We start from the raw sequence: 56,317 nt of genomic DNA, 5'->3' as shown, positions 1-56,317 counted from the left end.
CCGTGATGCCTTCCGGCTTGACGCCCTTGGCCTTGGCGAGGCGGCGGACGTTGTCGGCCGGCGAGGCATCGAGATCGACGACGCCCTTGTCGTAACCGGGGCCGATCGCGAGCTTCTGCATGTAGACGTCGGGCGCATGCAGCAGCGTGCCGCCGTCGGCCATCGCCATGGTGGCGATCGAGCCTGGCATGTTCTTGGCGCACAGCGTGGTGCCCTCGAGCGGGTCGACCGCGATATCGACTTCGGGACCTGCCTTGAGGCCGACCTGCTCGCCGATGTACAGCATCGGCGCCTCGTCGCGCTCGCCCTCGCCGATCACGATGGTGCCCTGGATCGGCAGCTTGTTGAGCTCGCGCCGCATGGCGTCGACCGCGGCCTGGTCGGCCGCTTTCTCGTTGCCGTGGCCGCGCAACCGCGCCGACGACACCGCCGCCCGCTCCGTCACCCGCACGATCTCCAGCGTCAGAATGCGCTCGAGCAAGGCGTGCGGGGGGACTTCAATATGGGTCGACATCGGCTCACTCCTTCGAAACGTTTGGGACGGAAATCTCCGTCCGCATCAACTCGCAACACCCATGGTTCGTTCGAACGAACGACCGCCTTATGGCTTGAGCATGACCTTTCCGGAAAACCGCTCAACTTTTCGCTGCGCGGCCCTCCGGGTCCGAGGTCATGCTCTAGTTCTTCTCGATCCGGATCACCTGCGGCCGTCCGCTGATCACCTTGTCCTTCTGCACGGCGGCGAGCGCACGGCGCACGGCGTCCTCGTGCGTCGCATAGGTGATCAGGATGACGGGCACGGGGACCGCCTTGCCGTCAGCGGGTGCTGCGCCGCCATTGGGATGACGCTGCACGATCGACTCGATCGAAATCTTCTGCTCGGCAAGCCGCGTCGCGATCGCGGCCGCAGTGCCGGGGAAATCGCGCGCGAGCAGGCGGATGTAATAGCCGCCCTCGTGGCGCTCCATCGGCGCCTTCTTGGTGTCGCGCAACTGCGCGATCGGCCGGCCGAACGGATTGGCGCGGATGCCGCGCGCGACGTCGGCGATGTCGGCAACGACGGCGGATGCGGTTGCGGCACCGCCGGCGCCGGGGCCGACCAGCGTGATCGGCGGAATGCCCTCGCCATCGATCGTGACCGCATTGGTGACACCCATCACCTGCGCGATCGAGGAGGATTTCGGCACCATGGTCGGATGCACGCGCTGCTCGATGCCCGTGGCGGTGCGAACGGCAACGCCGAGCAGCTTGACGCGGTAACCGAGATCAGCGGCGGCGCGAAGATCTTCCGGCGCGATGGATGAGATGCCTTCGACATACACGGCGCTTTGAGCAACTTTCGTGCCGAAAGCGAGGCTGGCGAGAATGGCGAGTTTCTGCGCGGTATCGTGGCCGTCGACGTCGAAGGACGGGTCGGCCTCGGCATAGCCGAGCCGCTGCGCGTCCTTGAGGCATTCGGCGAAGGACAGGCCCTCCTGCTCCATCCGGGTCAGGATGTAATTGCAGGTGCCGTTGAGGATGCCGTAGACGCGGTTGATGCCGGTTCCGGCAAGACCTTCGCGCAACGTCTTGATGACGGGGATCGCGGCCCCGACGGCTGCCTCGAAATTCAGCGCACCGCCGTGCTTTTCAGCCGCCTTGGCGAGCTTGAGGCCGTGCTTGGCGAGCAGCGCCTTGTTGGCTGTGACGACCGACTTGCCGGCGCCGAGCGCAGCGTCCACCGCCGACAGCGCCGGATCGCCGGCGCCGCCCATCAGCTCGACGAAGCAATCGACCTCCGGATGCGTGGCGAGCGCCATCGGATCCTTCGCCCAGTCGACGCCGCGCAGGTCGATGCCGCGCTTCTTCGCCTTCGAGCGCGCGGTGACGGCAACGACACGAATGCCGCGGCCGCTGCGGCCCGCCAGCACGCGCGCCTGCGTCTCGATCAAACGGACAACTTCGGCACCCACGGTGCCGAGCCCCGCTATGCCCACTTTCAGGGGTGCGACCATGATACTTCAGAAAACCTGCAGAAGAGAATTAACGCCGATTGGCGAGCGGAACGACGTTGTGCAACGTTTCGATCCCGCTTTCAAGGAAGCGGCGCACGCCGCGCGCGGCCTGCCTGATCCGTTGCTCGTTTTCCACCATGGCGATGCGGACATATCCTTCACCATGCTCGCCGAAGCCGACGCCGGGCGACACCGCGACGCCGGATTTCTCCACCATCAGGGTGGCGAACTGCATGCTGCCGATGCTGCGGAAGGCTTCCGGCAGCGGCACCCAGGCGAACATCGAGGCTTCCGGCGGCGGGATGTCCCAGCCGGCGCGGCCGAACGATTCCACCAGCGCGTCGCGACGCTTGCGGTAGGTGTCGCGCATCTCCTTGATGCAATCGTCCGGGCCGTTCAGCGCCGCGGTCGCCGCGACCTGCACCGGCGTGAACGCGCCGTAATCGAGGTAGGATTTGACGCGGGCGAGCGCAGCGATCACGCGTTCATTGCCGACCGCAAAGCCCATGCGCCAGCCGGCCATCGAATAGGTCTTCGACATCGAGGTGAACTCGACCGTGCAGTCCATCGCGCCCGGCACCTGCAGCACCGAGGGCGGCGGGTTGCTCTCGTCGAAATAGACCTCGGCATAAGCCAGATCGGACAGGATCAGGATCTCGTGCTTCTTGGCGAAGGCGACGAGGTCCTTGTAGAAGTCCAGGCTCGCGACATAGGCGGTCGGGTTCGAGGGATAGCAGACGACGAGCGCGAGCGGCTTGGGGATCGAATGCACGATCGCGCGCTCCGCCGCCTCGAAGAATTGCGGCGTCGGCTCCGACGGCACCGAGCGGATCACGCCGCCCGCCATCAAGAAGCCGAAGGCGTGAATCGGGTAGCTCGGGTTCGGACACAGAATGACGTCGCCGGGCGCGGTGATCGCCTGCGCCACGTTGGCAAAACCTTCCTTCGAACCCAGCGTCGCCACCACCTGGGTGTCGGGGTTCAGCTTCACGCCGAAGCGGCGGGCGTAATAGGCGGCCTGGGCCCGGCGCAGTCCGGGGATGCCGCGCGAGGCGGAGTAGCGGTCGGTGCGCGGCTTGCCCAGCGTCTCCTTCAGCTTCTCCAGCACGTGCGCCGGCGCCGGGAGGTCCGGATTGCCCATGCCGAGGTCGATGATGTCGGCGCCGGCATTCCGCGCAGCCGCCTTGGCCCGGTTGACCTGCTCGAACACGTACGGCGGAAGGCGGCGAATGCGGTAAAATTCTTCCATGGCTCTCTGGGCTCCGGGCAACCGGTCAGGACAGAATCGAGGGCCCGCGAGGGCCATTCCAAAAGCCCTCAGGTCTCATCGCGAAAATTACTCAAAATCAAATACTTAGAGCAATCATCGGCGACCAAGACTGAAGTCGTTCGCCCTGACTCTTGGCTGAACCGAGGTCTTTTAGCACGGCAACACGGACGCGCCAGCGATTACCTTGCCGGTCTCGCGGGCACAAACCTATTTGCCGTCCTTGGCGGCAGCGGCCTGGCGGTCGCGCGCGGCGGCGAGCTCGGCCTCGATCTTGGCGCGCTGCTCCAGCGGGATGGTCGCCTGATCGCGATCCGGCGGCAGATCGTGCACCGGCAGATAGGTCCCGGGCTCCCTGGGACGCGGCGGGGCATCCGCCGGCGCCAGATCCGCGAACTGGCTCGAACACCCGCCAAGGGCGAGCGCCGCGATCAGCACCGCGCCGCAGATCGGCAGCGTCTTTTGCAGGTCCCATACCGCCAACACTTGGGAAATCCCCTACTCGTCCCAAAGCACGGCCCCGGGCAAGCTTACCCAAGACCGCGCCCAAGCTCAAACCATTGCTGCCCAAAATGGTAGGAGCGAGAAAACAACCGATGCCCAACAAACCGAGCCCTGCGGCCCGATTGTGACGGAACCAAGAAGATTTGTCGCAGTGCAACACATCTTCGAGAGCGTTTAACGTCAAACATGCGAGCTTCGCGGTGACGAATACGGAATGAATCGTTACTGTTCTGCTCATGAGTATGGCCACGACCGATACGCCGAAACCCGAGACGAAGTTCGATGCCGAAGCCTTCGCGATGAACGTCGCGCGGGCGATGGAGAGCGGCGGCAAGGCGCTCGCCGCCTACCTCAAGCCGCGCGAGAGCGGCGAGGTGCAGGACCGCCCGCCGCCCGAGCTCACGGAGATGGTCAAGACCTTCACCGCGGTCGCCGAATACTGGCTGTCGGACTCCTCGCGCTCGTCCGATCTGCAGACCAAGCTCGCCAAGGACTATCTCGACCTCTGGGGCTCGGCAGCGCGCCGCATGGCCGGTCAGAACGCCGAGCCGGCGATCGCGCCCTCGCCGCGCGACAAGCGCTTCGCCGATCCGGAGTGGAAGTCGAACCAGTTCTTCGACTTCGTCATGCAGCTCTATCTGCTCACGACCAAATGGGCGCAGGAGCTGGTGCGCGACGCCGAAGGGCTCGATCCGAACACGCGCCGCAAGGCCGACTTCTACGTCCAGCAGGTCACCAACGCGCTGTCGCCATCGAACTTCGTGCTGACCAACCCCGAAGTGCTGCGCGAGACGGTGGCGTCCAGCGGCGAGAACCTCGCGCGCGGCCTGAAGATGCTGGCCGAGGACATCGCCGCCGGCAAGGGCATGCTGAAGATCCGCCAGTCCAACCCGGATAATCTTGTCGTCGGCGTCAACATGGCGACGACGCCGGGCAAGGTGATTTACCAGAACGAGATGATGCAGCTGATCCAGTATTCGCCGACGACGGAGAAGGTGCTGCGCACCCCGCTCCTGATCGTGCCGCCCTGGATCAACAAGTTCTACATCCTCGATCTCAAGCCGGAGAAATCCTACATCAAGTGGTGCGTCGACCAGGGCATCACCGTGTTCGTGGTCTCATGGGTCAATCCCGACAAGCGGCTCGGCACCAAGGGCTGGGAAGACTACATGAAGGAAGGCCCGCTCAGGGCGATGGACGTGATCGAGAAGGTCACCGGCGAGATGAAGGTCCACACCGCCGGCTATTGCGTCGGCGGCACGATGCTCGCGACCACGCTGGCCTGGCTTGCCGAGAAGCGCCGCCAGCGCGTGAGTTCGGCGACGTTCTTCGCGGCGCAAGTCGACTTCACCCATGCCGGCGATCTCCTCGTGTTCGTCGACGAGGAGCAGATCGCAGCGCTCGAGCACGACATGAAGACGGCCGGCGTGCTCGAAGGCTCGAAGATGGCGATGGCCTTCAACATGCTGCGCTCCAACGACCTGATCTGGTCCTATGTGGTCAGCAATTATCTGAAGGGCCAGCAGCCGAGCGCGTTCGACCTGTTGCACTGGAACTCCGATGCGACACGGATGACCCAGGCCAACCATTCCTATTACCTGCGCAATTGCTACCTCGAGAATCGGCTCTCCACCGGCACGATGGTGCTCGAGAACACCCTGCTCGATCTCTCCAAGGTCAAGGTGCCCGTCTACAACCTCGCCACCCGCGAGGACCACATCGCGCCCGCTGAATCGGTGCTGTACGGCTCGCAGTTCTTCGGCGGCCCCGTGAAATACGTGCTGTCCGGCTCGGGCCACATCGCGGGCGTGGTCAATCCGCCTGCCGCGAACAAGTACCAGTATTGGACCAACGACAACATCAAGAACGTCAACGTCGCGCAGTGGATGAAGGGCGCCGTGGAGCACAAGGGCTCGTGGTGGCCGGACTGGCGCCAATGGCTGGGCGAGCTCGATCCCGAGGAAGTCCCGGCGCGCGCGGTCGGCAGCGAAGCATTCCCGCCGATCGAGGACGCGCCCGGCAGCTATGTCAGAGTTCGCGCGTAGCGGAATCCGCCGCGCTTTCGTATAGACTCGCCTCAATCCAGCGACGACACAGGGGACCGGCACTATGACACGCGAATTGTTCTGGCTGACACTGACGGTGATCCTGACGGGGGTTTTGTGGATTCCCTACATCATCAACCGCTGCCAGGTTCGCGGGTTGAGCGGTGCCATGGCCAACCCCTCGCGGGGCGACAAGCCGCAGGCGGAATGGGCGAACCGGCTGATGTTCGCGCATGACAACGCGGTCGAGAACCTCATTGTCTTCGCCCCGCTGGTGCTGATCCTGAACGCGATCGACTATTCCACGAAATGGACGGTGCTCGCCTGCGCCGTCTATTTCTGGTCGCGCGTCGCACACACCATCGTTTACGCGCTCGGAATTCCGGTGTTCCGTACCCTCGCCTTCACCGTCGGCTTCCTCGCCCAGGCCGTGCTGGCGCTGGCGATCTTCGGATTGGTTTGAAGTCGCCCCGATGCGGGTTCATGCCTAGCAAATCCAGCCGGGACTTTCTCCGGTTTCAGGATCTCGATGCCGATACGATCCTGTCCATTGTTGCGCGCGCACAGGTGCTGCGGGCAGCGTGGACGGGCCGCGCCATGCCGCAGAGCCTCGCCGGCAAACGCGTCGCCCTCATCGTCGATGATGGCGGCTGGCGGAATACGACCGCGTTCGATCTCGGGGTGAAGGCCATGGGCGGCATCTCGGTGCAGCCTTCGGTCAGGTTCAACGTCCACGAGACGACGGCTGATCTCGCTAGGTATCTCGACAATTGGTTCGACATCCTGGTCGTGCGCACCCGGGACTTATCGACCCTGCACGAGCTGGCAGCGCACGCCACCGCCCCAGTGATCAACGCCAGAACGCGATCAAATCACCCCTGCGAAACGCTCGGCGATCTCGCCTATGTCAGTGACAAGCGCGGATCGCTGGCGGGCCTGAAGGTTGTCGGTGTCGCTCCAGACGCCAACATTCTGCGGTCTTGGGTCGAAGCTTCGATCTCGTTGCCGATCCAGGTGACGCAGATCTATCCGGAAGACTGGCACATCAAGGACGTCGCCTGTCCGAACTTCGCCACGAGCACCAGTCTGGACGGCTTGCTCGATGCGGATGTGATCATCACGGATTGCTGGCCCGATGGCGCACGGGCCGATCAGCTCCTTCAATACCAGATCTCGGCGCCGCTCCTCGAGCGATGCCGCGGCGACGTCATCTTCCTGCCCTGCCCGCCCGTGACCAGAGGCAGGGAGGTTAGTGCCAGTGCGATGACCCATCCGATATGTCAGAGCACGTCCGCAAAGGCTTTCCTGCTTCACGCGCAAAACGCGCTGCTGGAATGGGTCGCCGCATAGCTGGTGCTGGCGAGCACGCGTTCCGGGCTCTGGTGGTGCCGAGCTAGACAGGTTCCCCCGAGCCGCAACCAGCGGTTGGATGACCGATAGACTGTTGCCGAAGGATGACAGTCCGGAAGAATCGGCAACGGCCCGCTCTGCCAACGCGCTGGCTCGTTCTTCCACAGCTATATTTACCCATCGCAATGATTGATTCGGGGCAGACATGAATTGGAAGATTGCATCCGCGCTCGGCGCGCTCTCGCTCGCAGCCATCACGACGCAGGCCGGTGCCGCCGATCTCGCCGCCCGCCCCTACACCAAGGCGCCGCCGATGATCGCCGCGATCTATGACTGGAGCGGCTTCTACATCGGCGCCAATGGCGGATACGGTACGTCGCGCAAGTGCTGGGACCAGATCGCCGGCTTCGGCCCCGGCGTTGCCGAAGGGTGCCATGATGCGACCGGCGCCGTGGCCGGCGGCCAGGTGGGCTATCGCTGGCAGAGCAGTGCCTTCGTGTTTGGTCTCGAAGCGCAGGGCGACTGGGCCGATCTCTATGGCCGGAATGCCAGCGCCATTCTCGGCGTCGAGAACCGCACCCGGATCGAGGCTTTCGGCCTGTTCACCGGCCAGGTCGGCTACGCCTGGAACAGCGCGCTGCTCTATGTGAAGGGCGGCGCCGCCGTCACCAGCGATCGCTACCGGGGCGCCGGCACCGGCGGTCTGGCCGGAGCCGAGTTCGACCGTGCCAACGAGACTCGTTGGGGCGCCGCGGTCGGCGTCGGCTTCGAGTACGGCTTTGCCCCGAACTGGTCGGTCGGCCTCGAATACGACCATCTGTTCATGGGCCGGCACGACGTCACGCTGACGTCCAACGGCGTGCTGGCGCCTGCCGGCACGTTCTCGCGCACCGATCGGATCGGTCAGGACGTCGATCTGATCACCGCCCGCATCAACTACCGGTTCGGCGGGCCGCTCGTCGCGAAGTACTGAGCTTGTGCCCCGGACGCAGTGCAACGCCTCTTGGCGGTGCGCTGCAGAGCCGGGGCCCATGGTCTTGCTTTCGCTTGTCGTGTTCTGTTGGGTCCCGGCTCTGCGGAGCAGCGCTAAGCGCTGCACCGCGTCCGGGACACGAGACCGCCCTACTCCTCCGGCAGGCCGAGCATCAGTCGCATGTTCTGCACCGCTGCACCGGATGCGCCCTTGCCGAGATTGTCGAGCCGGGCGACCAGTAGCGCCTGGTGATATTTGTCGCTGGCGAAGACGTAGAGCTCGAGCATGTTGGTCTCGTTTAGCGCCTCCGGCTCGAGCCGGCCGCCCTTGCTCGCCTCGCTCTGCAGCGGCATCACCTTGACGTATTTCGAGCCGGCGTAACGCTTCGCCATCGCCGCCTGCAGGTCGGCGCCGCCGGGCCTGCCCGGCAGCGTGTCGAGCTGGAGCGGCACCGAGACCAGCATGCCCTGCCGGTAGTTGCCGACCGAGGGAATGAAGATCGGCCGCCGCGTCAGGTTCGAATAGAGCTGCATCTCCGGCAGATGCTTGTGCTCGAAGCCGAGGCCGTAGAGCTCGAAGGACGGCGCGCTGCCATCCTCGAAGCTTGCGATCATCGACTTGCCGCCGCCGGAATAGCCGCTCACCGCGTTGACGGTGACGGGATAATCCGATGGCAGCAGGCCAGCATCGACGATCGGCCGCAACAGCGCGATCGCGCCGGTCGGATAGCAGCCGGGATTGGAGACCTTCTTCGCGGCCTTGATCTTGCCGGCCTGGTCCGGCGTCAGCTCCGGAAAGCCGTAAGCCCAGTCCGGCGCGACCCGGTAGGCGGTCGAGGCATCCAGCACCTTCGGCCCTTGAGTGCCCATGCTGTCGACCAGGGCAACGGTTTCCTTGGCGGCGTCGTCGGGCAGGCAGAGGATGACGAGATCCACCTCCTCCATCAGCGCCTTCTTGGCGGCCGGATCCTTGCGCTTGTCGTCGGGAAGCGTCTTCACGATGACGTCGTTCTGGTGCTTCAGCCGCTCGTTGATGCCGAGGCCGGTGGTGCCGGAACCGCCATCGACGAAGACGGTGGCCGGCTTCTTGGCCGCGCCGGTGATCGGGGTTTTCGTGGTTTCCGTGAGGCTCATGGAACGCTCCTTTCGAGCTTGTTGGTCTCGGCCGCAAAGGCTTCCGGCCTCACGTCCTGCATCAGTTGCGCGATTTTCCTGGCGTCGGCCGCGGGCTGAGCGCCGAGCGCATTGGCGATCGCCGTATAGTCGGCGTCGGACTTGTGCTGGTTGAGCTTGAAGCTGCCCTCGACCTCTTCAACCGTCATGACCAGACCCGCGATTCCCTTCTTCATCGCTTCCAGCCGGCCCGCCGTCATCTTGTCCGAGGTCCATGGCTTCTTCGGCAGCAGCCAATTCTCGAACTTGTCGCTGAGCGTGTCGACCTGCACCGCGAGCTCCTCATCCGACAACGGCCGTACTGGCCCGCTCAGATGCACCGACTGGTAGAGCCAGGTCGGAACCTGATCCGGCGAGACGTACCAGTCCGGCGATACATAGGCATCGGGGCCGTTGACCGCGAGCAGCCACGACGCATCGCCGCCCGCCAGCTTTAGCAGCGGATTGTGACGGGCGAGATGAAACGCGACCTGCGGAGTGCCGTCTGCGGCATAGGTCAAATAGAACGGCAATGGCGAGGCGATCGGCTTCCTGCCGTCGAACGCGCACATGGTGCCGAAGCCGCGCTCCTCGGCGAATTTCAGGCTCGCGGCGCGGTCCTGCTTGAAAAAGGGTGGCGTGTACATCGTGGTCTCCTGCTGGGCCTCCTCGGGGGAGCCGCCGGATCAGATCGCGCTGACAGGAGAGAGGATGCCGCGGATCGGATCCAGCGGCAAAGACGATGATCTCAAACGCGATCGACCGCCCAAACCGCTAAGCTGCGGCGGCGGCGGCGAGCGAACAGGATGGTCGCGGCGTTGATCATGGCGCGCGGCTATAAGGCCTGCGGGTTCCAGGGTCAAGTCCAAATCGGCTCGCGGGACGCCGGGGGCCGACCGCCACAATGCCGCACTGGTGACGGCACGTTGCCCACGGATGTCATCGGCTTGCAGCGGAATTTCCCTTAAGCGAAGGTGTTCCCGAGAATGACCGGCGGGCCACAACCTCGCCGGGTCCTCCCTTTCGCAACCCAGCCTCAGGACATCGTCATGACCGAGATCACCCGTCGCGCTACGCTGGCCGGTGCCGCCGCCTCGGCGCTCCTGCCCTTCGTGAAGACCTCTCCCGCGAGCGCCGCCGCGCCCCCGGCCGAAACGCAGAATGCGAGCTTTTATCGCTACAATGTCGGCACCCATCAGGTCACGGTGGTCTGCGACGGCGTTGCCACCGTCAATCTGACCGACAATTACGCGGCCGGTGCCAGCAAGGACGACATCAACAAGGTCTTCGCCGAACATCACCTGCCGACCGACAAGGTCACCCACACATTCAATCCCGTGGTCGTCAACACCGGACCGAAGCTCGTCGTCATCGACACCGGCCTCGGACCCGACCAGTTCACGCAGACCAAGGGCAAGGTCGGCCAATTCCACAACAATCTCGCCGCCGCCGCCATCGACCGCGCGGCGGTCGACACCGTCATCATCTCCCACTTCCATGGCGACCACATCAACGGCCTGCTGGCAGCCGAGAACAAGCCCGCCTTCCCCAATGCCGAGATCATGGTGCCGGCGGTGGAATGGAAGTTCTGGATGGACGACGGCGAAATGAGCAAGGGAATGGGCAATCCGATCCTCGAAAACAATTTCAAGAACATCCGCCGCGTGTTCGATGCCCTGGGCCGCAAGGTCACGCAATATGAGCCCGGAAAGGAAGTCGCGCCCGGTATCACCTCGGTGGCGAGCCCCGGCCACACGCCGGGCCACAATTCCTTTGTCGTCGCCTCCGGCGCCGAGAAGGTGCTTGTACAGGTGGATATCACCGCGGGCGCAGCGTTCCTGTTCGTGAAGCATCCCGAATGGAACATCGCATCCGACGTCGACAAGCCGGTGGCCCAGCAGACGCGGCGCAAGCTCTACGACATGGCGATTGCCGAGAAGATGCCGATCCAGGCCTTCCACGCCGCCTTCCCCGGTCTCGTCCGGGTCGAGAAGGAAAAGGACGGCTCCGGCTATCGCTGGATCCCCGCGATCTGGAACGCATCGCTGTAGGCTTGGCCTGACGCCCTGACCGGGCGGCCCGGTTGCCCGGTCAGATCACCCGCCAGATCCATTCCATGATCTTGGCGAGCACGTCGCCGAACAGCAGCAGCACGGCCGACCAGATCAGGGCCGAGACGAAATTGGCGGCCTGAAAACTCCAATAGGGCATCTCGAAAATGCCGGCCGCGAGCGGCACGGAGGCGCGCAAGGGGCCGAAGAAGCGGCCGATGAAGATGCTGGGGATGCCCCAGCTGCGCACGAAGGCCTCACCTCGAGGCAGGAGTTCCGGATAGCGCGAGAGCGGCCACATCTGGGCAACCCTCTCCTTGTAGCGGTAGCCGAACCAGTAGGAGACCCAGTCGCCCAGCGCCGCGCCGAGGCCGCCGGCGATCCAGACCGGGTAGAAGCTGATGCCGCTCGCCCCGATCAGTGCGCCGATGGCCACCAGCGCACCCCAGGCCGGGACCAGAAGCGAGATGAACGCGAGCGACTCGCCGAACGCCAGCACGAACACGATTGGCGCCGCCCAGGCCTGGTGAACGCGCACGAAGTCAGCCAGGGCGTGCGCAAACTGCTCCATCCAAAAAAGCCTTCCCGCCCCGTCTCAAGGTGCTGCCGATGAAAAGGACTGGTAAGCCAAGGACTTGTGTGACATCAAGTCACAAAACCCGACATGACCAAGGCGGGAACGTCAAATTGCCGGGAAATGGCGGGCCTGCGGCGTAAAATCGCCGGGATTGGCTCCCAACCCACAGCGCGCGGCCCGCCCTCCGGTAACCTTTCCAGGTGAGAAGTGGCATAGTCGGCCTAACCGATTCGCCGCTTCCGCGGCCCTCAAAACGTATCAAGATACATGTCCAAGCAATTGAAGCCCAAAGCAAAAGATGACTTTTTCGGCGGTGACGAGCCGAAGCCCCGCGCCGCCAAGGCGGCGCCGCGCGGAAGCGGCGGGGAAGCCGATTACACGGCAGCCGACATCGAAGTGCTCGAAGGGCTGGAACCGGTGCGGCGCCGGCCCGGCATGTATATCGGCGGCACCGACGAGAAGGCGCTGCATCACCTGTTCGCCGAGGTGATCGACAACTCGATGGACGAGGCGCTGGCCGGACACGCAACCTTCATCGGAGTCGAGCTCAGCGCAGACGGGTTCCTGACCGTGACCGACAACGGCCGCGGCATCCCGGTCGACCCGCATCCGAAATTCCCAAAGAAGTCGGCGCTCGAAGTCATCATGTGCACGCTGCATTCGGGCGGCAAGTTCGACAGCAAGGTCTACGAGACCTCGGGCGGCCTGCACGGCGTCGGCATCTCGGTGGTGAACGCCCTCTCCTCCCGTCTCGAGGTCGAGGTCGCGCGCAGCCAGAAGCTCTACCGCATGACGTTCGAGCGCGGTCATCCCAAGGGCAAGCTCGAGGATCTCGGCAAGATCAACAACCGCCGCGGCACGCGCGTGCGCTTCAAGCCCGACACCGACATCTTCGGTGCCAAGGCCGCGTTCAAGCCGCAGCGGCTGTTCAAGATGACGCGCTCGAAGGCCTATCTGTTCGGCGGCGTCGAGATCCGCTGGAACTGCGCGCCGGAGCTGCTCAAGGGCGTCGAGGACGTGCCGGCGGAGGCGACCTTCCACTTCCCCGGCGGCCTCAAGGATTATCTGGCGGCCGCGATCCATGCCGACACGCTGGTGCATCCCGACATCTTCTCCGGCAAGTCGGGGCGCAACGGCGCGCACGGCGCCTGCGAATGGGCGGTGGCCTGGACCGCGGATGCCGACGGCTTCCTCTCGTCCTACACCAACACCGTGCCGACGCCCGACGGCGGCACGCACGAATCCGGCCTGCGCAGCGCGCTGCTGCGCGGCCTGAAGGATCACGCCGAGCGCGTCGGCCAGGGCAAGCGCGCGGCCTCCGTCACCTCGGAAGACGTGATGGTGGGCGCCGCCGTGATGCTCTCGGTGTTCGTGCGCGAGCCCGAATTCCAGGGCCAGACCAAGGATCGCCTCGCCACCGCCGAAGCACAGCGCATCGTCGAGCAGGCGATGAAGGATCCGTTCGACCATTGGCTGTCGGGCAATCCGAACATGGCCAACCGGTTGCTCGACTTCGTCATCGACCGCGCCGAGGAGCGCCTGCGGCGGCGGCAGGAGAAAGAGACCGCGCGGAAAACCGCCGGCAAGAAGCTGCGCCTGCCCGGCAAGCTCGCCGACTGCACCGATGCCGGCACCGACGGCTCCGAGCTCTTCATCGTCGAGGGCGACTCGGCAGGCGGCAGCGCCAAGCAGGCGCGCGACCGCAAGACGCAAGCGGTGCTGCCGCTGCGCGGCAAGATCCTCAACGTCGCTTCCGCCGGCAAGGACAAGCTGACGGCGAACGCGCAGCTCTCGGATCTCGTGCAGGCGATCGGCTGCGGTACGCTCGCGCAATATCGCGAAGAGGATCTGCGCTATCAGCGCATCATCATCATGACCGACGCCGACGTCGACGGCGCCCACATCGCCTCGCTCCTGATCACCTTCTTCTACCGCCAGATGCCGCGCCTGATCGACGAGGGCCACCTCTTCCTCGCAGTGCCGCCGCTGTACAAGCTGACCCACGGCTCCAAGTCGGTCTACGCGCGCGACGACGCTCACAAGGCGGCGCTGCTCAAGAGCGCGTTCAACGCCAACGCCAAGGTCGAGGTGAACCGCTTCAAAGGTCTCGGCGAGATGATGCCGGCGCAGCTCAAGGAGACCACCATGGACCCGGCCAAGCGGACGCTGCTCAAGGTGGTGCTGCTGGCCGACGACCGCGACACCACGGCGGATTCGGTCGAGCGGCTGATGGGCACCAAGGCAGAGGCCCGCTTTGCCTTCATCTCGGACAAGGCCGAGTTTGCTAGCGACGAGCTGCTGGACGTCTGAGGCGGCAACCCAACCGGCCACAAGCCAACCACAGCCCCGGCCCAAAGCCGGGGCTGTGTCGTTTGAGGAGCGGGCGCCGATCCGGCCGGCTTACCGGGTGTGCTGCCGGTACTTCGTTGATTCCCGGATCGTCTCGAGGCGACTCGGCCAGCGACTCAACGGATGACGCGGCCGAGGCAGGATTGCCTCCATTTCGAACAAGGCCGAATTTGCTAACGAGACGTTACCAAAATCAAATCATCGGAATTCAATCAACACGTTGAAATCAAAGGAATATTCAAAATTATCGCGGCAGCACCGCAAATACCCTCGCACCGGCGTTTTCCGGCGACTGTGCCTGCCCTGCAACAGCATTTCGGCGAGAACCGTCTATAGTTCGGGCATCAGATGACACGGACTTCAGTGCGCTCGCGCCGACAAGGTTTGGGGATTTTAACATGAAGAAGATTTTGCTCGCTCTGACCGCGGTCGCGGCGATGACTGGTTCGGCCTCGGCCGCCGACTTGGCCGCCCGTCCCTATGCGAAGGCCCCGATGCCGGCGCCGGTCGCCAACTGGACCGGCTTCTACGTCTTCGGCGGCGGCGGTGGCGGTCTCTCGAATGCTGACCAGAGCGTTGTCGATACCGGCACGGGTACCCCGCTGACGATCACTCAGCGCCAGGGCGGCTCGGGCTGGTTCGGCACGGTTGGCGCCGGCTACGACTGGCAGTTCAGCGGCACTTGGGTCGCTGGTGTGTTCGCCGACGGTCAGTTCGGCAGCATCCGCGCAACCATCCAGGATCCGACCCTCGGCATCACTGGCAACCAGAAGCTGGAAACCTCCTGGGCTGCGGGTGTTCGCCTCGGTTGGCTGGTCGCCCCGAACGTTTTGTCCTACGTCAACGGCGGTTACTCCGGCGCTCATTTCGGCCAGACCAACTTCACGACGCTGGGCGGCACTCCCGTGGGCGTCCATCTCAGCAGCTACGATCGGCATGGCTGGTTCGTGGGTGGCGGCGTCGAGAACAGCCTGAACATCTTCGGCATCACCTCGCCCGGCTGGTTCATGAAGACCGAGTATCGTTCGGCCTTCTACAATGCCAAGACTCAGGACGAACTGTTCGACGGCAGCAACCTTCCGGTCGGCAACAGCATCCGCGCCAACAGCTGGAACCAGACGATCTCGACCTCGCTGGTCTACCGCTTCAACTGGACCGGTCCGGTCGTCGCGAAGTACTGATCTGATCTCACGATCAAGCGTCAAAGCCCCGGCATCGCCGGGGCTTTTTCGTTTGAGGTTCTAGCGTCCGATACTGACCTTGAGCGCTTCATATGCGCCGGCGAGCCGGGGCCCCCAGGATGATCTTGCGCATCGACATGCGTCCTCCGCGCGGCCTTGCGGCCACGGCCCATTGTATCCGCACCAGAGCTACGGCTAGTCTGGCGCCAAGTTTTCGTGGCTGCGGCATTCATTGAATGCCGTGGACCGCGACAGAAGCGGACCGATGGGAGGAAGGCATGCGCAGATTTCTGCTGGTGGCAGGCCTGTTTGCCACCGCTCTCGGGCTGCTCTGGATCGGACAGGGCACCGGCACGGTTCCGTGGCCCCGATCGAGCTTCATGGTCGACCAGCTGCAATGGGCCGGCTATGGCGCAGCCATGGCCGGGTTCGGGCTGGTGCTGATCTGGCAGAGCAACCAATGAAGAAACCAGGGAATACAAGCATGACATCCAGCCGGTTCGATCTCCGCGGCAAGGTCGCGATCGTCACGGGAGGCAATGGCGGCATCGGGCTCGGCATGGCGCGGGGCCTCGCCGATGCCGGCGCCGATATCGCCGTGGTCGGACGCAACGAGACCAAGTCCGCGGCCGCCGTGGCCGATCTCAGGCAGCGCGGCGTGAAGGCGATCGCCGTTGCCACCGACGTCACCGACAAGGCGGCGGTCGCCTCCATGATCGAGCGTGTCGTCAAGGAGCTCGGCCGCATCGACGTCCTCGTCAACAATGCCGGCATGAGCATCCGCAAGCCGCCGCACGAGCTCGAGCTCGACGAGTGGAACAAGGTGATCGACACCAACCTCACCAGCGCCTTCGTGTGCTCGAAGCTGGCCTATCCCGCGCTGAAGGCGTCCGGCAACGGCAAGGTGATCAACATCGGCTCGATGATGTCGATCTTCGGCGCGAGCTTCGCGACCGCCTATGCGGCCAGCAAGGGCGGCATCGTGCAGTACACCCGCGCCTGCGCCAATGCCTGGGCGCCCGACAACATCCAGGTCAACGCCATCCTGCCGGGCTGGATCGACACCGATCTCACCCGCGGCGCACGGCAGCAGGTCTCGGGGCTGCATGAGCGCGTGCTGGCGCGCACGCCCGCGGGGCGTTGGGGCGACATCGACGACTTCGCCGGCATCGCCGTGTTCCTGGCATCGCCCGCGTCGAATTTCGTCACGGGCACGGCGATCCCGGTCGACGGCGGATTTTCGGTGATGGCCTGAGGCCCCGCCGCCCGCCGGGCGATAGCGCAAAAAAAGAAGCCCCGGACAAGGCCGGGGCTTTTAATTTAGGCAGTGCTTTTCTTGATCGTTGGTCGCGTTGCGTCGACGTGCTCAGTAGCGGGCGATGGTGGGGGCATCGAACTTGTAGCTCGCGCGCACCACGGCCCACTGAATGTCCCGCGGCTTGGTATCGAAGGTGTAGTTGCCTGCGGTGCCACCGAGCTGATAGGTCTGGCTCACGAAGGCCGCGTAATTGTATTCGAGGCCGACGATCCAGTTGCGGGTAACGCCGTATTCCCAGCCGGCGCCGACGGTCCAGCCGTTGTGCCAGTGCGTTTGTCCGCCCGTTCCTGCGACGACCGGATCGGTAACCGAGAGCCGGTTGTTGACGCCGGCGTAGCCGCCCTTGATGTAGAAAAGGTTGTTCTGAACCGCGAAGCCCGCACGGCCGACCACGGTCGCGAGAACGTTGGCGCGCCAGGAGAACACGTCGTTCGCCGGCGGGAACGCGGTGTTGACGAACGCGCCCTTGTTGTCGAGACCCGAAATCGTGCCTTCCACGCCGAACACGTAATTGTTGGCCTGCCAGTTGTAGCCGATCTGCGCGCCGCCCATGACGCCCGACTTGCGCTGGCGATAGCCCTCTCCCGGCAGCAGATCGCCGAACGCGCTCGTGTTGCCGCTGTTGATGAACTGTTCGTTGGTCCATGCGCCACCGATGTGGCCGCCGACATAGAAGCCGGTCCAGTTGAACAGCGGCTCGACGTAAGCGGGCGCCTTCGTGTAGCGCGCACCGAGATCGGCGGCGGAAGCAGCACCCGTCGAAACCAGAGCGGTCGTGCAGGCGAAGGCGGCAATCAATTTGTTACGCATGGTACACCCCGTGTCCTTGATGGGCGCACGGTCACAGACGGCCCTTACTAAAATTGAAATCAACACGGTTAACGTGGCGGTTGAACGCGCACCGTGGCGCCAATCCGGTAGCGCTGTTGCAGGCGCGCAACGCGCCGCGCGCGATTTCACGCAACGTTATCCCTACCGAAGTCCGACGCTAAAATTCCGGTGCGGCGCGCGAATGCACGTGCTCCGGCCGCACGCCGAGCGCGATCAGGCGCGCCGGAATGCCCTGCAGCCATGGCAGCGCGGTAATGAGACGCACGACCAGCGGCACCTTCAGTGGTCGATCGCCGCCCTGCAAGGCGCCGCTGATGATGTTGTTCTGCACGACCACCTGCATGCGCTGCGTCATCTTCACCGGGAACTCGCGACGGCGCCTGACGGCATCGAGCTCGTGCTCGGACGGGCAGCCATGCTGCAGCTTGTCCGCCAGGATGTTTGCGGTCGCAACCGCATCCTGCACGGCGAGATTGACGCCGACGCCGCCGACTGGCGACATCGCATGCGCGGCGTCGCCAATGCACAAAAGGCCAGGCTGCGTCCAACGCGCCAGACGGTTGATCGCGACGGTGAGCAGCTTGACGTCGTCGAAGCTCTTCACCTCGGCGATGCCGGAGCGGAGCATCGGCGCCATCCGCACGACGTCGTCGAGCAGCACCGATAGTCCCCTCTCCTTCACCGCCTCGTACTGCCCCTTGGCGATGACATAGGCGCATTGCCAGTAATCGCCGCGGTCGAAGGTGATCATCATCTTGCCGGGCTCGACCCGCGCGAACACGTTCTCGGTCTCGTCGGGTCTGCGGCCAGCCCGGAACCAGAGCACATCCATCGGCGCGCCGATCTCCTCGATCGCAAGCCCAGCGCGCTCACGCACCGTCGAATGCCGGCCGTCGCAGGCCACGGTGAGATCGGCTTCGATGTCGATGATGCCGTCAGGCGTCTTCGCCCGCACGCTGGCGATCGTCTCGCCACGGCGGATCAGATCGATCGCCTCCGTGCTCATCATTACCTCGAGGGAAGCAAAGCGCCGGCCGGCCTCGCGCAGAAAATTCAAAAAGTCCCATTGCGGCATGAAGGCGATGAAGGGGTATTTGGTATGGAGCCGGCTGAGATCGGCAATGCGCACCGGCGTGCCGCCGAACAGGCCGTCCATCTTCTGCAGGCGCTGGTGCGGCAGCTTCAGGAAGTCGTCGATCAGACCGAGCTCGTCCATCACCTGAAGCGTCGACGGATGCACGGTATCGCCGCGGAAGTCGCGGAAGAAATCCGCATGCTTCTCCAGCACCACGACGTCGATGCCGGCACGGCCCAGGAGATAGCCGAGCATCATGCCGGCAGGTCCGCCGCCGACGATGCAGCAGCGGACTTTCATGGTCCGCTTTGCTTGTTGATCGGATGTCATTGCCGCCGCGATCTAGCTATCGATCAAGAAATACCTGACGATACTAGCGCGATTCACTGCGAGACGGTCTCAATTTGCAGCGACAGCCCGCGCTGGCCGTTCGCAGCATACAAGGCCCGCAGGAGCGCGGGCCTTTGCCTGAAGCGGGGATGACTATTTCTGGTCTTCGTTGCTGGTCCCGGACCCCGGACTGCCGATCGGCATGCCATTGGGCGCATGACCGACGCCGGAGTTTCGCTCGGCCTGGGCGGCAGCAGGCGACCTACCGTTCGCGGTCGGTGGCTGAACATTCGGATTGTTCGGGCTGTTGTTGGTCTTGACGTTCGCTCCGGTGGTGGTTCCCTGGGTCCCCATTCCGGACGGAGCCGACGGTCCCGAATTGGCGCTGCTGGACGACGTTCCCGTTCCGGCACCTGAGCTTGCCGCAGATCCCGCGCTGGCACCACTGGCGCCGCCCGCACCACCACCGCCGCCGCCACCTCCGCCTTGAGCAAGGGCGGTCGTCGAGACTGCAGCACAAGCGATCATCACGAGAATGGATTTGCGGATCATGGATCGTCTCCCTGGTTTGGCAGACAATCCGAGTCAGCAGCAGTAGTTCCTTCAGGAGACTCGACGTTTGCTTGCCTCAGGGCTTTTGCGACTTCCGTTCCCATGGGCGCTTGCCGTCAGCGTCGCGATCCCAGGGTCGGGTGATCGGAGCGACCCTCTCTTCTTCAGCGGCTTTCGCACGATCCGCCTGGACGCGTTCGCGGTCGGTGAGTGGCGGCGCGCCGGGGGCCGGAGTCGTTTGGGCCAGAACCGGAAGCGTCGTAAGAAACGCTACGATGATGAATTTTGTCATCCCCGGCTCTAGCATTTTCGCTTTGGCCTGTCCGATCTAAGTTCGTCGGCACCGAAACCTGGTCCTGTCACAATCCGCCGGCCGAACAGCGCATCAATTGTTGCTCCGGTTCGCGCTCCTGAAGCTCTTGATCTCCGACACGCTGCCGTCGCGATAGGTCAGCTCGACCGAGACGGATTTCGTGCTTGGCGCGAGCTTCATGTAGAGCGGCATGCCGGCGCTGACCGCGCTGGGATCGCGCATGTCGCAGGGCGGCATCTTCAGCACCTGGTTGGGCACGGCGGTGTCGATGCCGATGCGCACCTCGCGGATGGCGCAGCGATAGGAGACGAGGTGGGTGTAATAGACGAGCAGCCCGTTGAACTCGCGGAACGACAGCCAGCTCGTCGAGGTCATGTCGAGGATCTTGCGCTGGTCGCGGATCAGCGCGGCCTCGGGATCGAACCTGATCGGGAATGGGCCCTGCATGTCGCCGGACTGGTCGACGTAGCGAACCTCGATGGTGCCGGCCTGCGCGTCCGGCGGCAGCTCGATCGACGGGTTCGGCATCCGCTTGCGCGTGCGCGGATCGAGCGTATCGATGAAGCCGGTCTCGCGGAAATCGCCCGCGCCGGCCATGCGCCAGGAAACGCCGAGCGTCGGATCGGCGAAGGAGAACGTCACGCTCCAGCCGCCATTGTGCCGCGAGAAGCTCGCGATCGGCGCGTTGAGGCTCTCCTCCTTGGGCATCTGCGGCACCGACACCGGCGGCAGCGCCGCAAGCTTCTGCGGCGGCGGATCGTCCGAACGCGCGACGGCGTCCTTGGCGAGGCCGCTGAGGAACACGTCGTCGACCATCTGGTCGAAATAGACCGGCACCTGCCTGTGCTTCACGGTATCGGCCATCTCGCTGACGGCACGGCGGGTCCGCTGCGCCACCTGCACGAGATTCTCGCCAGGCTTGAGCAACTCCTTGGCGAACGTGCGCGTGAACACCGAATTCGGATTGGCGTCGTCGTTGGAGAGCCGATCGAGCGCGGTCTGGCGGGGACCCGCGGAGAACACCGAGAACACGCCCTCGGGCAGCTGCGTCATCGGCGCGAGCCCGCCGCCGCCGGCGACCGCGCGGGTGCCCTTGCGCTCGAACGGATTGTTGCGGCAGGCATCGAACACCAGGATCGAGGTGCGCGCCTTCTTGTTCTGCAGCCGCTCGACGATGCGGTCGGCCAGGATCGAAGCGTCGCGCACCAGCTCTTCCTGCCCTTCGGTCGCCGCCGGCACGTCGGTCGGCAGCAGATAGTTCTGGCCGGCAATCTCGAAGCCGTGGCCGGCATAGAAGAAGAACGCGGTGTCGCCGGGCTCGATCGCCTTGTCGAAGGCGAGCAGCGTCTCGGAGAATTGCTGCCGGCTCTGGTTCTCGGCGACCATCACCGAGAAGCCGAGCTGCTTCAGCGTGTCGCCCATGGTGCGGGCGTCGTTGACGGCCTTGAGCAGCTTCGGCACGTTCTTGTAGTCGTTGTTGCCGACGACGAGCGCGACGCGCTTCTCGGCACAGGCGGGCGCGGCGAAGCCGCTCAGGCTTGCTGCGAGGCCAAGGGCCGCCAGAATTCTGAAAAGCCGACGCGTCATCGCAAAATTCCTGTTGCAGAACCGGCCCTGCCGCCGATCTTCGAACGGCAGTTCATGGGACCCCCCGCCGCTGTGTGATAGTCGGCCGAGACCAGACGACGGTTCAAGGGACCTGGAGCTCCGGTTGCGCGATCCGGCTATGGCCGATTCCGCTGGAATCTGTTTCCCTTTGGACAATTTCGCTGAAAGCGAGGGACTGCCGTGTTGCACTGGTGTACGGACGAGGTCGACCCGAAGGATCGGTTCGACTATTGGCGCGAGGTGCGCGCCAGGGGATTGTTCGGCGTCACCGCCGAGCTCGCGCGCGAACGGCGCGCGGACTTTTTCGGCGAATTCTCGCTGCGGCGGCTGGGCGGCGCCGGGCTCGTCGAGCTGAAGGCCTCGCCGTATGCGGTCGAGCGCAGCGCGTCGGACATCGCCTACGCCCCGGGTGAGGCGATCTGCGTCTACCAGCAGCTCGGCAGCGGCGGCTGGTTCGGCGGCATGCGCACAAGCGACTTTGCGATTGCCAATGGCAGCTTCGCCACCAGCCATACCGACCTGCCCTACCGCACCGCGCCGCTCGGCAACGGGGGCTTCCACCTGCGGATCCTCAAGATCCCCGTGAGCAGCATCCCGGTACAGGACAGGCGCATGCGCGAGCTTGCGCCCCGGACCTTGAACGATCCGGCTCTGGCGCGCCTGCTCGCGGCCTGCTTTGCCGATCTCGACGAGATCGGGGCGGACAATGCGGCCGCTGCCGTCCAGACCTCCTTGGTCCAGGCTTTGGCCCATCTGGCGCTGATCGAGCGTGGCGTCGTGCGGCCCGGCAGCCGGCGGGGACAGGAGGCACTGCGGACCGCCCGCCTCTCGCAAGCCCGGCGGCTGATCGCGCGCCACCTTGAGGACCCCAATCTTGCGCCGGCCATGGTGGCCGACCTGCTCGGCGTCTCCGTGCGTCACCTGCACATGCTGTTCGAGATGGCGGAAAAGAGCTTCTCCCAGACGGTGACCGACGAGCGCCTGAAACAGAGCCGGAAGCTGCTGCGCGAGGCGCCGGAGCGGCTGATCGCTGATATCGCAGCCTCGTGCGGCTTCGAGAGCCTCGCGACCTATTACCGGGTGTTCAACGCCGCCTATGGCATGGCCCCCGGCGACTTCCGGGCCAAGGGCACGGACGGGCGTTAGCTGCCGTCTTGGCCGTCACGGCCGGGCTGAGGGGGCTGCCGGGGAAAACCCCAGCCGCGCCCGTGATTTGGGCAAAAACCTCAGGTTTTTTAGGCTCTTCCCGCGCCCGCTCCATTGACTTTGGCCAATTCCCGCCTATGTTCCGGGGCGACGCGGCTCAGATCGAAGAGCGATTCCTGAGCCTTGCGCTTTGTTCGCGTGAGTCAGCACCCCCAGCTTCTTTGAGAGCGCGCCGTTTCGGGGTGGAACGCGACCAGCCTTATTACCCTCGATTCCGAACGGCGGTTTCGACCAGAGGCTCAATGTCCTTTTCAGATCTCGGACTGTCCGAAAAAGTCCTCGCCGCAGTGGCGGCCACCGGTTACACCACCCCCACCCCCATTCAGGAACAGGCGATCCCCCACGTCCTCGCACGCAAGGACGTGCTCGGCATCGCCCAGACCGGCACCGGCAAGACCGCGGCCTTCGTGCTGCCGATGCTCACCATCCTCGAAAAGGGCAGAGCCCGGGCGCGCATGCCGCGCACGCTGATCCTCGAGCCGACCCGCGAGCTGGCGGCCCAGGTGAAGGAAAACTTCGACCGCTACGGCGCCGGCCAGAAACTCAACGTCGCCCTCCTGATCGGCGGCGTCTCGTTCGGCGACCAGGATGCCAAGCTGACGCGCGGCGTCGACGTCCTGATCGCAACGCCAGGCCGCCTGCTCGACCATACCGAGCGCGGCGGCCTCCTGCTCACCGGCGTCGAGCTGCTCGTCATCGACGAAGCCGATCGCATGCTGGACATGGGCTTCATCCCCGACATCGAGCGCGTCTGCAAGCTCGTCCCGTTCACGCGGCAGACCCTGTTCTTCACCGCGACCATGCCGCCGGAAATCCGGCGCATCACCGAGGCCTTCCTGCACAACCCGCAGAAGGTCGAAGTCTCCAAGCCCGCCACCACCGCCGTCACCGTCACGCAGTCCCAGGTCCCGGCCGGGCGCGAGGCGCATGAAAAGCGCGAATTGCTTCGCCGCCTGCTGCGGGAGGCCAAGGATCTCAAGAACGCGATCATCTTCTGCAATCGCAAGCGCGAGGTCGCGATCGTTCACAAATCGCTGCAGAAGCATGGCTTCAGCGTCGGCGCCCTGCACGGCGACATGGACCAGCCGGCCCGCATGGCTGCGCTCGAACAGTTCCGCAAGGGTGAGTTGCCGCTACTGGTCGCCTCCGACGTCGCCGCCCGCGGCCTCGACATTCCCGAGGTCAGCCACGTCTTCAATTTCGACGTCCCGCATCATCCCGACGACTACGTCCATCGCGTCGGCCGTACCGGCCGCGCCGGTCGCACCGGCACCGCGATCTCGATCGTGACGCCGCTCGACCAGAAGTCGATGGCGGCGATCGAGAAGCTGATCGGCCAGAGCATTCCGCGCGCCGAGGGCGACTATGACGTCCACGCCGAAGCGGGCGAACAGGGCGAGCGTCCGCGCGAACAGCGCGGCCGCGAGCGTTCACGCGGCGGACGCGGCAAGCCGCAGCGCGGCGAGCGGCGTGGTCATGACCGCGAACGCGGTCACGAGCCGCGCGAGGCGCGTGGCGAGGCACGACCGGCTCCCGAGGCGAGGCCCGCACGCGAGGCACGGCCGCCGCGCGAAGCCAGGCAATCATCCGAGCCGCGCAACGGTGCGCGCCCGCAAGCGAATTCGTCGCATGTGCCCTCGATCGGCCGTCCCGAGCCGCGCCGCCAGCGCGAGGTCGACACCGAGCCGGGCGATCACTCGCATCTGCCGGCGTTTCTGCTGCGGCCGGTTCGCTCCCCTGCCGGCGCCTGAAGCGCGCCGGCACCACCTGATTTCGGTTGAATCTCCTCGCTTTGCAATTTTTTGGATGCGCCCGTGAACGTATATTTACGGGGTGTTCACAATCGTCCGTTAGCCTACGAACATAATTTAAGCATTGCTGCGGTCGATGGCGCGTCGGCCGCTGTGGGGATGTTCTGTGATCAAGGTACTCGACGAACACGAACGCACGATGGCGTTCGCCGAGGTGGCGCTCGGTCAGATCCGATCGCTTCGACAGACGGCCATTCCCCGCAATTACGAGATCTGGTACGTCTACGCGACCGGCTACAACGCACCGCTCAACAAGATCATCAATGAGACGCTGGCGCGCAGCGGCAAGCTGACCGAAGCCGATCTCGAGCAGATCTACGAGACCTATCTTTCCCACATCAAGACCACCGACCGCATCGACAAGGTCGGCGCGCGCGTCGTCGGCGAGATCGACGACGTGGTGAAGGTGCTGGGCGAGGCGCTCGGCATGACCGGGGCCTACGATTCCAGCCTCTCGGGTGCGACCGAGAAACTGTCGTCGGCCGAGAGCCGCGACCAGATCAAGGCGATCGTCGAGACCCTGCTGCGCTCGACCAGCGAGATGCGCGAGGCCAACAAGGCGCTGGAAGACCGTCTGACGCTGTCGAAGAACGAGATCAGCAATCTCCAGCAGAGCCTGGAGGCGATCCGCGCCGAGAGCCTGACCGATCCGCTCACGGGCCTGGGAAATCGCAAATATTTCGACCGCATGATCGGCATGGCCGTGCAGAGCGCGCTCGCCTCGGGCGAGCCGCTGTCGCTGCTGCTGTTCGACATCGATCACTTCAAGTCGTTCAACGATTCCTACGGCCATCTCACCGGCGACCAGGTGCTGCGGCTCGTCGGCCTTTCGCTCAAGCAGACCATCAAGGGCCAGGACATCACCGCGCGCTACGGCGGCGAGGAATTTGCGGTGGTGCTGCCCAACACCGCGATGCGCCAGGCGCTCACGGTGGCCGATCACATCCGCCGCGCCGTGATGGCGAAGGAATTGAAGAAGAAATCGACCGGCGAGATCCTCGGCCGCGTCACCATCTCCGTCGGCGTTTCCATGCTGAGGGAGGGCGACGACACCGACGCGCTGATCGAGCGTGCGGACGCCTGCCTCTACGCCGCCAAGCGCAACGGCCGCAACCGCGTGATCTGCGAAGCCGATCCGGAATTCGCGATCGAGAGCCACAGCCGGGTGGCGTGAGGCGGCATTCGTCCTTTCTTGACATTCCAGCATGCCAACCGACATCTTCCTCGCCGCCATGGCGCCTGACGCGAGCATCGAGGACCAATCGCCTTGCCCAATCCTCATGATTTCCATACGCCGCAACCGTCCTACACCCGGGACGAGCTGCTGAGATCGAGCGAAGGCGGCTATTTCGGCCCGGGCAACGCGCAATTGCCTGCGCCGCCAATGCTGATGATGGACCGCATCACGGAGATCAGCCTGGACGGCGGCGAGTTCGGCAAGGGTCATGTCGTCGGCGAGCTGGACATCACGCCAAGCCACTGGTTCTTCGATTGCCATTTTCGCGGTGACGCCATCATGCCGCCGACGCTCGCACTGGACGCCATGTGGCAGATGGTCGGCTATTGGCTCGGCTGGTCGGGTTCGCCCGGCAAGGGCCGCGCCATCGGCGTCGGGGAAGTGGCGTGCACGGGCGAGATCACACCGAACACGCAACGCGTGCGCTACGAGGTCGCCATGCGCATGGTCCGGCGCGGCAAGCTGGTGCTCGGGATCGCTGATGGGCGTGTGGTTGCGGATGGCGTCAGCGTCTTCACGGCCAAGGACATGAGGGTCGGCCTGACCAAGGCGGTGGATTGAGCTCTCGTAGGGTGGGCAAAGGCGCGAAGCGGCGTGCCCACCATCTCGGCATGACTATTTCGAGCCGTGGGCACGCTTCGCTTTGCCCACCCTACGCACCGTCTTCTTGGCAACCTTCTTCGGCACACCCTTCTTCGGCGCAACCTTCTTCGCCGCCGGCTTCTTCGCCTTCGGCCGCTTCACCTTGGCGCGCTGCGCCGCGGCGAGCGCCGCCCTCGCCCATTGCGCCAGCTCTGCTGAATCATCGAACAGGCGCGCCGGCAGCTCCCAGTAGGAATTCACCACCACGGTCTTGGCGCGGGTCGAGTACTGGAACGGCTTCGAGCCTTCGGCTTCGAAATCGGGAATGGTCGTCTCGTCGGCGCGGAAGAACAGGCCGGCGCGCAGTGACAGCGCGAAATTGACGCCGTCGGCGGAGATGCCGTAGCCAGAGAACATTTTTCGGATGGTGACCGGGCCGAAATCGGCGAACAGGTCGATCAGGAATTCGCGGTCCATCGGAGGCTACCCTGCGCAAGCAAGTGAGCCTTCATAGCATTTCCGTCATTGCGAGCGAAGCGAAGCAATCCAGACTTCCGCCGCGGAGGCAGTGTGGATTGCTTCGTCGCCCGCGCAAAATTGCTTCGCAATTTTGTCGCGGGCTCCTCGCAATGACGGTGGAGAGATTACCCGTCGATCTTGGCCGGCCGCAGCTCGACCGATTCGCCGCAGCCGCAGGCGGAGATCTGGTTGGGATTGTTGAAGACGAACTGGGCCTGCATCTTGTCGGCCTTGTAGTCCATCTCGGTGCCGAGCAGGAACAGCACGGCCTTGGGATCGACCAGGATCTTGACGCCCTTGTCCTCGACGACCTCGTCGGTCGGGCGGATCTCGTGGGCGTATTCGACCGTGTAGGACTGGCCGGCGCAGCCGCCGTTCTTGACGCCGACGCGCAGGCCCACGATCTCGGAATCGGCGCGCTGGGTCAGCTCGGTGATGCGCTGGGCAGCAGCGTCCGTCAGCCGCATCACCTGCGGGCGCGGCCGCCGCGGCTTCGGAGTGGAGGATGCTGGTGTCGCCTGGGTCATGTTGTCTATGTGGTCCCGTTGCGGAGCGAATTCAATGCGGGCCGAAGCCGTCACCACATGTTCAGCACGAGGCGGGCCTCGTCGCTCATGCGCTCGGGCGACCACGGCGGCTCCCAGACGACCTTGACGTCGACCACGCCGACGCCGGGGACGCTGGCGACCGCGTTCTCGACCATGGTCGGCAGCTCGCCCGCGGCCGGGCAGTTCGGCGTCGTCAGTGTCATCTGGACGTCCACCGAGCGGTCGTCCTTGATCTCGACCTTGTAGATCAGGCCGAGCTCGTAGATGTCGGCCGGAATTTCCGGATCGAACACGGTCTTGAGCCCGGCGATGATCTCGGTGGTGAGACGCTCGGTCTCCTCCGGCGGCAGTGCCGAATGGGTCTCCATCGGATTGGCTTTGATTTCGGCCGTGTCACTCATGCGAACAAATCCCGCGCCTTCAAAAGCGCCTGTGCCAGATGATCGACTTCTTCCCGCGTATTATACATGCCGAACGAGGCCCGGCAGGTGGCCGTGACGTTGAACCGCTCTAAAAGCGGCATGACGCAATGGGTGCCGGCGCGCACCGCGATGCCCTGGCGGTCGATCACGGTGGCGACGTCGTGGGCATGCGCGCCCTTGAGCTCGAAGGAGATCACCGGACCCTTGCCCCGCGCCGTGCCGATCAGCCGCAGCGAGTTGATCTCGCGCAGCTTCTCCTGGGCGTAGGCCGTGAGATCGGCCTCGTGGGCGGCGATGCGCTCCTTGCCGATCGAATTGACGTAGTCGATGGCGGCGCCAAGGCCGACGGCCTCGACGATCGCCGGCGTGCCCGCCTCGAACTTGTGCGGTGGATCGCCATAGGTGACGACCTCGCGCGAGACCTCGCGGATCATCTCGCCGCCGCCATTGAAGGGGCGCATGGCGACGAGGTGGTCGTACTTGGCCCAGAGCACGCCGATGCCGGTCGGGCCATAGACCTTGTGGCCGGTGAAGACGTAGAAATCGCAGCCGATGTCCTGGACGTCGACCGGCAGATGCACCGCGCCCTGACTGCCGTCGACCAGCACCGGAATGCCACGGGCGTGGGCGATCCTGACGACGTCCTTGACCGGCACGATGGTGCCGAGCGCGTTCGACATCTGCGTGATCGCGACCAGCTTGGTCTTCGGGCTCAAGAGCTTCTCGAATTCGTCGATGAGGAAATTGCCCTCGTCGTCGACCGGCGCCCACTTGATCACCGCGCCCTGGCGCTCCCTGAGGAAGTGCCACGGCACGATGTTGGAGTGGTGCTCCATGATCGAGATGACGATCTCGTCGCCTTCTTTGATGTTCGGGCCACCCCAGGAGGACGCGACCAGGTTGATCGCCTCGGTCGCGTTGCGGGTGAAGATGACTTCTTCCGTGCGCGCAGCGTGGATGAACTGCGCGACCTTGGCGCGGCCGCCCTCATAGGCCTCGGTCGCGGCATTGGCGAGGTAGTGCAGGCCGCGATGCACGTTGGCGTATTCGGACGTATAGGCCTGCGTCATGCGGTCCAGCACGGCGCTCGGCTTCTGCGCCGAGGCGGCGTTGTCGAGATAAACGAGCGGTTTGCCGTAGACCTGCATGGCGAGCGCCGGAAAATCCTGGCGCACGCGCGCAACGTCATAGGCTCCGTTCTTGACCGCCGGATGCGTGCTCATGACCGCCGCTCCAGCCAGCGCTCGGCGATGCCGATCACGTGCTCGCGCAAGGTATCATCGGCGATCTGCTCGATTGCCTCGCCGACGAAGGCCTGGATCAGCAGCGCCTGGGCCTGCTTCTCCGGCAGGCCGCGGGCCTTCAGATAGAACAGCAGGCTCTCGTCCAGCGCGCCGGCGGTCGCGCCGTGGCCGCAGGAGACGTCGTCGGCAAAGATTTCCAGCTCGGGCTTGTTGTCCGCTTCGGCCTCGTCCGACAGCAGCAGCGCCCGGGTCATCATCTTGCCGTCCGTCTTCTGCGCGTCGGGGCGGACGATGATGCGGCCCTGGAACACCGAATGGGCGCGGTCGTCGATCACGGCGCGGAAGATCTCGCGGCTGACGCAGTTCGGCACGGCGTGGTCGACCACCAGCGTGGTGTCACCGTGCTCGGTTTTCTTCAACAAGTTGACACCGTTGGCCGAGAGCTCACTGCCCTCGCCCGCCAGCGTGATGAAGCCCTGAAGGCGGCTCACCGCGGCGCCCGTGGTCATGTTGAAGAAATTGAACTTCACATTGGCGCCGATGGTGACGAACTGCGAGGTGACGTTCACCGCGTCGGGCGCGTCGTCCATCAGGCGGATATGTGCGACATCGGCGTTGTCGCCGACCGAGACGATGACGGCGTCGTTGATCTGATAAGCCTTGGCTTCCGCCGCAACAAAAGTCTCGACGATGGTGACGCGAGCGCCCTTCCCGACCGCGATCTGTGAGCGGGTGAACGCCGAGGTCGACGCGGCGGTCGCGATGTGGATGATCTGGATCGGCGCGGACAGCTGCGCGCCATCCGCAATCGACAACACGACGCCGTCGGTCGCCATTGCTGCGTTCAGCGCGATCACCGCATCAGTGGATGCGGTCTTCAGGAGGCTAGCGTCCTTCTCCAGCGCCTCACGCGAAGTCTCAAAGCCCGCCTCGGCGACAAGCGCCTTCACGTCGGAAAGCTCGGCTGCGAACACGCCGTCGACCAGCACCAGCTTGCGGGCGCCCGCGATGGCATGCGCCTTGACCGCGTCCGCGGCGCGCCTCAGCGCGGCGGCATCGGGCGCGGCTGCCAGCGGCAGCACCTCGCCGACCAACGCGCGCAGGTCGGTGTATTTCCATTCCTCGATCCGGCGGTGCGGCAGGCCGAGACGCTCATAGGTCTCAAACGCCTCGCGGCGCACTGCTGCCACATCAGGCGAACCCGGCAAGCGGCCCTCGGCGCTGGCGAAGAGATCGCTCACCGCGCGGCCGCTCCCGGTCTTTGCCACAGCAACGTTCATCTTAAAAATTCCTTACGCGGCATCCTCGAACTGGGCGTAGCCGGAGGCTTCCAGCTCCAGCGCCAGATCCTTGCCGCCGCTCTTCACGACGCGGCCCCTCGACATCACGTGCACGAAATCAGGCACGATGTAGTTGAGCAGCCGCTGATAGTGGGTGATGACGACCATCGCACGCCCCGGCGAGCGCAGCGCATTGACGCCGTCGGCCGCGATCCGCAGCGCATCGATGTCGAGACCGGAATCCATCTCGTCGAGGATGCACAGGCTCGGCTCGAACAGCGCCATCTGCAGCACCTCGTTGCGCTTCTTCTCGCCGCCGGAGAAGCCGACGTTGACGCCGCGCTTGAGCATGTCCTGCGGAATGTTCAGCGACTTCGAGACTTCGCGGACCTTCTTCAGGAAGTCCGGCACCATCAGCTCGCTTTCGCCGCGCGCCTTGCGCTGCGCATTGAGCGCAGTGCGCAGGAAATTCATGGTGGTGACGCCGGGAATCTCGACCGGATATTGGAACGCCAGGAACACGCCCTTGGCGGCGCGCTCGTCCGGATCCATCTCCAAGAGGTCCTCGCCCCTAAACAGGATCTGGCCGTCGGTGACCTCGTAGCCGGGCTTGCCGGCGATGACGTGCGAAAGCGTCGACTTACCGGAGCCGTTCGGCCCCATGATCGCGTGCACCTCGCCCTCGTTCACGGTCAGCGTCAGGCCGTGGAGGATCTCACGCTCCTCGACACGAACCTTGAGGTCTTTCACTTCAAGCAAAGCCATCTTGGTATCCAGTCTATTCAATTCAATTGATGTTGGTGCGCGATGCGCGCGCCGCGAGGGTCGGCAATTAGCCGACCGACCCTTCGAGCGAGATCGAGATCAGCTTCTGCGCTTCCACCGCGAATTCCATCGGCAGCTGCTGCAGCACGTCCTTGACGAAGCCGTTGACGACGAGGCCGACCGCTTCTTCCTGGCTGAGCCCGCGCTGGATGCAGTAGAACAGCACGTCCTCGGAGATCTTCGAGGTGGTCGCCTCGTGCTCGAACGTTGCCGAGGAGTTCTTGGCCTCGATGTACGGCACGGTGTGCGCGCCGCATTTGTCGCCGATCAGCAGCGAATCGCAGGCGGTGAAGTTGCGCGCCCCGGTCGCTTTCCGATGCGCCGTGACGAGACCGCGATAGGTGTTCTGCGACTTGCCGGCGGCAATGCCCTTGGAGATGATGCGGCTCGACGTATTCTTGCCGAGATGGATCATCTTGGTGCCGGAATCGACCTGCTGGAAGCCGTTCGAGATCGCGATCGAGTAGAACTCGCCGCGGGAATTGTCGCCGCGGAGAATGCAGCTCGGATATTTCCAGGTGATCGCAGAGCCGGTCTCGACCTGGGTCCAGGAAATCTTGGAATTGGCGCCGCGGCAATCGCCACGCTTGGTGACGAAATTGTAGATGCCGCCCTTGCCTTCCGAATTACCGGGGTACCAGTTCTGCACGGTCGAATACTTGATCTCGGCATCGTCGAGCGCGACGAGCTCGACCACCGCGGCGTGCAGCTGGTTCTCGTCGCGCTGCGGCGCGGTGCAGCCCTCGAGATAGGAGACGTAGGAGCCCTTGTCGGCGATGATCAGCGTGCGCTCGAACTGGCCGGTGTTGCGCTCGTTGATGCGGAAATAGGTCGACAGCTCCATCGGGCAGCGCACGCCCGGCGGCACATAGACGAACGAGCCGTCGGAGAACACCGCCGAGTTCAGCGTGGCGTAGAAATTGTCCGAGGTCGGAACCACCGAGCCCAGATATTTCTGCACCAGCTCAGGATGCTCGCGGATCGCCTCCGAGATCGGCATGAAGATCACGCCGGCCTTCTTCAGCTCGGCCTTGAACGTGGTCGCAACTGACACCGAATCGAAGACAGCATCGACCGCGATCTTGCGGCGCGCCGGGTCTTCCTCACCGGGCTTCGGCTCGACGCCTTCGAGCATCGCGACTTCCCGCAAGGGAATGCCGAGCTTCTCGTAGGTCTTCAGGATCTCCGGGTCGATCTCGTCCAGCGAGGAGATCGTCTTCTTCGGCTTCGGCGCCGAATAGTAATAGAGGTCCTGGAAGTCGATCTTGGGATAGTCGACGCGCGCCCAGGTCGGCTCGGTCATGGTCAGCCAGCGCCGATAGGCCTCCAGCCGCCACTGCAGCATCCAGGCGGGTTCGTTCTTCTTCTCGGAGATGAACTTGACGGTATCTTCCGACAGCCCCTTGGGGGCCTTGTCGGACTCGATCAGGGTCTCAAACCCATAACGATACTGGTCGACGTCGATGCGCTTCACGCGCTCGACCGTCTCTTGTACGGCTGGCATTCCATCCTCCGCTCGCGGTTTCAAGGACCGCGGTGGATCAAACTTGGACGAGTATTACGATATTTCTCCGCGGAAAGCACGGGCTTAGAACCGTTCAAGCCGTGTTTCGTCGCTCATCTCTTAAGTAGGGTATTACCAAGCTTTCGCCAAGCCTCTAACGCCCGATTGATGTCCTCCGGTTCCGTGGACCAGCCCAGACTGAGACGCACCGCTCCCTGGGCCACCGCGGAATCATAGCCCATCGCCGACAGGACGTGAGACGGCTGGACCTTTCCGGAGGAGCAAGCGGAGCCGGAGGACACCGCGATTCCCTCCAGATCGAAGCCGATCACGGCGGTCTCGGCCTTCAAGCCCGGCGCGGTGAAAAGGACGGTATTTGGCAACCGCGCCACGTCTTTCGCAAAGACTGTCGTCCCGGGTACGTCACGAAGGCCATTTTCCAAACGATCTCTGAGGCTTGCCATGCGCTTCACATCTTCCGGCAGAGCCTGAAGGGCAGCCTTTACCGCCGCCCCGAAGCCGGCGATTCCGGCAACGTTCTCGGTTCCGGCCCGGCGGCTGAGCTCCTGCCCGCCGCCCCGCAGCACCGGCTCCAGGCCGCCTATCCCCTCGGTCATCACCAAAGCGCTGATCCCCTTGGGACCGCCGATCTTGTGCGCAGAAAAAGTGGCAAGGTCGGCGCCTACCGAATTGATATCGAATGGAATTTTGCCCAGAGCCTGGATCGCGTCGACATGCAGGAGGCCGCCGGCCTCGTGGACGATCGTTGCAGCCTCCGTGACGGGCTGAACGGCGCCCGTCTCGTTGTTGGCGGCCATGATCGAGACCAGGGCTGGCGGGCCGTCGTTCAGCTGCCGCTTCAACTGATCGAGGTCGACCACGCCGGAGCGCGTGACCTGGATCAGGCCGATCTTGTCCGCCGGGAACCGGCCGCCGGCCAGCACTGAGGCGTGCTCAACCGCCGAGACCAGCAGCCGCGCGACAGGTCCGCCGGACGGACCCCGCAAGCCCGGCGCGAGCGCCAGCGCATTGGCCTCGGTTCCAGCTGAGGTGAAGACGACGTTGCGCGGCTGGGCCCCGACCGCGGCTGCAAGCGTCGCGCGGGCCTCTTCGACCAGCCGCCGCGCCTCCCGCCCCTCGGCATGGACCGAGGAGGGATTGCCGACCAGGTCGAAGGCCGCAACCATCGCCGCCCGCGCCTCGGCGCGCAGCGGCGTGGTCGCATTCCAGTCGAGATAGACACGGTTCGGCATCTCGCCCTCTTAGCACCTTTTGTCGTCCGGCCAATCGGAGGGTGGGCACTCGTCAGGCCGGCTGCTGTTCCACCCTTCGCACCGTTCGCGGCACCGCCCGCAATCCGAACAGCGGCCGCAGCCAGGCAACGCGCCGGACGATTTCATAGGTGGCCACACATGTGAGCGCGGTCCCGACGATGACAATGGACGCTTCGGTCCCAACCGATAGACCGCTGCCGTGCAATTGATGGGCGATCACGATGATCGCGGTCTGATGCACGATGTAGTACGGGAAGATCGCGTCGGTGAGATAGCGCCGCGCCGGGCTGTCGGCTGTGAAGGTGCGTCGCGCCAAGCCCAGCACGGCTGCGATGGCGAGCCATTGATAGCAGCCATAGGCCGAGGCTGCGAACCACCTCAGCATGGACGACGGCGCAAACAGGCCGGCGCGAACCAGGATGAAGGCCGAGAAGCAGGCGACGGCCGCCAGCAGGACCACGAAGCGCTGACGCTCGAGCTCGCGCCAGATCCCCTCCTGCCTCGCCAGCAGGAAACCGATCAGGAAGGCCGTCGCGTGGTCCGCGTGGTTGTACCAGTCGCCGAACAGCGCGTGCGTCGACGGGAAAGCCGGAAACAGCACCAGCCGCCAGGCCGCAAACAGCAGGCAGGGCCCGATCAGCAGCCATGGCCGGGCGAGCACGCCATCGAGCTTCCGGCCAAGCCAGTCAGCGCCCGCCGGCCACAGCGCGAGCACGCCGATCAAGGCTATCGTGTAGACCCAGAGATAGACCACGAACCAGAGATGGTTCCAGGTCGGCAACACGATGCACGGGTTCGGACAGAACTGTGCGCCGAAGGCAAAGTAGTGACTGGTGTAGAAGTCGAGGAAGCCGGCGGGATAGCCGAGGCTTTCGACGATCTGGAGATAGGACTGCGGGGGCACGATCACGACCATGCCAAAGATCAGCGGGATCAGGAGCCGTGCCGATCGCGCGCCGGCGAGCGAACCCAGGCTGGACTTGCCGAGCATGAAGCGGGTGGCAACCCCGGAGACCAGGAACAGCAGCGACAGCCGCCATGGGTTGACGAACAGCATCACCGGTTCCAGCCAGGTCAGCCGGTGCGCGCTCTTGATGTGAAATCCCCAGGACACGTAGAGCATGCCGACGTGGTAGAAGATCAGGAGCCCGAAGGCTAAAATCCGCACCCAGTCCAGGTCGATACGCCTTTCCGAGCTTTGGAATTGCTGTGGTGTTGTCATGGTTTTCTTCTCCTTGACGGGACGACGAACGCGGTTTTGGGGCCATGGTTGACACCGAAAATGCTCCGCCTGCGGCGCGCGTCGAGCCGGTTTGGGATCAGAATCGGACGCGAGGGGATGAGCCGCCGGCAGCTGGGACGAGTCGCGGGTCTTTCGGGATCAGCGGCGGCGACCGGATGATGTTCGCAGCGATCGGCGCCGTTGCGCTCGCGATCGGAATCGTCAATGCGTTTTCAGGCGCGCAGGATGCGGCCTGGCGCGGCGACAGCTATGACATCGGCCGGCGGCTGTTCTGGGAGATGTCGAGCATCGCCGTCATCCTGCTGTTGCTGCCGATCCTGGTGTTGGCGGTCCGCCGCATGCGCCGGACACCGGGCCTCGCCGCACAGGCGGCGATCGGGGCGATCGCCCTGCTCGGCTTCTCCACCCTCCACATCACCGGCATGGTCTGGGTGCGAAAGCTCGCGCTCTGGCTCGCCGGCGGCGCCTACGATTTCCGTTTCTCGCTCGCGACGATCCTGTACGAATTCCGCAAAGATGCGGTGGCGGTCATCCTGATCGGCGCCACGATCTGGCTGCTCGAAAGCCGGCGTGAGCTGAAGAGGGCCGCAGTCGCTTCGGCGGCGGCGCCTGCTGCGCCCCCGCCCTCGTCCCCCGATCTGATCTGGCTGCGCGACGGTACCAGCCGCATTCGCGTGGTGCCGCGCGAGATTCTCTGGGTGGCGTCCGCCGGCAATTACATCGAATACAGCCTCGCCGACGGCACCCAGCACCTGATCCGGGGCACGCTGGCGGCGGCAGAAAGCGAGCTGGCGCGCTTCTCCATCGTTCGCGTTCATCGGACCAAGCTTGCCAATCTCGACCGCGTGCGCGGCGTCGACCTCAAGGCTTCCGGAGATTTCGAGCTCGCCTTCGACAACGGCCAGACGCTCGGCGGCAGCCGGCGTTACCGGCCGGCCGTCGCCTCGCTCGGCAGCCGAACCGCCCCGGCGGGAAGCGCCACCGACGATCCATAAACGATCGTGATTCCAATCGGTTGAGCGCTCCCCTCCGGCGCGGCGGGCGCCCGCTGCCGGCGCCAGTTGAGTCAGGCAGGTCGCGATCCCTGGAGGCAGGCCGGAGGTGACTGCACAATGACCGGCTAAGCTGTTGAGCTGATTGAGAGATGTCGAAGAAGCTTGCTTTTTGACCCTGGCCTCGTGTTAGAAGCGCGCGTCAGTTCACCCGCGCGCCCCTCGCGCATCATCCGAGGGCGCGCCTCTCCACCTTTCATCCGTGCTCGCGTCGGCGGCAACGCTGCGAGGGCCACAATCGGACGATTGCGCAGGGATCACCTCCAAGGGACTAATCAGAGATCATCGATGCCTGAAGTCATTTTCACCGGCCCTGCCGGCCGCCTCGAGGGCCGCTATCACCCGGCCAAGCAGAAGAACGCACCGATCGCGATGATCCTGCATCCGCATCCGCAGTTCCACGGCACGATGAACCATCAGATCGTGTACCAGTGCTACTACGCCTTTGCGCATCGCGGCTTCTCGGTGCTGCGCTTCAATTTCCGCGGCGTCGGCCGCAGCCAGGGCTCGTTCGACCATGGCACCGGTGAATTGTCGGATGCAGCCGCCGCGCTCGACTGGGCGCAGACCATCAATCCCGAGGCGCGCGCCTGCTGGGTCGCCGGCTTCTCCTTCGGCGCCTGGATCGGCATGCAGCTCCTGATGCGCCGCCCCGAAGTCGAGGGCTTCATCTCGATCGCGCCGCCGGCCAACCTCTACGACTTCTCGTTCCTCGCGCCCTGCCCGTCCTCAGGCCTGATCGTCCACGGCGAGAAGGATGCGGTGGTGCCGCCCAAGGACGTCAACACGCTGGTCGAGAAGCTGAAGACGCAGAAGGGCATCGTGATCGACCAGCAGATCATCCCCGGCGCCAACCACTTCTTCGACTCCAAGCTCGAGCCGCTGATGGAAACCATCACGGCCTATCTGGACATGCGCCTCGCCAACGTGCGGTGACGCCTCTCCGTGCCCCGGACGCGGTGCATCACGCAGTGATGCGCCGCAGAGCCGGGGCCCACCCTTACGTTTTCCGTCGCCTCATGGGTCCCGGCTCTGCGCAGCAGCGCAAGAGCGCTGCAGCGCGTCCGGGACACGGCATCGCCGCGCAAGCTCAAGCCGCCTTCAACGCGGCAATCCCGACGAGCACGAGCGCGATGCCGGCAAGCTTCATCGCGCTCAAACTCTCGCCGAACAATACGACGCCCATGATGAAGGTGCCGGCCGCGCCGATGCCGGTCCACACCGAATAGGCGACGCCGACCTCGAGCACCTTCAAGGCGCGTCCGAGCAGAAAGACGAAGGCCGCAAGCAGCACGAGCGAAATAACGCTCCAGCCTGCCCGCGTGTAGCCTTCCGCGTACTTCATCGAGATCGCCCAGCCGACATCGAGTGCGCCGGCGATCACCAGCAACAGCCAGGCCACGGATTGCGACATGCGCTCACGCCGCGAGCTTGAGCAGATGCGCGTCGTGGCGAACGAGGAACGCGCGCAGCAATTGCGGATAGTCCGCCCCGACCGCGCCGCGCACGCTCGGGCGCTTTGCGAGCTCGGCGCGCCAGGCGCGCACCTTCGGCACATCGCGGAAGATGCCGTGCTCGGTCAATTCGTCGAACAGATCGAAATAGCGGAAGACCGGCGCGAACACGGCATCGACGAGACTAAAGGCGTCACCGGCAAAGAACGGGCCTGCGCCGAGCGCGGCCTCGACACGCGCGAACTTTGCGACCAGGGCCTGGCGCTTGCTTTCGAACGTCGCCGGGTCGGTCGTCGTTTCCAAGCCCCAGAGGTCGCCGAGGATTGCCGAGCCGAACTCCATCCAGGCACGGTGCTCGGCCCGCTGCAACGGATCCGCCGGATGCAGCCTGCTGCCTGCTTGCGTCTCCTCGATGTATTCGCAGATCACGTTGCTCTCGAACAGCGCGACCTCGCCTCTCTCGGTCGTCACCACCAGCACGGGCACCTTGCCGAGCGGCGATAGCTTCAAGAACCAGTCCGGCTTGTTGGCGAGATCGATGTCGATCCGCTCGAACGGCACGCCCTTCTCCTTCAGCGCGATCACGGCGCGCTGCACATAGGGACAAAGCTTGTGGCTGATCAGTTTCAGTGAAGCGGTCATGGCGATGATCCCGGCGGGTTAGATGCAATTGCATCCAATATAGATGCAATTGCATCCATCCGTCAAGGTCTGTGCAACTGTATCAACCGAGCGTGATCGTCAGGGCCGTGCAATCACCCCGCCGGTCATCGGCATCGGCACGCCCGTGGTTGCGGGATAGGACAGTGGCAGGCCTTTCATGCCGCGCACGGCGAGAAAGCCGAAGGCCTGCGCCTCAATGGCGTCGGAGGCCCAACCGAGCGTTTCGGCCGCCTCGACCGTCGCCGAGCCCACCCGCTCCCGCAGCATCCGCAGCATGGTGAGGTTGCGGGCGCCGCCGCCGCACACGATCCAGCTCCGCGGCCGGCGCGGCAACAGCGGTATGACACGGGCGATCGCGGCGGCGGTGAAGGCGGTCAGCGTCGCCGCGCCGTCGGCCGGCAGCGCCTCGCCGAGCCGCAGCGCCGCAAAATCGTTGCGATCGAGCGATTTCGGCGGGGGGCTTGCGAAGAACGGCAGCTCCAGCCCCCGCGCGATCCAGGCTTCGTCCACCTTGCCGAGCGCGGCGAACTTTCCTTCCACATCGAACGCCTGGTTCATGGTGCGGTACATGAAATCGTCCAGCAACGCGTTCCCGGGGCCGGTGTCGCAGGCGATCAGCGTATCGTTGCCGTCGATATAGGTGATGTTGGAGACGCCGCCGATGTTGACCACGACGATCGGCCCCTCGCGCTCCAGCGAATGGGCGAGCGCGCGGTGATAGACCGGCACGAGCGGCGCGCCCTGCCCGCCGGCCTCGACGTCGGCGGCGCGGAAGTCGTGCATCACCGGAATATGGATGGTCCTTGCCAGCGCCGGCGCGTCGCCAATCTGAACCGTCAGCCGTCTTTCGGGCCGGTGCAGCACGGTCTGGCCATGGAAGCCGACAATGTCGATGTCCTCCGCCCTCATCCGGTTTTGGGCGAGGAAGGCCGCAACCGCCTCGGCATGGGCCTGCGTCACCGCACGCTCGGCATCGCCCAGAATGCCCGGGCGGGCCTCGCGTTGCTGCAGATGCACGGCCTCGCTCAAGGCCTGGCGCAGCAGGTTGCGCTCGGCCGGGCCGTAGGGCCTGTAACCGGACGGCCCGAACGCCTTCACCTGCTTTCCGTCGGTTTCGATCAGCGCGACATCCACCCCGTCCAGCGAGGTGCCGCTCATCAAACCGAGTGCCGTCAACATCATGGACCAGGCGTCCTCAAGAAACCGCCCTGGCATGCCGATCTTGTGCCAGAGGGACACATCTTATAATGCCAACGCGCCAAGTGGCGGGCGGCCAATCGGGTTCCCGCGGAAGACTCTTAAATTGCCCCCAAAACGGTAAACCAAGAATTGTCAGGCACGCCGACAGATGACTGCATTTAAATCGGATTTCCTCAACACCCTGCAGGAACGTGGATTCATCCACCAATGCTCCGATTTCGAGGGGCTGGACGCACTCGCCGCCAAGGGCGAGGCCACGGCCTATGTCGGCTACGATTGCACCGCCCGCTCGCTGCACATCGGCAACTACCTGACCATGATGATGCTCTACTGGCTGCAGCAGTCCGGCAACAAGCCGATCACGCTGATGGGTGGCGGCACCACCATGGTGGGCGATCCCTCCGGCAAGGACGAGACGCGCGCGATCCGCACCATTGCCGAGATCGAGGCCAACAAGGAATCGATCCGCGGCGTGTTCGCCAAGGTGCTGCGCTACGGCGAGGGCAAGAGCGACGCCGTCATGCTCGACAATGCGGAATGGCTGACCAAGCTGAACTGGATCGAGATGCTGCGCGACGTCGGCCGACACTTCTCGGTCAACCGCATGCTGACCATGGACTCCGTGCGCCTGCGCCTCGAGCGCGAGCAGGAGATGAGCTTCATCGAGTTCAACTACATGGTCTGCCAGGCCTACGACTTCGTCGAGCTGGCCAAGCGCACCGGCTGCCGTCTCCAGATGGGCGGCTCGGACCAATGGGGCAACATCATCATGGGCGTCGATCTCGGCCGCCGCATGGGCACGCACCAGCTGTTCGCGCTGACGACGCCGCTGCTGACGACTGCCTCAGGCGCCAAGATGGGCAAGACCGCGCAGGGCGCGGTGTGGCTCAACGCCGACCAGTTCAGCCCGTACGATTTCTGGCAGTACTGGCGCAACACCGAGGACGCCGACGTCGGCAAATTCCTGAAGCTGTTCACGACGTTGCCGATGGCCGAGATCAGGAAGCTCGAGGCGCTCGGCGGCTCCGAGATCAACGAGGCCAAGAAGGTGCTCGCAACCGAAGCGACCGCGCTGCTGCACGGCCGCGACGCCGCGATCCAAGCCGCGGAGACCGCGCGCCGCACCTTCGAGGAAGGCGCGCTCGCCGAAAGCCTGCCGACCGTGGAAATTCCGCGCGGCGAGCTCGACGCCGGCCTCGGCGTGCTCAACGCCTTCGTCAAGGCGGGCCTCGTCGGCTCCAACGGCGAGGCGCGGCGCCAGATCAAAGGCGGCGGCCTGCGCGTCAACGATGAGCCTGTTACCGACGAGAAGATGGCATTGTCGGCGGGCAATCTGACGCCCGAAGGCGTGATCAAGCTGTCCTTCGGCAAGAAGAAGCACGTGCTGATCAAGCCTGCATAGGCGTATGAGCTTTTCACTGCTTGTCAGGGCGCACGGATGCGCGCTCCCTGAGGGCAATGAAACAATACACGCCGAGGGAAACGAGCAAGGATACGCACCGTGACGGCGTCGCGGCGACACCGCAAGGCGCCGTGCGCATCGCGCTCACCGTGCTCGCACTCTGCTTCACGCTGGCCGTGCTGGGCCGCGGGCTCGGCGACAGCTTTACGGTATTCCTGAAGCCGATCTCGGAAAGCTTTGGCTGGGACCGCGCGCAGATCGTCTCGGTCTATTCACTCACCTGGCTTGCGAGCGGCCTTACCGCCCCCTTCGTCGGACGCCTGTTCGATCATTCCGGACCGCGCATTGTCTATGCGCTCGGCTTAGCGCTGCTCGGCGCCGCCTTCCTGATCGCGGCGCACGCGCAGCATCTGTGGCAGTTCCAGCTCTCGATCGGCCTCTGCGTCGGCGTCGGTATCGCTTTCATCGGCATCGTGCCGAACTCGATCCTGCTCGGCCGCTGGTTCGGGCCGCGCCTGCCGACCGCGATGTCGGTGGTGTATTCGGCGATGGGCGGCGGCGTGCTGGCGCTGCTGCCGGCCTCGCAGCTGCTGATCGATCACATCGGCTGGCGCGGCACCTACCAGCTGTTCGGCTTCGCGGCATTGGGCTTGCTGGTGCCGCTGCTGCTGCTGCCCTGGCGCATGTTCGCGGCCGGCTCGCCGCACGTCGCCAAGAGGAGCGATCCTGATTTCGTCGACAACGGCTGGACGCTGGTCCGCGCGATGCGTCACCACGCCTTCTGGGCGCTGTTCTCGACGTTCTTCTTCACCGCCGTCGGCATGTACGCGATCGCCGCGCAGATCGTGGCGTATCTGATCGATGCCGGCTTCCCGCCGCTGCAAGCTGCGACCGCCTGGGGTTTTTCCGGCGTCGTGCTGGTGTTCGGCATGCTCGGTGTGTCTGCGCTCGACGGCCTGATCGGGCGAAGGCCGTCCGTGCTCTTGAGCTATGCGATCTCGATCCTCGGCATCGCGCTGCTCTGGCTGCTGCAATATTCCCCGAACATGCTGCTGCTCACCGGTTTCATCGTCTGCTTCGGCAGCATGATGGGCTCGCGCGGCCCGCTGATCAGCGCGACCGCGATGCGGATCTTCCAGGGCAAGCGCGTGGGCACCATCTACGGCACAATCTCAATCGGCAGTGGCCTCGGCTCGGCGTTCGGCTCCTGGAGCGGCGGCCTGATCCACGACGCGACCCACGGCTACAACGCGCTGCTCGCCTTCGCACTTGCGAGCGTGATCCTCGGAATGATTCCATTCCTGATTGTGCCAGCCTTGCGGCGCTAGGTATCTCAGGGGTAACCTGATCGCATTCACATCACCGGATAATTACGGATGGGACCGGTGCGAATACGCGCAAAAAATGTGGATTGCGCGCGGCCGAAACCCCGGCCTGCGGTGTTTTGTCCGACATGACAAAAATGTCAGCGCAGAATCAATCTTGGGTGGCTTGCGAGGAGGAACCGAATGCGGTCCAAGTCGCTACATTGGATGGAGGGCAAACCAAAATGGACTTTTCTTTTCTCTCTCGCTTTCAACCGGTTCTGCTGAGCCTGTTTCGCTTCATCACCGGCCTCTTGCTGTTCCAGTACGGCATCGCCAAGCTGTTCAAGTTCCCGGCTGTGCCGATGTTCGCAAAGGTCGAACTGATGTCGCTCTATGGCGCGGCCGGAACGCTCGAACTGGTGGTTGGCGGGCTGTTGATGATCGGCCTGTTCACGCGCCTCTCCGCTTTCATCCTCTCGGGTGAAATGGCCTTCGCCTACTTCATGGGGCACATGTTCAGGGGCGATGCGCCGGTGTTCCTGCCGCTGCTCAATGGCGGTACCGCAGCGATCCTGTTCTGCTTCGCCTGCCTCTACCTGTCGGCAGCCGGTGGCGGGCCGATCAGCGTCGATGCCGCGATGGGCAAGGAGAGCGGCGCAGCCGGCGACGCGTTCGCGCGGCGCTGAGGCGCCTCCAGATCACTTCGCAAGCAGGACGGCACCGGCGGACCCGCCGGTGCCGTTTCAACGCGTCCCCAGCACGTTCCACATGAGAACCAGGGCCGCGACGAGCAGCACGGACATGATGATGCGATGAACGAATCGATTCATTGCGCGTCCGGCTCCACTCCATAGCCACCAAAATCCAAGATCGATTCCCTTCCTCAGATCGGCTGCAGCCCGCCGGCAGAGCAATTTGCCTGCACCATTGCGCACACGACTGCGAACGCTGTCCGCGCGGCAGGCCGTCGCATGTCTCCATTCATGATTGGTAAGAACTTCATGCTACCGCTGCGAGCAATAACAACCATTCCGTAGGGGCTGTGATGAAGCTGCTGAGCCATCTGAAGATCCGCACCAAGCTTGCCAGCATGGTCTGCCTTGCGGCGCTCACCGTCACAGCCATCATCGGCGTATCGGCCGTGCTCAGCAAGAGCCGCATGATGGAGGACCGCGTCCAGCAGATGCGAACCGCCGTCGAGCTCCTCTACAACTACGCCCAAGCGCTCCAGGACGAGGTGACCGCCGGCAAGCTGACGGCGGCCGAGGCCAAGAGCCTGTTCCACCAGCGCGGCCGCCGCATGAACTTCAACGGCAACCAGGGCTATCCGGTCGTCTACAATCAGGACGGCTCGCTCGTCGTGAACGGCGCCAATCAGCAGCTCGAAGGCAAGATCACCGGCGCCAAGGATTCCAACGGCGTGCTGATCGCCGACGCCATCATCAAGGCCGGCAGCGAGACCGCCCAGGGTGGCGTCACCTCGTATCTCTATCCCCGTCCGGGCCAGACCGAGCCGCTCCGCAAGACCGTGTTCGCGCGCAAGTTCGCGCCCTGGAACGTGACCATCAGCTACGGCCTCTATGTCGACGACATCGACGCCAACGTGCGCGCACTTACGCTGGAGCTTGGCGCGGTCGGCGTCGGCCTGATGCTGCTGATGGCGGCGCTGTCCTGGCTGATCGCCCGCGACGTGCTCGGCGCGCTCGACCGTCAGAAGAACCGCATGCAGGCGATTTCCGAAGGCGCCATCGACAAGCCGGTCGAGGAGACCGACCGCGGCGACGAGATCGGCCGCATGGCCGAGACGCTCGAAGTCCTCAGGCAGACCGCGCTCACGGCCCGCACGCTGGAGGCCGAGCAGGTCGCGGCCAAGTCTCGCAGCGAGCAGGAGAAGCGCGAGGCCCTGATCGCGCTTGCCGACCGCTTCGATGCCTCCGTCGGCCAGCTCGTCGGCCTGATGGCCTCCGGCTCCGGTGAATTGGAGACCACCGCCAAGTCGATGTCGTCGACCGCCGAGGGCACCAACCGCCGCGCCGCCGTGGTCGGCTCGGCCGCCAACGAGGCCAGCCAGCGCGTCCAGACCGTCGCCTCCGCCGCCGAGGAGCTCTCCTCCTCCATCACCGAGATCAGCCGGCAGGTCGCGCAATCCGCCGAAGTCACGGGGCGCGCGGTGGACAGCGCACGCCGCACCGACACCATCGTGCGCGCGCTGTCCGACGGCGCCCAGCAGATCGAGCACGTCGCCGAGCTGATCTCCAACATCGCAGCGCAGACCAACCTGCTCGCGCTCAACGCCACCATCGAGGCCGCCCGCGCCGGCGAAGCCGGCCGCGGCTTTGCCGTCGTCGCCTCCGAGGTGAAGTCGCTGGCGAGCCAGACCGCCGAAGCCACCCGCGAGATCGGCGACAAGATCGCCCAGATCCAGGGCGCGACCAAGGAAGCGGTCGATGCCATCGGCGGCATCACCGCCACCATCGAGGAGGTCAGCCGCATCGCCACCTCGATCGGCGCAGCGATCGAGGAGCAAGGCGCCGCCACCGCCGAGATCGCCCGCAGCGTCTCGCAGACCGCGGAGGCGACCAAGGAGGTCACCACCAATATCGGCGGCGTCTCTACGGCGGCCAACGAGACCGGCAACGCCGCCGGCATGGTGCTCGCGGCAGCGAGCAACCTGTCCAAGCAGGCCGAGCAGCTCTCCGGCGAGGTCGGAACGTTCCTGAAGGGCGTGCGCGCGGCATAGGCTGCGCTTCACCTCTCCCGCTTGCGGGAGAGGTCGGCGTTCCGGGCGATGCGAAGCATCGTCCCGCACGCCGGGTGAGGGCTTTCTCCTCATCGGGAGTCTCTCTGCGGAGGCACCCTCTCTCCAGCCCTCTCCCGCAAGCGGGATAGGGAGCGCATCCTACTTCATGGCTGCAATCGAATCTGACCGCGATGTAAGACCGCGGACCCCGCTCCTACCGCCGCGCGACGGTGCACCCGCTCGACAGCTGGCGCGTCGATCCGGTCGAGCCGTCGTTCGACTGCGACGGGAATTCCTCGAACGGCGAGTTCTGCTTGCCGGTGTTGAACTCGAAGATCTTGCGGAACAGGCCCGGCGCCATCGCCGAGATCGGATTGACGCGCATCACGGGCGCGGCCGGCGTGCCGACGACCTCGTAGGTCACGCCGATCAGCCCCTCATTGTTGCCGCCGCCGAGGAAGATCCCGAACAGCGGAATCTGGCCGAAGATGTTGTTGACGCCATACATCGGCACGAAAGTGCCGCTCATGCAGACCTGGTTGCCGGGATAGTCGATCGAGCCCTCGATTGTGGCGCCGATCATCGGCCCCTTGACCACGCCGTCGCGGATCGTGAGCGCGCCGTTCTGCCGGGTGAACTCGGCGCGCAGCGCGCTGAAGGAGACGCCATTCCCGGTGCCGTTGGGGGCGCCCGCGGCCACGCGATCGAGCTGCGCCTCGCCCTTCACGGTGAAGTCGCGCACGTTGATGAGGCCTTCACGCGCCGTGTTCGGCTCCGAAGACGGCGGCTCCATCGCCACCACCATCTGGCCGCCGACCGCCTTGGTGTAGGTGTCGGTGAAGCGCAGCAGCGCGCCGGCATCATTGGTTTGCAGATAGATCACCTCGCGGCTGCCCTGGGCGCGGCCACCGCGCAGATCTGCCGCGACAGGCGTGTCACGGCCGATCTTGCCGCTCAGCGTGAGCGCCTTGATGGCCCCGTTGCGCTTCGACATCTTGGCGTCGACGCTGCGCATGGCTTCGCCGTTGAAGCCGGCGACGGCACCGAGCTTCACGTCGATGTCGAAATCGAGGTTCTTCAACTTGTTCTTGTCGTCCTTGGAATTGCCTGAGATCGCCGACTTCAAAAAGCCGCGGCCGTCGAACACGTCGCCCCGCATGGTGCCGCGCACCACACCGTCCTGGCTGCGCTCCACTCTGAGCGAGGCCTTGTCGCCGTCGGACGGTGCGTAGGTCGGGAAGTTCGCGTTCACGAGATCGCCGTTCGCATCGAGCTCGAGCGAGCCCTTGATCGAGGCGCCGCCACCTTCGATGACGATGTCCTCGAAACGCGTCGATTGCGCCGTCGGCACCACCTTGAAGCTGGCCTTGCCGGACTTGCCCGGCAGCTTGACCCAGCCCGGCAGGATGTTGTCGAGCCGGACCGAGGTCAGGTCGGCCTCGACGCCGAGCTTCGTGGTCTGATCCGCGCCGCTCGCGATCTTGCCCGACAGCTTGATCGGCAACGATCCGCTGACGGCGGGGCTGAGATCGAAGCCGAGCCGCGAGCGGCTGGCATCGTCCAGCGTCGCCTGCAACCTGACGTCCGCGTCGCCCTCGGTCGGCTTGCGATAATCGAGCGAGGCCGCCTGGCCGTTGATCTTGACGTCGCCCTTGACCTGATAGCCCTGGTTGTTGGCTGATATCTTGAGGTTGTTGGCTTCCAGCTTCTGGTTCATCACCAGCTTGTCGGCGGCAAAGCCGTTGAGATCGGCGGTGACGGCATAGGTGGTGTCGGCCTTGGTCAGTTCGCCCTTGACCGGCATGCCGAGCTGGATGTTCGCCGCGAACGTTCCCTTGCTGGTGTTGGGATCGACGACGGTCGCCGACAGGTCGCTTAAGCGATCATTGGCGAGCATTTCGGCGGCCGCAGGCACCGGGCCCTCGACACGGAATCTGCTCCGCGACGGCGACGGCTTGGGCGCCATGTCGGGCACTTCGAACACGAAGTCGGAGATGGTGACCTTGCGGCCCGCGGGCGTATCGGCAATGCCCTGCCCGATGTTGACGGTCGCGGTGCGCCCGGTCACGCGCGCCTTCAGATCCGCATCGCGCACCACCGGCATGCCGTCCACGGGCCGGACCGCAACGCCGCTCGCCACGATATTGACCGACAGGCCGTCGTCCGGAATGGGCGGGCCCTTGCGCGGCAGGTTCCTGGTCGGCGAGTTGACGCCGATCTCGATGCGCTGAAGCGTTCCGCGCTCGATTCGTTCGATCACCCATTCACGCAATTCGGGGACGATCAGCGTCGGCCACATCCGCTTCAAGGCGGAGGCCGACATCGGCGTGCCCGCAAAACCGAGGGTCAGCCGCGGCTCGCCCGAATAATCGAGCGCGCCGGTGCCGGCGACGCCGATCTCGCCGTTGGAGACGTCGGCCTGCTTCAGCAGGATGCGCTTGTGGTCGGTGTCGAAGCGGAAGCCGATCGCAATGCGGTTGAAGACGAGTGGCGGCTCGTTGTCGATGCCGCCAAGCAGGATCGAACCGCCGCTGAAGCCGAGCTGCCAGTCATTGGTGGTGCCGTTGGGCGGCTCCAGATGCGCCAGCAGCGTCAGGCGGTTCGCGCCGGAGAGAATCTTGAACGGCGCGACCAGCACCCGCCGGTTCGCATCCCACTCGACATTGATCTCGGCCGAGTCGATGGCCATCGGGTAGTCGGGCGTGTCGGTGTCGATGATGTTGCCGGCGCCGACCGCGATCTTGCCGCGGAAGAAGGTCGGCACGCCGTCGCGGCCGAGCTCGCCCTTGAGCTCGCCGGTCAGCGGCAGGTCGGCGGTATAGGTGAGATCCTTCACCCGCAGCGCCAGCAGGATGTTGGAGGTCGAGACCTTGTCGGCCTTGATGTCGACCGAGCGCACGCCGTTCTCGGCCGGGCCGATCGTGGCGCGCAGCATCCACGGGCGCGCGCCCTCCTCGCCGAGGCTGAGCGCGACGCCGCCGCGGCTCGGCCGGCGCAGGCTGAGCGTGATGTTCTCGAACGACCATCTGCTGCCGCGCTGCTGATCGTCGACGACCAGGACGCCGTTCTTCAGACCGATCTCGTTGAGGTTCTGACCGTCGAGGCCCGTCATGCTCAGGCTGTCGAGCCAGTCGAGCCCCTGGAGGATGCCGCTCTGCGCGGTCGCCTGCGGTGCGGCCTGCGATGCATCCGGACCCGCAGGCGCGGTCGCGAATGGCGGCGGGGGGACGCCGCTGCGCGGGAATGTCGGCGGCAGGCCCGCGTCCTTCTTGGACGCGACACCGGTCGCCAGCGGCTTTGCGGTGTCGCCGGCGGACACGGTGACGGTGCCGTCGGGTGCAATGCGGATGGCGAGCTCGGCATCGACCAGGTTGAGGCTCTCGGCCCGCAGGTGGCCCATCAGGAGGGCCGCACCCGACAGCTTCACCTCGGCCTTCGGCGCGCTGGCGACGACGGCATGATCGCGGTCGCGAACGATGATGTCTCGGATGCGCACGGCGATGCGGACCCGCCCGGCACGCTCGATCTGCGTGCCGCCGACCTCGACCGTGTTGCCGTGGCCGATATTGTCCTCGATCGCGGCTGCGAGCCAGGGCGTTGCGATGTCCAGGTTGATGGGACCGGCGCCGAGCCGCCACCACAGCGCACCGAAACAGCCGACGAAAATGACGATGATGGTGGCGATAACCACGGCCGTGCGCTTCAGCCAGCGCCCCCCACCCGCCCGGCGGCGCAACGCGCCGAATCCGTCACCGATGCGGAGGAAGCCCGAACCGGAACGCGCCAGCAGCCGGCGTGCGCGATGGCCCGCCGCCGCTTCCTGATCCGGATCCCAGTCGGCGTCGTCCCATTCCTGCGGCTCAACTTGGCCGCCGCGCCGATCAAGATCCCGGTTGTAGTCCTGGGGCGACGTATTCCTTGCCATTGCTTCTCGATACAGGCGCCCGTCATAGGATTGAGCGCCGCCGGGACCGCAGCCGTTCGCGGGAAGTGACGCTCCCTGCGCCGGCACTGCCGCCATACCTCGAATATTCCTGCTGTTCGTCATTTCGCCCCGGGAGCGCGTTCAACGAGCAGTGGGGTGGTGCGTGGAATTCCTTGTAACCATACTCCGGCGTCGTCAGACTTGCCCAGCCAAGGGCGCGATTCCGGCTCGCCAGACAAGACCTGCAATACCGCTTCGGTTGACCTGCCGAAAGCGTCGAAAGGAAGGCGTATGTCCAAGAAATCCCGAAAGAAATCGTCCAAAACGCCCTCCGGCAGTCCGACCGCCAAAAAGAAGACCGCAAAAACGCGGGCATCCATTCAAACAAGGTCCGCGAAAACGCAGCGGACACCGGCACGCAAATCAGCCGCGACCATAGCAAAAGCAGGATCACATAAGGCCGCATCGAAACAGTTAAAATCCTCCAAATCGGCCTCCTCTCCGGCCGCGGCCAAGTCCGGCTTGAAGTCCGGCTTGAAGTCCGGCTTGAAGTCCGGCTTGAAGTCCGGCTTGAAGTCCGGCTTGGCCGAGGGCCAGAAGGCCCCCGCCTTCAGCCTGCCGCGCGATGGCGGCGACGTGGTCACGCTGGCGGATTATGCCGGCCAGAAGCTGGTCCTGTTCTTCTACCCGCGGGCCGACACGCCCGGCTGCACCAGAGAGGCGATCGACTTCACCCGCCTGGCCGACGCCTTCGCCGCTGCCGGCACCGCGGTGCTCGGCATCTCCGCCGATCCGTTAAAGGCCCAGGAGAAGTTCCGCGACAAGCACAAGCTCGGCGTGCCCCTCATCTCGGACGAGACGCATGAGATGCTGGAGGCCTATGGCGCCTGGGGCGAAAAGTCCATGTATGGCAAGAGCTTCCTTGGGATTCTTCGCACCACGATCCTGGTCGGGACCGACGGCAAGGTGGCGCGGATCTGGCGCAACGTCCGGGTCGACGGCCACGCCGACCAGGTGCTGGAGGCGGCAAGGAGCCTTTAACCAATCCTTTAAATTCGCGCGTTCCCATTTGCGGAAAATTAACCATGACCGGCCCAGATTGCTGCGGCAATTGAGCCGCAAGGAACCCATCCGACCGGCGCGGGAGTGCCGATGTCGAAAAGTTCTGCCCAATATTCGCAGTACCCCCAACATCATCCCCACGACCACGGACGGGCCTTCCAGCGCCGCCTGGGTGTCCCGGCGCCGGCAACCGCGATTCCCCTGCCCGCCCCCGACGATGCCTACACCATCGTTCATGCCGGCAAGCAGGTCCGCTTCGGGCCCGTGGTGTTCTGGATCGTGGTCGGCACCGTGGTGCTGCTCGGGCTGTGGTCGGCAGCCACTGCCACCTATTTCGCGTTCCGTGACGACGTCCTGACCCGGCTGATCGCCCGCCAGGCCGAGATGCAATACGCCTATGAGGACCGCATCGCCGAGCTGCGCGCCAAGGTCGATCGCACCACCAGCCGCCAGTTGCTCGACCAGGAACAGTTCGACCAGAAGCTCGACCAGATCATGAAGCGCCAGACGGCGCTGGAGTCCCGGGCCACGGCGCTCGGCGCCATGCCCGACGTGACCGGCTCGATTCCCCGCGCCGCCCCGCAGCGGAGCGATGCAAGCCCGACCACGCCAAAACCCTCGCCGATCAGTGACACCGTGATCTTCGTGGCGCCGCCGGATCGCGAAGCGCGCCTCGAATCGCGCGCGCCGAGCGTTGTGGCGGCGCCGACCAGCCAGTTCGCCAGGAACCAGGGTTTTGACAACGTGCTGGTCCGGCTCACGACCTCGCTTGATCAGGTCGAGCGGCGCCAGATGGCGACGCTCAGCGCCGTCGAAGAAAGCATGGATTCGCGCATGCGCCGGATGCGCAGCGTGGTCAGCGATCTCGGCCTGAACCTTGCCCATCTCGAAGCCGCCGTGCCGCGCAGCGCGATGGGCGGCCCGTTCGTCCCCGTCAAATTGACGGCGAATGCCGGCCCGTTCGAGAAGCAGCTCTATCGCATCCACACCACGCGCGCCGAGATGGACCGTCTCAACCGCACGCTGGCGCTGGTGCCCTACCGCAAGCCCGTCATCGGCGAGGTCGAGTTCACCTCGGGCTTCGGCGTGCGCAGCGATCCCTTCCTGGGTCGGCCCGCGATGCACACCGGCCTCGATTTCCGCGCCGCCAGCGGTGACCCCGTCCGCGTCACCGCCTACGGCAAGGTGGTGTCCGCCGGCTGGTCCGGCGGCTATGGCCGCATGGTGGAGGTCGATCACGGCAACGGGCTTTCGACCCGCTACGGCCATCTCTCCGAGATCAACGTCAAGGTCGGCGAGGTCGTGAAGATCGGCCAGGTCATCGGCCTCGTCGGTTCGACCGGCCGCTCCACCGGTCCGCACCTGCACTACGAGACCCGCATCGAAGGCGAAGCGGTGGATCCGCAGAAGTTCTTGCGTGCCGGCGTGCGGCTCAGCGCGGGTTAGGTCCGCAGCCGGTACTTACTGGCTGCGCTCGTGGCCGACCTCTCCGGTGATGACGTTTGAGATAGTCGGGTCTGCCCCTGATAGCCGACATATCCTCGGCCGCGGGACGCGGCAGCCATGGGCCAACAGTTGACATCGTGAGAGCGAAGAAGCGCATTGCGATTGGAATGGTGTAAGGATTGCAGCAAGCCGGGCACTGTCAGCGGCCGGTGCCCCAGATTTTTTCCAGAAACGCGAAGATTCGTCGCCGCGCCTCGTGCGTTGCGCTTAGGTCGTATCGGTAGATCACTTTAGTGCCACGAAAATCGATCCTTGAGGACCCGTTCAGGTGCTGACAGTCCCAACAATGCGTAGCATTCGGTAAGGTGTACCACTCAACGGGTGCACCTGCGTTCTTTGCCGCTTGAAGTTTGGGAATACATTCTTCAGGAGGCGTTTCGGTATCCTTATCGCCCATCAAGACTAGAGTAGGACGGTCAATCTTTGTCTGAACGATTTCATATGGAGGGCCTGCTTTGGGTTGGATTGAGAAACAACCGGGATACATCGCCACAGCTGCTGTAAATGCCTCACTCCCTGGCGCAGCTGCTCGCCAATTGCTGCTGCTGCCCAGCAGCGCGACCATTGCACCCCAGGAAAACCCTACATGGGCGACTCGTTGCTTGTCGACGAATGGAAGGGCTCGTAGGTGATCAGCAGCCTGAAGAGCATCGCGTACACCGCGCGGAAAGTTAACGCCCTTCTTCACTTCCAAACACACCATATCGACATCGCGAGGTCCTAGGGAATCTATCAAAAGCACTACGAAGCCTTGCTGAACCGCAGCTTGCGCCCAGGCGCCCATCGACCTGTTCGGGCCGCCTTTGGTGCGCAGACCGGCGCATTGGTGGTGCAGGACCATAGCAGGAAACGGTCCCGCTCCCTTCGGTTTGAGCAAGATCATACGTGAACCGTCTGCTGGGCTAGCGGACGGAGAATCGGGAAACGTCAGATCCTTTGCGCCTGTAGCAGCAGCAAACAACCCCTGAGCGCTGGCATTATGTTGATTTAGCCAAACAACGGCAGCAATCACGCCGAGCCACTTGGCTAGCGTACGTACTCTCTTGGGGTGAGATTGAATGAAATAATCCATGTTCGCTGGGATCAAAAATTCCCGCCGCCTCATGCCCATTTCCCCCGCTCGAACCGACATCATAGCGGGTCAGACTAGCGCTTCGATAGGGGCTGAAAGTGCTCGCGCATTCAAGATGACGGCTCGGCCACGTCGGCTTTGGTCAGATGCTGAAATGCTCTGGCCCTTAGAACATGTCCACTCGGACCCCAGCAGCCGACATCGGCTGTCTAAAGCCCGCACTATCCCGCGGGCTTGAGCTTCAAGAGTTCGATACGCGGGTCAATACCCGAATATTGCGCTGATCCTCGGCCTCCGGTGAGACCGGCTTGGTTGGCGAGGCGTCCACCAGCGCCGGACTCTCAGGCTTGCAAGCAAGTGCGTCGGCGATCCATCGCGGCCATTCGGGTTTCGGCCCTGGCTCAACCCGCGTTTGAAGCAACTGCTGAAGTATATCGCTCATGCCTGCTCCTGCGATTCCAGCCAAAGCTCTTCATAATCGGCATCCTCTTCGCGCACCCCGCCGAGGCTGCCAAGCACACTGATCGGTGCTCGCACGCTCTCCTCGATATGTGCCTCCATCGTCACGTCGTCGCCCGGATGCACGATCATCCGTTCGATGCGGTGCACGAACCTTATGGGGTTCTCGTCTTCGCTCGCAATCGGCTGCAACGGCTTGCCCCATCCCCGATCGAGAATGGCGTTGGCGGCCATCACACGGGCATGGGCGGGAGCGTCCTTGTTGCGCACGATCTGCACGAGGGTCTTGATGGCGACATTCGTGTGAGTTCGCGCCAGGGATTTGATCTCGGTTAGCGTGCGCTGCTTTAGAGCGCGGCGGGCCGCCGCCCTCGCGAGAGCATTCTGGGAAAGAAGGTTGTAGTTCACCACTTCAGTCATTTGGAAAATCCGTCTGAAATTTAATCCGATCATCCTGAATCGAGACGCAAAAAACCCGCGGCGGGAGAACCGGCGCGGGTGCAAACAAACTCGTCTCGATGATGCTATTCTGCCAGTGTTTTGCCCGACGGGTCAATGCCAATCGGCTCCTGCAAGCGACTTCTTGCTCTACCAGTGGATTGGACGGGCTGAGGCTAGCCGGCAACCGAATGTCCATAAAGGCACCGGCCGACAGTTGGTGAGCATCTGACAGCGTTGTTGTCCACAGCCACGAGAGGCAGTAGCTCGCCGGCTTCCTCGCCTACCAGGAATCGATAATTTGCCAAACCCTGCGGGCTCATGCCTTTGATGACCGCATGTCCACGAAGTCGCGCCAATATCTCTTCGGCACTCAGATCAAGATGTCAGCCGAGCGCGCCAGGGAGGCGCGCAAGGAAGCTGACAAGCTCGCCTGCGTGGCCTGGAACAGCCGCATGCTCGGTTACAAGGGACCGGCGCAGCCCTCGCCGACGATCGGCGATGCGATCAACGGAGGATACCCATACCTCGAGGTCCGCTGTCATGGCTGCGACACCAACCAGACCATAGCGCTCGAGATCATTAGGCGTCCAAAAACGACTCCGATCCACGAGCTTGAACGCTACATGCGCTGCAAGGAATGTTCGCAGATGCGGGGGCGTCCCTACAAGCGCAGCGAGCTTGTGGCGCTGCGGCCGACAAAGATTTCAGCCAGCCAACCGCCTACGACCTGGTGGCCGGGCGAGCGATAAGAGACAATTCCACTCATGTGCAATCTATATTCGATCACCACCAATCAGGCCGCCATCGCCGACCTCTTCCGCATCGTCCGCCGCTACGAAGGCAACTTGCCGCCGATGCCCGGCGTCTTTCCGGACTACCCCGCCCCTGTCATTCGCGATGCCGGCGGCGAGCGCGAGCTGGTCATGATGCGCTGGGGCATGCCGCCGCCGCCCAGCAAGGGCGGTCCGCCCGTCACGAACATCCGCAACACCTCGTCGCCGCATTGGCGAGCCTGGCTCAAGCCTGAGCACCGCTGCCTCGTGCCGGCGAATAGCTTTGCCGAGTATGCGCCCGAGCCGAACCCTGACACGAAGAAGAAGGATGTCGTTTGGTTTGCGCTTGCGGAGGCGCGACCGCTGTACGCGTTCGCCGGTATCTGGACCACGTTCAACGGCGAACGCGGCACGAAGTCCAAACCCATTCCGGGACCGCATGAGGTCTACGGATTTCTTACCACCAACCCGAATGCAGTCGTTGAACCGATCCATCCCAAGGCCATGCCGGTGATCCTGACGAGCGCGGAGGAATGGGACGTGTGGCTGCGGGCCCCTTGGGATGAAGCCAAGGCGTTGCAGCGGCCGCTTGGAGACAACATATTGAAAATCGTGGCGCGAGGGGCTGAAAAGGAAGACGTGATCGCCTAGCGCCCGATGATACCATTCTGCCGGTGTTTTGCCCGACGTGTCAAACGATGCTTAGCGAATCTACTTACAAGATCCGCTATGTCCGCTTACCTCCCGATAGCGGCGCGAAAGCAGACAATGCGTGAGGTCCGAGAAGGGCCCAGAAGCGGACGTTTGCTTGTTCACTCAATTACCTTATCGGCGCTCGCGAGGAGCGCAGGAGGTACGGAAAGCCCCAGCTGCTTGGCTGTCTTGAGGTTGATGGACAACTCGTGTTTGGTTACTTGGTAGATCGGGATGTCGCCGGGGTTTGCTCCTCGGAGAATTGCGTCGATAGTGTTGGCGGCGCGCTTATACAATTCGATCAGGTCGAAGGAGTAGGCCATTAAGCCCCCAGCTTCAACGGCTTCAGGATGTGTAAAAATCGTCGGAAGCTTCGCCTCGCCGACCAACTTGGCGATCAGAGCGGCGTTTTGAAAGAGCTCAGGCGACTCGACGACCATGACCGCATCTGCACCTTCGCGGGAGATGCTTTCGACCGCCACCCGATAGCCTGCTTCGCTGGTACCGATTTCTAGCAAAGACACCGCGAGAGGGAGGCCTGTCGTTTCGGCCGCCGCGCGGATTGCGGGACCTGTAATTGGTCCATTCCATTGCAATCCAAGAATGAGACAGCCAAGTTTCGACATCGTTGGAAACATCTCGCGCAGCAGTGCGATCCGTTTTCCATAAAGGGATGGACCGGCGTCGACGCTAACTCCCGTGAAATTGCCGCCCGGGTGAGCCAGACTGTCAGCGATCCCTTGCTTAACGGGGTCACCAGTTATCGCTACGATGGGAATACGCGATGTTAGCTTTTTGAAGATGACAGCGCCCGGGCCAACAACCCAGATGACATCCGGGTCGCTTCGAACGATTTCTGTCGCCAAGGCTTCGGGGCCGGACGTGTTTTGCTCCCGGCCGTAACGTTCGACCTTGACGTTTTTTCCCTCGATCTGCCCCAACCGCCGAAGCTCGGCGAATAAGGTTCGAGAAAATTTGCTTTCGCTATTCTCATGCAAGTCCGCGCTTGGCTCTGATGGGCTGAAGATGGCAAGACGTTTCTTATTGGTGCTCTGCTGTGCCGCCGCAGCGAGCGGCCATGCCACCGCCGCACCGCCAAGAAGACTGATGAAATCGCGCCGTCTCATGCAGCCCTCCAAAGAGGCTCAGGACCACGCTAAATCCAAGGTCGAAGCATTACCACATCGCGGCATGGGAGTCCCGGGTGTTGGAGGCGCAGTCGAGCGCGGCAATATTCTGCGTTGCGCCATGACCGCTAAGGGTCAAACTGAGACGACGGCTGGTTACGTCTGGTTCACCGCCAACCCCGGACATCCAACCGGCAACCCAGCATGGCAGCAACGGGCCGATTTTGTTGCAGAACTGCTTGAGCGGTGCACCGAACCATGATTCCGTTGTTCTGAG

54 protein-coding genes (1 of these 54 cut by a window edge) are annotated in these 56,317 nt (G+C 64.4%); 23 read left to right on the top strand and 31 right to left on the bottom strand.

The window, feature by feature from the left end; all coding sequences use genetic code 11:
- The 4 genes from glpX to XI05_RS02985 form a co-directional block, all read right to left on the bottom strand.
- Window positions 1–514, bottom strand: the 5' portion of a protein-coding gene (glpX, locus tag XI05_RS03000; protein WP_172789145.1) for a class II fructose-bisphosphatase. 488 nt of this gene lie to the left of the window's left edge; only the first 514 of its 1,002 coding nucleotides appear in the window; it begins with the start codon at window positions 512–514; its stop codon lies off the left edge, out of view.
- Window positions 515–677: 163 nt separating this feature from the next.
- Window positions 678–1,994 carry a homoserine dehydrogenase gene (locus XI05_RS02995; RefSeq protein WP_271498504.1) on the bottom strand — a complete coding sequence of 439 codons (1,317 nt, stop codon included), beginning with the start codon at window positions 1,992–1,994 and terminating at the stop codon, window positions 678–680.
- 28 nt (window positions 1,995–2,022) lie between these two features.
- Window positions 2,023–3,243: an LL-diaminopimelate aminotransferase gene (locus XI05_RS02990; protein ID WP_172789143.1), complete on the bottom strand. Its 1,221-nt coding sequence runs from the start codon at window positions 3,241–3,243 to the stop codon at window positions 2,023–2,025.
- Window positions 3,244–3,471: 228 nt separating this feature from the next.
- Window positions 3,472–3,747, bottom strand: a complete 276-nt coding sequence (locus XI05_RS02985; RefSeq protein ID WP_271498501.1) for a hypothetical protein — start codon at window positions 3,745–3,747, stop codon at window positions 3,472–3,474.
- Between the two features lie 254 nt (window positions 3,748–4,001).
- On the opposite strand from XI05_RS02985, the gene XI05_RS02980 reads away from it, so the two are divergent.
- The 4 genes from XI05_RS02980 (at window position 4,002) to XI05_RS02965 (ending at window position 8,133) form a co-directional block, all read left to right on the top strand.
- Window positions 4,002–5,810, top strand: a complete 1,809-nt coding sequence (locus XI05_RS02980) for a PHA/PHB synthase family protein (RefSeq protein WP_271498499.1) — start codon at window positions 4,002–4,004, stop codon at window positions 5,808–5,810.
- 64 nt (window positions 5,811–5,874) lie between these two features.
- Window positions 5,875–6,273: an MAPEG family protein gene (locus tag XI05_RS02975; protein WP_271498497.1), complete on the top strand. Its 399-nt coding sequence runs from the start codon at window positions 5,875–5,877 to the stop codon at window positions 6,271–6,273.
- Between the two features lie 20 nt (window positions 6,274–6,293).
- Window positions 6,294–7,160: an ornithine carbamoyltransferase gene (locus XI05_RS02970; RefSeq protein WP_271498495.1), complete on the top strand. Its 867-nt coding sequence runs from the start codon at window positions 6,294–6,296 to the stop codon at window positions 7,158–7,160.
- A gap of 205 nt (window positions 7,161–7,365) precedes the next feature.
- Window positions 7,366–8,133 (top strand): outer membrane protein, encoded by a 768-nt coding sequence (locus XI05_RS02965; RefSeq protein WP_271498493.1) that lies wholly within the window; start codon window positions 7,366–7,368, stop codon window positions 8,131–8,133.
- A 149-nt stretch (window positions 8,134–8,282) separates the two neighbouring features.
- Here the strand turns inward: XI05_RS02965 and argC are convergent, their stop codons facing one another.
- Together argC and XI05_RS02955 are read right to left on the bottom strand one after the other, a co-directional pair.
- The gene (gene argC / locus XI05_RS02960) at window positions 8,283–9,266 is read right to left on the bottom strand and encodes an N-acetyl-gamma-glutamyl-phosphate reductase (protein ID WP_271498491.1); all 984 of its coding nucleotides are present in this window, start codon (window positions 9,264–9,266) and stop codon (window positions 8,283–8,285) included.
- Window positions 9,263–9,931, bottom strand: a complete 669-nt coding sequence (locus XI05_RS02955) for an FMN-binding negative transcriptional regulator (RefSeq protein WP_271498489.1) — start codon at window positions 9,929–9,931, stop codon at window positions 9,263–9,265. The genes argC and XI05_RS02955 overlap by 4 nt, the downstream gene beginning before the upstream one ends.
- A gap of 402 nt (window positions 9,932–10,333) precedes the next feature.
- Between XI05_RS02955 and XI05_RS02950 the strand changes: the two genes are divergently transcribed.
- Complete coding sequence (locus XI05_RS02950) at window positions 10,334–11,335, top strand: MBL fold metallo-hydrolase (RefSeq protein ID WP_271498487.1); 1,002 nt, start codon at window positions 10,334–10,336, stop codon at window positions 11,333–11,335.
- Window positions 11,336–11,375: 40 nt separating this feature from the next.
- On the opposite strand, the gene XI05_RS02945 is transcribed toward XI05_RS02950, so the two are convergent.
- Entirely contained in the window at window positions 11,376–11,906 is a 531-nt protein-coding gene (locus tag XI05_RS02945; protein WP_271498485.1) for a DedA family protein, read from the bottom strand.
- A 273-nt stretch (window positions 11,907–12,179) separates the two neighbouring features.
- On the opposite strand from XI05_RS02945, the gene parE reads away from it, so the two are divergent.
- The 4 genes from parE to XI05_RS02925 all read left to right on the top strand — a co-directional run bounded on the left by parE (window position 12,180) and on the right by XI05_RS02925 (window position 16,697).
- Window positions 12,180–14,222, top strand: coding sequence for a DNA topoisomerase IV subunit B (parE, locus tag XI05_RS02940; protein WP_212258599.1), 2,043 nt, complete (start codon window positions 12,180–12,182; stop codon window positions 14,220–14,222).
- Between the two features lie 437 nt (window positions 14,223–14,659).
- Window positions 14,660–15,442 (top strand): outer membrane protein, encoded by a 783-nt coding sequence (locus XI05_RS02935; protein ID WP_271498482.1) that lies wholly within the window; start codon window positions 14,660–14,662, stop codon window positions 15,440–15,442.
- 278 nt (window positions 15,443–15,720) lie between these two features.
- A complete protein-coding gene (locus XI05_RS02930; protein ID WP_172789131.1) occupies window positions 15,721–15,906 on the top strand; it encodes a hypothetical protein in 186 nt (61 codons plus the stop codon).
- 20 nt (window positions 15,907–15,926) lie between these two features.
- Window positions 15,927–16,697, top strand: a complete 771-nt coding sequence (locus tag XI05_RS02925; RefSeq protein ID WP_212258597.1) for an SDR family NAD(P)-dependent oxidoreductase — start codon at window positions 15,927–15,929, stop codon at window positions 16,695–16,697.
- Window positions 16,698–16,808: 111 nt separating this feature from the next.
- Here XI05_RS02925 and XI05_RS02920 read toward each other — a convergent pair whose 3' ends face one another.
- The 5 genes from XI05_RS02920 to XI05_RS02900 form a co-directional block, all read right to left on the bottom strand.
- On the bottom strand, window positions 16,809–17,570 hold the full coding sequence (locus tag XI05_RS02920; RefSeq protein ID WP_271498480.1) for an outer membrane protein: 762 nt from the start codon (window positions 17,568–17,570) through the stop codon (window positions 16,809–16,811).
- A gap of 178 nt (window positions 17,571–17,748) precedes the next feature.
- Window positions 17,749–18,996 (bottom strand): FAD-dependent oxidoreductase, encoded by a 1,248-nt coding sequence (locus XI05_RS02915; RefSeq protein WP_271498478.1) that lies wholly within the window; start codon window positions 18,994–18,996, stop codon window positions 17,749–17,751.
- A 153-nt stretch (window positions 18,997–19,149) separates the two neighbouring features.
- Window positions 19,150–19,548 (bottom strand): hypothetical protein, encoded by a 399-nt coding sequence (locus tag XI05_RS02910; RefSeq protein WP_271498477.1) that lies wholly within the window; start codon window positions 19,546–19,548, stop codon window positions 19,150–19,152.
- Between the two features lie 76 nt (window positions 19,549–19,624).
- A complete protein-coding gene (locus XI05_RS02905; protein WP_271498476.1) occupies window positions 19,625–19,840 on the bottom strand; it encodes a hypothetical protein in 216 nt (71 codons plus the stop codon).
- 93 nt (window positions 19,841–19,933) lie between these two features.
- The gene (locus XI05_RS02900; protein ID WP_271498475.1) at window positions 19,934–21,448 is read right to left on the bottom strand and encodes a caspase family protein; all 1,515 of its coding nucleotides are present in this window, start codon (window positions 21,446–21,448) and stop codon (window positions 19,934–19,936) included.
- Window positions 21,449–21,649: 201 nt separating this feature from the next.
- On the opposite strand from XI05_RS02900, the gene XI05_RS02895 reads away from it, so the two are divergent.
- The 4 genes from XI05_RS02895 to fabA all read left to right on the top strand — a co-directional run bounded on the left by XI05_RS02895 (window position 21,650) and on the right by fabA (window position 26,284).
- Window positions 21,650–22,615 (top strand): helix-turn-helix domain-containing protein, encoded by a 966-nt coding sequence (locus tag XI05_RS02895; protein WP_271498474.1) that lies wholly within the window; start codon window positions 21,650–21,652, stop codon window positions 22,613–22,615.
- A gap of 302 nt (window positions 22,616–22,917) precedes the next feature.
- Complete coding sequence (locus tag XI05_RS02890) at window positions 22,918–24,426, top strand: DEAD/DEAH box helicase (RefSeq protein ID WP_271498473.1); 1,509 nt, start codon at window positions 22,918–22,920, stop codon at window positions 24,424–24,426.
- A 166-nt stretch (window positions 24,427–24,592) separates the two neighbouring features.
- Entirely contained in the window at window positions 24,593–25,660 is a 1,068-nt protein-coding gene (locus tag XI05_RS02885) for a GGDEF domain-containing protein (RefSeq protein WP_271498472.1), read from the top strand.
- Window positions 25,661–25,753: 93 nt separating this feature from the next.
- Window positions 25,754–26,284 carry a bifunctional 3-hydroxydecanoyl-ACP dehydratase/trans-2-decenoyl-ACP isomerase gene (gene fabA, locus XI05_RS02880; protein ID WP_271498471.1) on the top strand — a complete coding sequence of 177 codons (531 nt, stop codon included), beginning with the start codon at window positions 25,754–25,756 and terminating at the stop codon, window positions 26,282–26,284.
- Between the two features lie 54 nt (window positions 26,285–26,338).
- On the opposite strand, the gene XI05_RS02875 is transcribed toward fabA, so the two are convergent.
- From XI05_RS02875 to XI05_RS02835, 9 genes are all read right to left on the bottom strand, one after another.
- The gene (locus tag XI05_RS02875; RefSeq protein WP_271498470.1) at window positions 26,339–26,782 is read right to left on the bottom strand and encodes a TfoX/Sxy family protein; all 444 of its coding nucleotides are present in this window, start codon (window positions 26,780–26,782) and stop codon (window positions 26,339–26,341) included.
- Between the two features lie 167 nt (window positions 26,783–26,949).
- Complete coding sequence (locus tag XI05_RS02870; protein ID WP_158671097.1) at window positions 26,950–27,351, bottom strand: HesB/IscA family protein; 402 nt, start codon at window positions 27,349–27,351, stop codon at window positions 26,950–26,952.
- 50 nt (window positions 27,352–27,401) lie between these two features.
- Window positions 27,402–27,773 (bottom strand): SUF system Fe-S cluster assembly protein, encoded by a 372-nt coding sequence (locus XI05_RS02865; protein ID WP_063683732.1) that lies wholly within the window; start codon window positions 27,771–27,773, stop codon window positions 27,402–27,404.
- Window positions 27,770–29,017 (bottom strand): cysteine desulfurase, encoded by a 1,248-nt coding sequence (locus XI05_RS02860; RefSeq protein WP_271498469.1) that lies wholly within the window; start codon window positions 29,015–29,017, stop codon window positions 27,770–27,772. Before XI05_RS02860 ends, XI05_RS02865 begins: the two co-directional genes overlap by 4 nt.
- Complete coding sequence (gene sufD, locus XI05_RS02855) at window positions 29,014–30,318, bottom strand: Fe-S cluster assembly protein SufD (RefSeq protein WP_271498468.1); 1,305 nt, start codon at window positions 30,316–30,318, stop codon at window positions 29,014–29,016. Before sufD ends, XI05_RS02860 begins: the two co-directional genes overlap by 4 nt.
- A gap of 12 nt (window positions 30,319–30,330) precedes the next feature.
- Entirely contained in the window at window positions 30,331–31,083 is a 753-nt protein-coding gene (sufC, locus tag XI05_RS02850; RefSeq protein WP_172788691.1) for a Fe-S cluster assembly ATPase SufC, read from the bottom strand.
- 67 nt (window positions 31,084–31,150) lie between these two features.
- The gene (sufB, locus tag XI05_RS02845) at window positions 31,151–32,647 is read right to left on the bottom strand and encodes a Fe-S cluster assembly protein SufB (protein WP_271498467.1); all 1,497 of its coding nucleotides are present in this window, start codon (window positions 32,645–32,647) and stop codon (window positions 31,151–31,153) included.
- Window positions 32,648–32,760: 113 nt separating this feature from the next.
- A complete protein-coding gene (locus tag XI05_RS02840; RefSeq protein ID WP_271498465.1) occupies window positions 32,761–33,900 on the bottom strand; it encodes a cysteine desulfurase family protein in 1,140 nt (379 codons plus the stop codon).
- A 52-nt stretch (window positions 33,901–33,952) separates the two neighbouring features.
- A complete protein-coding gene (locus XI05_RS02835) occupies window positions 33,953–35,143 on the bottom strand; it encodes an acyltransferase family protein (protein ID WP_271498463.1) in 1,191 nt (396 codons plus the stop codon).
- A 176-nt stretch (window positions 35,144–35,319) separates the two neighbouring features.
- Between XI05_RS02835 and XI05_RS02830 the strand changes: the two genes are divergently transcribed.
- Together XI05_RS02830 and XI05_RS02825 are read left to right on the top strand one after the other, a co-directional pair.
- On the top strand, window positions 35,320–36,159 hold the full coding sequence (locus tag XI05_RS02830) for a LytTR family DNA-binding domain-containing protein (RefSeq protein ID WP_271498461.1): 840 nt from the start codon (window positions 35,320–35,322) through the stop codon (window positions 36,157–36,159).
- A 345-nt stretch (window positions 36,160–36,504) separates the two neighbouring features.
- Entirely contained in the window at window positions 36,505–37,152 is a 648-nt protein-coding gene (locus XI05_RS02825) for an alpha/beta hydrolase (RefSeq protein ID WP_025036034.1), read from the top strand.
- 154 nt (window positions 37,153–37,306) lie between these two features.
- Here XI05_RS02825 and XI05_RS02820 read toward each other — a convergent pair whose 3' ends face one another.
- The 3 genes from XI05_RS02820 to XI05_RS02810 form a co-directional block, all read right to left on the bottom strand.
- The gene (locus tag XI05_RS02820; protein WP_271498460.1) at window positions 37,307–37,630 is read right to left on the bottom strand and encodes a DMT family transporter; all 324 of its coding nucleotides are present in this window, start codon (window positions 37,628–37,630) and stop codon (window positions 37,307–37,309) included.
- A 4-nt stretch (window positions 37,631–37,634) separates the two neighbouring features.
- Window positions 37,635–38,312, bottom strand: a complete 678-nt coding sequence (locus XI05_RS02815; protein ID WP_271498458.1) for a glutathione S-transferase family protein — start codon at window positions 38,310–38,312, stop codon at window positions 37,635–37,637.
- A 99-nt stretch (window positions 38,313–38,411) separates the two neighbouring features.
- Window positions 38,412–39,515, bottom strand: a complete 1,104-nt coding sequence (locus XI05_RS02810; protein ID WP_271498456.1) for an anhydro-N-acetylmuramic acid kinase — start codon at window positions 39,513–39,515, stop codon at window positions 38,412–38,414.
- A gap of 166 nt (window positions 39,516–39,681) precedes the next feature.
- Between XI05_RS02810 and tyrS the strand changes: the two genes are divergently transcribed.
- The 4 genes from tyrS (at window position 39,682) to XI05_RS02790 (ending at window position 44,982) form a co-directional block, all read left to right on the top strand.
- A complete protein-coding gene (gene tyrS, locus XI05_RS02805; protein WP_271498454.1) occupies window positions 39,682–40,935 on the top strand; it encodes a tyrosine--tRNA ligase in 1,254 nt (417 codons plus the stop codon).
- Window positions 40,936–40,991: 56 nt separating this feature from the next.
- Window positions 40,992–42,263 carry an MFS transporter gene (locus XI05_RS02800; protein ID WP_271498453.1) on the top strand — a complete coding sequence of 424 codons (1,272 nt, stop codon included), beginning with the start codon at window positions 40,992–40,994 and terminating at the stop codon, window positions 42,261–42,263.
- Window positions 42,264–42,484: 221 nt separating this feature from the next.
- On the top strand, window positions 42,485–42,928 hold the full coding sequence (locus XI05_RS02795) for a DoxX family protein (protein WP_271498596.1): 444 nt from the start codon (window positions 42,485–42,487) through the stop codon (window positions 42,926–42,928).
- 359 nt (window positions 42,929–43,287) lie between these two features.
- Window positions 43,288–44,982: a methyl-accepting chemotaxis protein gene (locus XI05_RS02790; protein WP_271498451.1), complete on the top strand. Its 1,695-nt coding sequence runs from the start codon at window positions 43,288–43,290 to the stop codon at window positions 44,980–44,982.
- A 214-nt stretch (window positions 44,983–45,196) separates the two neighbouring features.
- On the opposite strand, the gene XI05_RS02785 is transcribed toward XI05_RS02790, so the two are convergent.
- Both XI05_RS02785 and XI05_RS02780 read right to left on the bottom strand, forming a co-directional pair.
- Complete coding sequence (locus tag XI05_RS02785) at window positions 45,197–49,003, bottom strand: YhdP family protein (protein ID WP_271498449.1); 3,807 nt, start codon at window positions 49,001–49,003, stop codon at window positions 45,197–45,199.
- Between the two features lie 23 nt (window positions 49,004–49,026).
- Window positions 49,027–49,287, bottom strand: a complete 261-nt coding sequence (locus XI05_RS02780; RefSeq protein WP_271498604.1) for a hypothetical protein — start codon at window positions 49,285–49,287, stop codon at window positions 49,027–49,029.
- Here XI05_RS02780 and XI05_RS02775 point away from each other — a divergent pair.
- Window positions 49,199–49,948, top strand: coding sequence for a peroxiredoxin (locus XI05_RS02775; RefSeq protein ID WP_260383679.1), 750 nt, complete (start codon window positions 49,199–49,201; stop codon window positions 49,946–49,948). The two genes, XI05_RS02780 and XI05_RS02775, sit on opposite strands and share 89 nt — an antisense overlap.
- A gap of 111 nt (window positions 49,949–50,059) precedes the next feature.
- Window positions 50,060–51,415 (top strand): M23 family metallopeptidase, encoded by a 1,356-nt coding sequence (locus XI05_RS02770; RefSeq protein WP_271498447.1) that lies wholly within the window; start codon window positions 50,060–50,062, stop codon window positions 51,413–51,415.
- A 199-nt stretch (window positions 51,416–51,614) separates the two neighbouring features.
- Here the strand turns inward: XI05_RS02770 and XI05_RS02765 are convergent, their stop codons facing one another.
- From XI05_RS02765 to XI05_RS02755, 3 genes are all read right to left on the bottom strand, one after another.
- Window positions 51,615–52,580: a dienelactone hydrolase family protein gene (locus XI05_RS02765; protein ID WP_271498444.1), complete on the bottom strand. Its 966-nt coding sequence runs from the start codon at window positions 52,578–52,580 to the stop codon at window positions 51,615–51,617.
- A 208-nt stretch (window positions 52,581–52,788) separates the two neighbouring features.
- A complete protein-coding gene (locus tag XI05_RS02760) occupies window positions 52,789–52,989 on the bottom strand; it encodes a hypothetical protein (RefSeq protein ID WP_271498443.1) in 201 nt (66 codons plus the stop codon).
- Window positions 52,986–53,426 (bottom strand): hypothetical protein, encoded by a 441-nt coding sequence (locus tag XI05_RS02755; protein ID WP_271498441.1) that lies wholly within the window; start codon window positions 53,424–53,426, stop codon window positions 52,986–52,988. Before XI05_RS02755 ends, XI05_RS02760 begins: the two co-directional genes overlap by 4 nt.
- A 356-nt stretch (window positions 53,427–53,782) precedes the next feature.
- On the opposite strand from XI05_RS02755, the gene XI05_RS02750 reads away from it, so the two are divergent.
- Window positions 53,783–54,196 (top strand): hypothetical protein, encoded by a 414-nt coding sequence (locus XI05_RS02750; protein ID WP_271498440.1) that lies wholly within the window; start codon window positions 53,783–53,785, stop codon window positions 54,194–54,196.
- A gap of 15 nt (window positions 54,197–54,211) precedes the next feature.
- A complete protein-coding gene (locus XI05_RS02745; protein ID WP_271498439.1) occupies window positions 54,212–54,871 on the top strand; it encodes an SOS response-associated peptidase in 660 nt (219 codons plus the stop codon).
- 161 nt (window positions 54,872–55,032) lie between these two features.
- On the opposite strand, the gene XI05_RS02740 is transcribed toward XI05_RS02745, so the two are convergent.
- Together XI05_RS02740 and XI05_RS02735 are read right to left on the bottom strand one after the other, a co-directional pair.
- Window positions 55,033–56,040 carry an ABC transporter substrate-binding protein gene (locus tag XI05_RS02740; protein WP_172788672.1) on the bottom strand — a complete coding sequence of 336 codons (1,008 nt, stop codon included), beginning with the start codon at window positions 56,038–56,040 and terminating at the stop codon, window positions 55,033–55,035.
- A 49-nt stretch (window positions 56,041–56,089) separates the two neighbouring features.
- Window positions 56,090–56,317, bottom strand: a 228-nt coding sequence (locus XI05_RS02735) for a hypothetical protein (RefSeq protein WP_271498438.1), incomplete at its 5' end; no start/stop codon positions are given.

Origin of the sequence: Bradyrhizobium sp. CCBAU 11357 (assembly GCF_028128865.1) — a bacterium.
Classification (GTDB): domain Bacteria; phylum Pseudomonadota; class Alphaproteobacteria; order Rhizobiales; family Xanthobacteraceae; genus Bradyrhizobium.
This window is presented reverse-complemented; position numbering and strand designations above follow the sequence as displayed.

Excerpts from the sequence above, each read along its gene's own strand:
- XI05_RS02995 (WP_271498504.1), bottom strand. The coding sequence starts at position 1,994 with ATGGTCGCACCCCTGAAAGTGGGCATAGCGGGGCTCGGCACCGTGGGT.
- XI05_RS02990 (WP_172789143.1), bottom strand. The coding sequence starts at position 3,243 with ATGGAAGAATTTTACCGCATTCGCCGCCTTCCGCCGTACGTGTTCGAG.
- XI05_RS02980 (WP_271498499.1), top strand. The coding sequence starts at position 4,002 with ATGAGTATGGCCACGACCGATACGCCGAAACCCGAGACGAAGTTCGAT.
- XI05_RS02975 (WP_271498497.1), top strand. The coding sequence starts at position 5,875 with ATGACACGCGAATTGTTCTGGCTGACACTGACGGTGATCCTGACGGGG.
- XI05_RS02970 (WP_271498495.1), top strand. The coding sequence starts at position 6,294 with ATGCCTAGCAAATCCAGCCGGGACTTTCTCCGGTTTCAGGATCTCGAT.
- XI05_RS02965 (WP_271498493.1), top strand. The coding sequence starts at position 7,366 with ATGAATTGGAAGATTGCATCCGCGCTCGGCGCGCTCTCGCTCGCAGCC.
- argC (WP_271498491.1), bottom strand. The coding sequence starts at position 9,266 with ATGAGCCTCACGGAAACCACGAAAACCCCGATCACCGGCGCGGCCAAG.
- XI05_RS02955 (WP_271498489.1), bottom strand. The coding sequence starts at position 9,931 with ATGTACACGCCACCCTTTTTCAAGCAGGACCGCGCCGCGAGCCTGAAA.
- XI05_RS02950 (WP_271498487.1), top strand. The coding sequence starts at position 10,334 with ATGACCGAGATCACCCGTCGCGCTACGCTGGCCGGTGCCGCCGCCTCG.
- XI05_RS02945 (WP_271498485.1), bottom strand. The coding sequence starts at position 11,906 with ATGGAGCAGTTTGCGCACGCCCTGGCTGACTTCGTGCGCGTTCACCAG.
- parE (WP_212258599.1), top strand. The coding sequence starts at position 12,180 with ATGTCCAAGCAATTGAAGCCCAAAGCAAAAGATGACTTTTTCGGCGGT.
- XI05_RS02935 (WP_271498482.1), top strand. The coding sequence starts at position 14,660 with ATGAAGAAGATTTTGCTCGCTCTGACCGCGGTCGCGGCGATGACTGGT.
- XI05_RS02930 (WP_172789131.1), top strand. The coding sequence starts at position 15,721 with ATGCGCAGATTTCTGCTGGTGGCAGGCCTGTTTGCCACCGCTCTCGGG.
- XI05_RS02925 (WP_212258597.1), top strand. The coding sequence starts at position 15,927 with ATGACATCCAGCCGGTTCGATCTCCGCGGCAAGGTCGCGATCGTCACG.
- XI05_RS02920 (WP_271498480.1), bottom strand. The coding sequence starts at position 17,570 with ATGCGTAACAAATTGATTGCCGCCTTCGCCTGCACGACCGCTCTGGTT.
- XI05_RS02915 (WP_271498478.1), bottom strand. The coding sequence starts at position 18,996 with ATGACATCCGATCAACAAGCAAAGCGGACCATGAAAGTCCGCTGCTGC.
- XI05_RS02910 (WP_271498477.1), bottom strand. The coding sequence starts at position 19,548 with ATGATCCGCAAATCCATTCTCGTGATGATCGCTTGTGCTGCAGTCTCG.
- XI05_RS02905 (WP_271498476.1), bottom strand. The coding sequence starts at position 19,840 with ATGACAAAATTCATCATCGTAGCGTTTCTTACGACGCTTCCGGTTCTG.
- XI05_RS02900 (WP_271498475.1), bottom strand. The coding sequence starts at position 21,448 with ATGACGCGTCGGCTTTTCAGAATTCTGGCGGCCCTTGGCCTCGCAGCA.
- XI05_RS02890 (WP_271498473.1), top strand. The coding sequence starts at position 22,918 with ATGTCCTTTTCAGATCTCGGACTGTCCGAAAAAGTCCTCGCCGCAGTG.
- XI05_RS02875 (WP_271498470.1), bottom strand. The coding sequence starts at position 26,782 with ATGGACCGCGAATTCCTGATCGACCTGTTCGCCGATTTCGGCCCGGTC.
- XI05_RS02870 (WP_158671097.1), bottom strand. The coding sequence starts at position 27,351 with ATGACCCAGGCGACACCAGCATCCTCCACTCCGAAGCCGCGGCGGCCG.
- XI05_RS02865 (WP_063683732.1), bottom strand. The coding sequence starts at position 27,773 with ATGAGTGACACGGCCGAAATCAAAGCCAATCCGATGGAGACCCATTCG.
- XI05_RS02860 (WP_271498469.1), bottom strand. The coding sequence starts at position 29,017 with ATGAGCACGCATCCGGCGGTCAAGAACGGAGCCTATGACGTTGCGCGC.
- sufD (WP_271498468.1), bottom strand. The coding sequence starts at position 30,318 with ATGAACGTTGCTGTGGCAAAGACCGGGAGCGGCCGCGCGGTGAGCGAT.
- sufC (WP_172788691.1), bottom strand. The coding sequence starts at position 31,083 with ATGGCTTTGCTTGAAGTGAAAGACCTCAAGGTTCGTGTCGAGGAGCGT.
- sufB (WP_271498467.1), bottom strand. The coding sequence starts at position 32,647 with ATGCCAGCCGTACAAGAGACGGTCGAGCGCGTGAAGCGCATCGACGTC.
- XI05_RS02840 (WP_271498465.1), bottom strand. The coding sequence starts at position 33,900 with ATGCCGAACCGTGTCTATCTCGACTGGAATGCGACCACGCCGCTGCGC.
- XI05_RS02835 (WP_271498463.1), bottom strand. The coding sequence starts at position 35,143 with ATGACAACACCACAGCAATTCCAAAGCTCGGAAAGGCGTATCGACCTG.
- XI05_RS02830 (WP_271498461.1), top strand. The coding sequence starts at position 35,320 with ATGATGTTCGCAGCGATCGGCGCCGTTGCGCTCGCGATCGGAATCGTC.
- XI05_RS02825 (WP_025036034.1), top strand. The coding sequence starts at position 36,505 with ATGCCTGAAGTCATTTTCACCGGCCCTGCCGGCCGCCTCGAGGGCCGC.
- XI05_RS02820 (WP_271498460.1), bottom strand. The coding sequence starts at position 37,630 with ATGTCGCAATCCGTGGCCTGGCTGTTGCTGGTGATCGCCGGCGCACTC.
- XI05_RS02815 (WP_271498458.1), bottom strand. The coding sequence starts at position 38,312 with ATGACCGCTTCACTGAAACTGATCAGCCACAAGCTTTGTCCCTATGTG.
- XI05_RS02810 (WP_271498456.1), bottom strand. The coding sequence starts at position 39,515 with ATGATGTTGACGGCACTCGGTTTGATGAGCGGCACCTCGCTGGACGGG.
- tyrS (WP_271498454.1), top strand. The coding sequence starts at position 39,682 with ATGACTGCATTTAAATCGGATTTCCTCAACACCCTGCAGGAACGTGGA.
- XI05_RS02800 (WP_271498453.1), top strand. The coding sequence starts at position 40,992 with ATGAAACAATACACGCCGAGGGAAACGAGCAAGGATACGCACCGTGAC.
- XI05_RS02795 (WP_271498596.1), top strand. The coding sequence starts at position 42,485 with ATGGACTTTTCTTTTCTCTCTCGCTTTCAACCGGTTCTGCTGAGCCTG.
- XI05_RS02790 (WP_271498451.1), top strand. The coding sequence starts at position 43,288 with ATGAAGCTGCTGAGCCATCTGAAGATCCGCACCAAGCTTGCCAGCATG.
- XI05_RS02785 (WP_271498449.1), bottom strand. The coding sequence starts at position 49,003 with ATGGCGGCAGTGCCGGCGCAGGGAGCGTCACTTCCCGCGAACGGCTGC.
- XI05_RS02775 (WP_260383679.1), top strand. The coding sequence starts at position 49,199 with ATGTCCAAGAAATCCCGAAAGAAATCGTCCAAAACGCCCTCCGGCAGT.
- XI05_RS02780 (WP_271498604.1), bottom strand. The coding sequence starts at position 49,287 with ATGGATGCCCGCGTTTTTGCGGTCTTCTTTTTGGCGGTCGGACTGCCG.
- XI05_RS02770 (WP_271498447.1), top strand. The coding sequence starts at position 50,060 with ATGTCGAAAAGTTCTGCCCAATATTCGCAGTACCCCCAACATCATCCC.
- XI05_RS02765 (WP_271498444.1), bottom strand. The coding sequence starts at position 52,580 with ATGAGGCGGCGGGAATTTTTGATCCCAGCGAACATGGATTATTTCATT.
- XI05_RS02760 (WP_271498443.1), bottom strand. The coding sequence starts at position 52,989 with ATGAGCGATATACTTCAGCAGTTGCTTCAAACGCGGGTTGAGCCAGGG.
- XI05_RS02755 (WP_271498441.1), bottom strand. The coding sequence starts at position 53,426 with ATGACTGAAGTGGTGAACTACAACCTTCTTTCCCAGAATGCTCTCGCG.
- XI05_RS02750 (WP_271498440.1), top strand. The coding sequence starts at position 53,783 with ATGTCCACGAAGTCGCGCCAATATCTCTTCGGCACTCAGATCAAGATG.
- XI05_RS02745 (WP_271498439.1), top strand. The coding sequence starts at position 54,212 with ATGTGCAATCTATATTCGATCACCACCAATCAGGCCGCCATCGCCGAC.
- XI05_RS02740 (WP_172788672.1), bottom strand. The coding sequence starts at position 56,040 with ATGAGACGGCGCGATTTCATCAGTCTTCTTGGCGGTGCGGCGGTGGCA.